The organism is Pseudomonas sp. GM24, from assembly GCF_000282235.1.
In the GTDB taxonomy this organism is placed as follows: Bacteria; Pseudomonadota; Gammaproteobacteria; order Pseudomonadales; family Pseudomonadaceae; genus Aquipseudomonas.
Window position 1 is genome coordinate 7,082 of record NZ_AKJR01000012.1, and the last position, 57,500, is coordinate 64,581.

At 58.6% G+C, this 57,500-nt stretch carries 37 protein-coding genes and 2 rRNA genes (1 of these 39 cut by a window edge); 10 read left to right on the forward strand and 29 right to left on the reverse strand.

What is annotated here, in order from left to right; translation table 11 throughout:
• Positions 1-149: 149 nt before the first annotated feature.
• The 4 genes from PMI23_RS00990 to PMI23_RS01005 all read right to left on the reverse strand — a co-directional run bounded on the left by PMI23_RS00990 (position 150) and on the right by PMI23_RS01005 (position 4,322).
• Entirely contained in the window at positions 150-518 is a 369-nt protein-coding gene (locus tag PMI23_RS00990; RefSeq protein WP_007911550.1) for a glyoxalase superfamily protein, read from the reverse strand.
• 118 nt (positions 519-636) lie between these two features.
• Positions 637-2,094: an N-acyl-D-amino-acid deacylase family protein gene (locus tag PMI23_RS00995; protein WP_007911552.1), complete on the reverse strand. Its 1,458-nt coding sequence runs from the start codon at positions 2,092-2,094 to the stop codon at positions 637-639.
• 1 nt (position 2,095) lies between these two features.
• Positions 2,096-2,956, reverse strand: coding sequence for a MurR/RpiR family transcriptional regulator (locus tag PMI23_RS01000; RefSeq protein ID WP_007911554.1), 861 nt, complete (start codon positions 2,954-2,956; stop codon positions 2,096-2,098).
• A 16-nt stretch (positions 2,957-2,972) separates the two neighbouring features.
• Positions 2,973-4,322, reverse strand: a complete 1,350-nt coding sequence (locus tag PMI23_RS01005) for a GntP family permease (protein ID WP_007911557.1) — start codon at positions 4,320-4,322, stop codon at positions 2,973-2,975.
• Positions 4,323-4,737: 415 nt separating this feature from the next.
• Between PMI23_RS01005 and PMI23_RS01010 the strand changes: the two genes are divergently transcribed.
• Genes PMI23_RS01010 through PMI23_RS01025 form a run of 4 tightly spaced genes read left to right on the forward strand, consistent with a single transcriptional unit; the run spans position 4,738 to position 18,125 of the window.
• Positions 4,738-7,203: a Tc toxin subunit A gene (locus PMI23_RS01010; RefSeq protein WP_007911559.1), complete on the forward strand. Its 2,466-nt coding sequence runs from the start codon at positions 4,738-4,740 to the stop codon at positions 7,201-7,203.
• A 10-nt stretch (positions 7,204-7,213) separates the two neighbouring features.
• Complete coding sequence (locus PMI23_RS01015) at positions 7,214-10,828, forward strand: neuraminidase-like domain-containing protein (RefSeq protein ID WP_007911560.1); 3,615 nt, start codon at positions 7,214-7,216, stop codon at positions 10,826-10,828.
• Complete coding sequence (locus tag PMI23_RS01020; protein ID WP_007911561.1) at positions 10,825-15,273, forward strand: SpvB/TcaC N-terminal domain-containing protein; 4,449 nt, start codon at positions 10,825-10,827, stop codon at positions 15,271-15,273. The genes PMI23_RS01015 and PMI23_RS01020 overlap by 4 nt, the downstream gene beginning before the upstream one ends.
• Positions 15,270-18,125, forward strand: coding sequence for an RHS repeat-associated core domain-containing protein (locus PMI23_RS01025; RefSeq protein ID WP_007911562.1), 2,856 nt, complete (start codon positions 15,270-15,272; stop codon positions 18,123-18,125). The genes PMI23_RS01020 and PMI23_RS01025 overlap by 4 nt, the downstream gene beginning before the upstream one ends.
• Before the next feature lie 101 nt (positions 18,126-18,226).
• Here the strand turns inward: PMI23_RS01025 and PMI23_RS01030 are convergent, their stop codons facing one another.
• The 3 genes from PMI23_RS01030 to PMI23_RS01040 form a co-directional block, all read right to left on the reverse strand.
• The gene (locus tag PMI23_RS01030; protein ID WP_007911564.1) at positions 18,227-19,120 is read right to left on the reverse strand and encodes an NAD-dependent epimerase/dehydratase family protein; all 894 of its coding nucleotides are present in this window, start codon (positions 19,118-19,120) and stop codon (positions 18,227-18,229) included.
• A gap of 103 nt (positions 19,121-19,223) precedes the next feature.
• Positions 19,224-20,135 (reverse strand): LysR family transcriptional regulator, encoded by a 912-nt coding sequence (locus PMI23_RS01035; protein ID WP_007911566.1) that lies wholly within the window; start codon positions 20,133-20,135, stop codon positions 19,224-19,226.
• Between the two features lie 108 nt (positions 20,136-20,243).
• A complete protein-coding gene (locus PMI23_RS01040) occupies positions 20,244-20,834 on the reverse strand; it encodes an NAD(P)H-dependent oxidoreductase (RefSeq protein ID WP_007911569.1) in 591 nt (196 codons plus the stop codon).
• Positions 20,835-21,018: 184 nt separating this feature from the next.
• Between PMI23_RS01040 and PMI23_RS01045 the strand changes: the two genes are divergently transcribed.
• The gene (locus PMI23_RS01045; protein ID WP_007911576.1) at positions 21,019-21,333 is read left to right on the forward strand and encodes a putative quinol monooxygenase; all 315 of its coding nucleotides are present in this window, start codon (positions 21,019-21,021) and stop codon (positions 21,331-21,333) included.
• Here PMI23_RS01045 and PMI23_RS01050 read toward each other — a convergent pair.
• Positions 21,323-22,087 carry a sulfite exporter TauE/SafE family protein gene (locus tag PMI23_RS01050; protein ID WP_007911585.1) on the reverse strand — a complete coding sequence of 255 codons (765 nt, stop codon included), beginning with the start codon at positions 22,085-22,087 and terminating at the stop codon, positions 21,323-21,325. The two genes, PMI23_RS01045 and PMI23_RS01050, sit on opposite strands and share 11 nt — an antisense overlap.
• 231 nt (positions 22,088-22,318) lie before the next feature.
• Here PMI23_RS01050 and PMI23_RS01055 point away from each other — a divergent pair, with 231 nt between their 5' ends.
• The 3 genes from PMI23_RS01055 to PMI23_RS01065 all read left to right on the forward strand — a co-directional run bounded on the left by PMI23_RS01055 (position 22,319) and on the right by PMI23_RS01065 (position 24,442).
• Positions 22,319-23,200 carry a LysR substrate-binding domain-containing protein gene (locus tag PMI23_RS01055; protein ID WP_007911587.1) on the forward strand — a complete coding sequence of 294 codons (882 nt, stop codon included), beginning with the start codon at positions 22,319-22,321 and terminating at the stop codon, positions 23,198-23,200.
• 55 nt (positions 23,201-23,255) lie between these two features.
• The gene (locus tag PMI23_RS01060) at positions 23,256-23,831 is read left to right on the forward strand and encodes an NAD(P)H-dependent oxidoreductase (RefSeq protein ID WP_007911589.1); all 576 of its coding nucleotides are present in this window, start codon (positions 23,256-23,258) and stop codon (positions 23,829-23,831) included.
• A gap of 200 nt (positions 23,832-24,031) precedes the next feature.
• Positions 24,032-24,442, forward strand: coding sequence for a MerR family transcriptional regulator (locus PMI23_RS01065; RefSeq protein WP_007911590.1), 411 nt, complete (start codon positions 24,032-24,034; stop codon positions 24,440-24,442).
• 69 nt (positions 24,443-24,511) lie between these two features.
• On the opposite strand, the gene PMI23_RS01070 is transcribed toward PMI23_RS01065, so the two are convergent.
• Genes PMI23_RS01070 through PMI23_RS01120 form a run of 11 tightly spaced genes read right to left on the reverse strand, consistent with a single transcriptional unit; the run spans position 24,512 to position 39,200 of the window.
• Positions 24,512-27,127, reverse strand: a complete 2,616-nt coding sequence (locus tag PMI23_RS01070; protein ID WP_042704867.1) for an efflux RND transporter permease subunit — start codon at positions 27,125-27,127, stop codon at positions 24,512-24,514.
• 33 nt (positions 27,128-27,160) lie between these two features.
• Positions 27,161-27,997 (reverse strand): outer membrane lipoprotein-sorting protein, encoded by an 837-nt coding sequence (locus tag PMI23_RS01075; RefSeq protein ID WP_007911593.1) that lies wholly within the window; start codon positions 27,995-27,997, stop codon positions 27,161-27,163.
• Positions 27,998-28,056: 59 nt separating this feature from the next.
• Positions 28,057-29,355, reverse strand: coding sequence for a DUF1302 family protein (locus PMI23_RS01080; RefSeq protein WP_007911594.1), 1,299 nt, complete (start codon positions 29,353-29,355; stop codon positions 28,057-28,059).
• 2 nt (positions 29,356-29,357) lie between these two features.
• Positions 29,358-30,122, reverse strand: a complete 765-nt coding sequence (locus tag PMI23_RS01085) for an SDR family NAD(P)-dependent oxidoreductase (RefSeq protein WP_007911595.1) — start codon at positions 30,120-30,122, stop codon at positions 29,358-29,360.
• Positions 30,119-30,856, reverse strand: coding sequence for a 3-oxoacyl-ACP reductase family protein (locus tag PMI23_RS01090; protein ID WP_007911596.1), 738 nt, complete (start codon positions 30,854-30,856; stop codon positions 30,119-30,121). Before PMI23_RS01090 ends, PMI23_RS01085 begins: the two co-directional genes overlap by 4 nt.
• A gap of 9 nt (positions 30,857-30,865) precedes the next feature.
• Positions 30,866-33,736, reverse strand: a complete 2,871-nt coding sequence (locus PMI23_RS01095) for an aminotransferase class III-fold pyridoxal phosphate-dependent enzyme (RefSeq protein ID WP_007911597.1) — start codon at positions 33,734-33,736, stop codon at positions 30,866-30,868.
• Positions 33,737-33,790: 54 nt separating this feature from the next.
• Entirely contained in the window at positions 33,791-34,999 is a 1,209-nt protein-coding gene (locus PMI23_RS01100; protein WP_007911599.1) for a beta-ketoacyl synthase N-terminal-like domain-containing protein, read from the reverse strand.
• The gene (locus PMI23_RS01105; protein ID WP_007911603.1) at positions 34,996-36,291 is read right to left on the reverse strand and encodes a beta-ketoacyl-[acyl-carrier-protein] synthase family protein; all 1,296 of its coding nucleotides are present in this window, start codon (positions 36,289-36,291) and stop codon (positions 34,996-34,998) included. The genes PMI23_RS01100 and PMI23_RS01105 overlap by 4 nt, the downstream gene beginning before the upstream one ends.
• The gene (locus PMI23_RS01110; RefSeq protein WP_007911610.1) at positions 36,288-37,346 is read right to left on the reverse strand and encodes a hypothetical protein; all 1,059 of its coding nucleotides are present in this window, start codon (positions 37,344-37,346) and stop codon (positions 36,288-36,290) included. The genes PMI23_RS01105 and PMI23_RS01110 overlap by 4 nt, the downstream gene beginning before the upstream one ends.
• A 1-nt stretch (position 37,347) precedes the next feature.
• A complete protein-coding gene (locus PMI23_RS01115) occupies positions 37,348-38,622 on the reverse strand; it encodes a beta-ketoacyl-[acyl-carrier-protein] synthase family protein (protein ID WP_007911611.1) in 1,275 nt (424 codons plus the stop codon).
• 8 nt (positions 38,623-38,630) lie between these two features.
• Positions 38,631-39,200, reverse strand: a complete 570-nt coding sequence (locus tag PMI23_RS01120; RefSeq protein WP_007911613.1) for an acyl carrier protein — start codon at positions 39,198-39,200, stop codon at positions 38,631-38,633.
• A gap of 513 nt (positions 39,201-39,713) precedes the next feature.
• On the opposite strand from PMI23_RS01120, the gene PMI23_RS01125 reads away from it, so the two are divergent.
• On the forward strand, positions 39,714-40,058 hold the full coding sequence (locus PMI23_RS01125; RefSeq protein WP_007911615.1) for a cupin domain-containing protein: 345 nt from the start codon (positions 39,714-39,716) through the stop codon (positions 40,056-40,058).
• A gap of 161 nt (positions 40,059-40,219) precedes the next feature.
• Here PMI23_RS01125 and mmsB read toward each other — a convergent pair whose 3' ends face one another.
• A complete protein-coding gene (mmsB, locus tag PMI23_RS01130; RefSeq protein ID WP_007911617.1) occupies positions 40,220-41,122 on the reverse strand; it encodes a 3-hydroxyisobutyrate dehydrogenase in 903 nt (300 codons plus the stop codon).
• 9 nt (positions 41,123-41,131) lie between these two features.
• Positions 41,132-42,658, reverse strand: coding sequence for a CoA-acylating methylmalonate-semialdehyde dehydrogenase (locus PMI23_RS01135; RefSeq protein ID WP_007911618.1), 1,527 nt, complete (start codon positions 42,656-42,658; stop codon positions 41,132-41,134).
• 149 nt (positions 42,659-42,807) lie between these two features.
• On the opposite strand from PMI23_RS01135, the gene PMI23_RS01140 reads away from it, so the two are divergent.
• On the forward strand, positions 42,808-43,755 hold the full coding sequence (locus PMI23_RS01140; RefSeq protein ID WP_007911619.1) for a LysR family transcriptional regulator: 948 nt from the start codon (positions 42,808-42,810) through the stop codon (positions 43,753-43,755).
• On the opposite strand, the gene PMI23_RS01145 is transcribed toward PMI23_RS01140, so the two are convergent.
• From PMI23_RS01145 to PMI23_RS01180, 8 genes are all read right to left on the reverse strand, one after another.
• A complete protein-coding gene (locus PMI23_RS01145) occupies positions 43,752-44,204 on the reverse strand; it encodes an OmpA family protein (protein ID WP_443200705.1) in 453 nt (150 codons plus the stop codon). The two genes, PMI23_RS01140 and PMI23_RS01145, sit on opposite strands and share 4 nt — an antisense overlap.
• Positions 44,205-44,251: 47 nt before the next feature.
• Positions 44,252-45,520: a diguanylate cyclase domain-containing protein gene (locus PMI23_RS01150; protein ID WP_007911621.1), complete on the reverse strand. Its 1,269-nt coding sequence runs from the start codon at positions 45,518-45,520 to the stop codon at positions 44,252-44,254.
• Positions 45,517-46,092 (reverse strand): YfiR family protein, encoded by a 576-nt coding sequence (locus PMI23_RS01155; protein WP_007911622.1) that lies wholly within the window; start codon positions 46,090-46,092, stop codon positions 45,517-45,519. Before PMI23_RS01155 ends, PMI23_RS01150 begins: the two co-directional genes overlap by 4 nt.
• A gap of 119 nt (positions 46,093-46,211) precedes the next feature.
• The gene (gene recD / locus PMI23_RS01160; RefSeq protein ID WP_007911623.1) at positions 46,212-48,320 is read right to left on the reverse strand and encodes an exodeoxyribonuclease V subunit alpha; all 2,109 of its coding nucleotides are present in this window, start codon (positions 48,318-48,320) and stop codon (positions 46,212-46,214) included.
• Complete coding sequence (gene recB / locus PMI23_RS01165) at positions 48,317-52,006, reverse strand: exodeoxyribonuclease V subunit beta (protein ID WP_007911624.1); 3,690 nt, start codon at positions 52,004-52,006, stop codon at positions 48,317-48,319. The genes recD and recB overlap by 4 nt, the downstream gene beginning before the upstream one ends.
• A complete protein-coding gene (gene recC / locus PMI23_RS01170; RefSeq protein ID WP_007911629.1) occupies positions 52,003-55,455 on the reverse strand; it encodes an exodeoxyribonuclease V subunit gamma in 3,453 nt (1,150 codons plus the stop codon). Before recC ends, recB begins: the two co-directional genes overlap by 4 nt.
• Positions 55,456-55,609: 154 nt before the next feature.
• A 5S ribosomal RNA gene (gene rrf / locus PMI23_RS01175) occupies positions 55,610-55,725 on the reverse strand.
• A 151-nt stretch (positions 55,726-55,876) separates the two neighbouring features.
• Positions 55,877-57,500 (reverse strand): 23S ribosomal RNA (locus PMI23_RS01180); it runs 1,265 nt beyond the window's last position.

Sequence of the window (57,500 nt, forward strand, 5' to 3'; positions counted from 1 at the left end):
GACCGAGGTGTCTGGCGCTATACATCGACCTGAATGACCGAGTCGATTATGGATTCGACCGAGCAGGTTCAGGTCGGTGTATCTCTCAAGCATCCCCGGATCGGTCCCCTCTCCCTCCGGGAGAGGGCTAGGGTGAGGGGCTGTTCAGTTCAGAGACAGATCGCGTTGGTAAACACCAGCCGATTACCAAACGGATCAACGATCGTCATGTCCTGACTCCCCCACGGCATCGCCTGAATGCCCGGGTGCGAAAACTTGTAATCCTTGGCCACCAACTGCTGCTGAAACGCCTCCAGCTCATCCGTCTCGATCCGCAGCGCCGAACCCGGGCACGCATCGCCATGATGCTCGGACAAATGCAACACACACTCCCCACGCGACACCTGCAGATACAACGGAAAATTCGCCTCGAAACGATGCTGCCAGTCGATCTTGAAACCCAGAAAATCGACGTAAAACTCGACAGCTTTGGCTTCATCGAAGATCCGCAGGATCGGGGTGGTTTTGCCGAAGCTCATGGGGTGCTCCCTGACTGATTGGCCCCACAGTGTAGACGGGGTGGATATCAGCAATTCGGCCTGTTGATGGCTTTCTTTAGTCGCAATGTGCCACCACTGTGACGCAGTCCGCGAAACCTCAGTGAAAGTTGTCGCGCAGATCACCGTGGCGAGCGAGAAACCGCCCTTCCCTGCGACCATTCGCCTGTCCGTTGCGATAACTCAAAACACCGTTGATCCAAACGCCGTCGATGCCCTGCGCGGCCCGTTGCGGCTCATTGAAATCCGCGACATCACGCACCGTCGCCGGATCGAACAACACCAGATCCGCCCAATACCCTTCACGAATCTCACCGCGTTCCTTCAAACCAAATCGCGCCGCCGACAGACCGGTCATCTTGTGTACGGCGGTGTGCAGCGGAAACAGCCCGATATCACGACTGAAATGTCCGAGAACCCGTGGGAAAGCACCCCACAGGCGCGGATGCGGGAACGGGTCTTCCGGCAGTCCGTCAGACCCGACCATCGACAACGGATGAGCGAGGATTCTTCGTACATCCGCCTCGTCCATCCCGTAATACACCGCACCCGCCGGTTGCAGGCGTTTCGCGGCATCAAGCAACGGCAGATTCCATTCGGCAGCGATGTCGATCAGGTCTCGGCCGCTGACTTCCGGGTGCGGCGTCGACCAGGTGATTGTGATGCGATGCGCATCGGTGACCTGCTTCAAATCCAGTGTCGATGAACTCGCCGCGTACGGATAACAATCGCAGCCGACCGGATGAGTTTTGGCGGCCTCTTCCAATGACGCGAGCAGTTGCGGACTGCGCCCCCAGTTACCAACGCCGGCACATTTGAGGTGGGAAATGATCACTGGCGATTTCGCATGTCGACCGATCCGAAACGCCTCGTCCATCGCCTCAAGAACCGGGGCAAATTCGCTGCGTAAATGCGTGGTGTACACCGCGCCGAATGCCGTCAGCTCTTCGGTCAGTTGCATCACTTCATCGGTGGAAGCGTTGTAGGCGCTGGCGTACGCCAGACCTGTGGATAAACCCAACGCACCGTGCTCAAGGCTTTCGCGTAACTGCTCACGCATCGCAGCGATTTCTTCTGGCGTCGCGGTGCGGAACAAGTCATCGAGATGATTGCTGCGCAGCGCCGTATGGCCGATCAGTGCCGCCACGTTCAGAGTGGTATTGGCCGCTTCGACCGCCGCGCGGTAGTCGCTGAAGCGTGGATAAACGAATGCCGCCGCCGTGCCGAGCAGGTTCATCGGGTCCGGCGGATTGCCCTTCAATGTCACGGGCGAAGCGCTGATCCCGCAGTTGCCGACAATCACCGTGGTCACGCCCTGGCTGAGCTTGGGCAGCATCTCGGGTTGGCGAATGACCACAGTGTCGTCGTGGGTGTGTACATCGATGAAACCCGGCGCCAGCACGCGCCCGGCCGCGTCGATTTCCTCGGTCGCAGTGGCATCGTGCAAGTCGCCGATACGCTCGATGCGGCCATCGCGAATCGCCACGTCCGCGTGGTAGCCGGGCACGTTGCTGCCATCGATGATCAGGGCGTTGCGAATCAAGGTGTCGTACAGCATGTCAGTCTCCCAGCGGCAGGTGATCGTCGCCGCCACGGTATTCGTCGAGGGCGAGTTTGATCCGCCGCAGACGCTCTTGATTGTCTTCAGGATTGGCCAGTGCCAGCTCGGTCGCGAGCACATCGATGGCGAGCAGCATGCCGTAGCGCGCCGCCGTCGGTTTGTAGATGAACGAGGTTTCTGCGCCTTGCAACGGCAGGACAATGTCGGCCAGTTGCGCCAGCGGCGAGTCGGCGCGGGTGATCGCCAGAATGCGCGCGCCGTAGTTGCGCGCCAGCTCGACAGTCTCGAGCAATTCCGGGGTGATGCCGGTCAGCGAACAAACGATGAGCACCTGTTCGGCGTTCAGGCTGGCGGCGGTGACGCGCATCATCACCGCGTCGTGACACACCGCAATCGGGTAGCCGAGGCGCACCAGGCGTACCTGCAATTCGTCGCTGCACAGGGTCGAGCAACCGCCCATGCCGAAGGCGTGAATCATCCGCGCCTGACCGAGTATCTTCACCGCATCGGCGAAGCGTGATTCGTCAAATCCGGCCAGATGCTGGCGCAGCGTGGTTTCGATGTCGCCGACAATCTGCCCATAGAACGCCGACTGTTCAGGCGTCCCCGCCGGGTCGAGAAAACGGCTGCCGACGCCGCTGGCCTGAGCCAGTTGCAGGCGCAGATCGCGCAGATCGCGACAGCCGACGGTGCGGGCAAAACGCGACAACGTAGCGGTGCTGACTTCGGCGCGCTGTGCGAGGTCTTCGAGGCTGGCGCTGGCGGCAAAACCGACGTCGTCGAGCATCAGCCGGGCGATGCGACCTTCGCCGGCGCTGAAGGAATCCTGACGTGCGCGGATCTGGTAGAGGATGTCCATGGACGGCGGGCTCCGGTTACAGCAGGTAAGAAAGGCCGACGGTCAGGCCGAACGCGACTACCGAGATCAGCGTCTCGAGTACGGTCCAGGTCTTGAACGTCTGCGCGACCGTCATGTTGAAGTATTCCTTGATCAACCAGAAGCCGCCGTCATTGACGTGGGAAAAGATAACCGAGCCAGCGCCGGTCGCCAGCACCAACAACTCAGGGTGTGGATATCCCAGACCAATGGCCACCGGCGCGACCACGCCAGACGCAGTGGTCATGGCCACGGTCGCGGAGCCTGTAGCGATGCGCATCAATGCGGCGAACAGCCAGCCCATGATCAGCGGTGACAGGTGGAATTCATGAGCGAGGCCGACGATCTGATCGGTCACGCCAGCATCGACCAGAATGCGGTTCAAGCCACCACCGGCACCGACCAGCAAAGTGATGCTGGCAGTCGGCGCCAGACATTCGTTGGTGAACTTGAGGATCGATTCGCGGTTGAAACCCTGGGCGATACCCAACGTCCAGAAACTCAACAAGGTCGCCAGCAGCAAGGCAATCACCGAGTTGCCGATGAACAACAGGAACTGGTTGAAGCTGCTGCCCGGCGTGGAAATCAGGTTGGCCCAGCCGCCGATCAACATCAACACCACGGGCAACAGTATGGTCGCCATGGTGATGCCAAAACCCGGCAGTTTGTCGCGCGGTTCGCGGTCGAGGAATTGTTTTTCCAGCGGGTTATCCGCCGGCAATTGAATGCGCGGCACGATGAATTTGGCGTACAGCGGCCCGGCAATGATCGCGGTCGGAATGCCGATGGCAATCGCATACAGCAAGGTTTGCCCGACCGACGCCTGATAAGCCTGCACTGCCAACATCGCCGCCGGGTGCGGCGGCACCAGCGCATGCACCACCGACAGGCCGGCGACCATCGGCAAACCGACCATCAGAATCGACACGCCAACGCGCCGCGCCACGGTGAACGCAATCGGCACCAGCAACACAAAACCGACTTCGAAAAACAGCGGCAGCCCGACCAGAAAGGCGATGCAGACCATCGCCCAATGCGCGTTCTTCTCGCCGAACTTGTCAATCAGCGTACGCGCCATCTGCTCGGCGCCGCCGGACTCGGCCATCATCTTGCCGAGCATCGTCCCCAGCGCGACCACTAGCGCAATATGCCCCAGCGTCTTGCCCACCCCGGCCTCATACGCCCCCACCACACCCGACGGCGGCATCCCCGCGACCAGCGCAAGACCAATGGAAATCAGGGTGATGACGATGAACGGGTTGAGCCGGTAACGGGCAATCAACACGATCAGCGCAATGATGGCGACGGCAGCATAGACCAGCAGCCAATAGCCGAAGGAAGGTGTCATGCGGTACTCCTCGAAAGGGTCACGTTCGAATGGGTTTTGAAACTCATAAATCATTTCGAGATCGAGATTTCAAATTCCATGAAAGTAATTTTCGTGGAGAGGTAAGTCGTGTCGCTAATGAGTATGTTTTGTCGTGATTAATGAAAATCACACCCTGATATTTTCGTCAGCGAAACCTTTTATAAAAAATCAAGCAGACGATTCCAATGCATGTCTGGAAACAAACAACCAGCAAAAACCAGGCAAAGAACAATAAAGCCGAAGCAGAATAATCCTTTCAGAAGTTTACCTACCAACTACTTAGTTCAAATTTTTTCGCCTTACCTGCAATAGAGAAAATTCCTACAATTAGAACTCCCCGCAGTAAGTTATGTTCATTGCCCGAAAGAAACAATATTAACCGGAAAGCCAAACAATGAGCGACATAAAACTTAACAAACTCAAAATACTTACTGCCACTGCAGGCACTGCAAAAACTGCAACCCCTCAGACTTTTGAAATACATGACATAGCTATGGAATCCACTCTCAGCGTGGCTCAACTGTCCAGAGACCAATACAAGCAAATACAAGAAACCCCCGGTAGAAAGCTAAATGCCGAAATAGCTCACGACTACGCCAGCAGTCTTGCCCGGCAAATAACACGGGAGCAAATGGAGCGCCAGCTTCACAAGACAGATAAAAAACGCGATAAGCGCGCTCTAAATGGCGTTGCGCCAACTTATGAAAAACTATTTGAAGAAAATTGGAATAGTTTTTGCGCCCAAAACGATTTAAATGCTATCGACTCGCCAGCAGCTTATCTGCGCGCCCTGTACATTTTTTCGGGCCAGCTTGATTCGGAAGAAAAATACGCGCGCAGAATAAGCGCGATTCGTCCAGATATTGCCACTCAACAGATAGATGCTTCCAGTGTTTTTGAACCACTCCCGGCATTGCAACTCGTCAACAGGGTGCTGGGCGATAAAATAAAAAATCACCCAAAGCACGACAACGACAAGACGTCTCAGGAGATAATGTCCATACAGTCTAAACCTCTTTTCTTCCCCTACCATCACCCTCATCGACAATGTGTAGTAGCGCTCGCTGCGAAGAACCTTGGATTGGGCATTCTTGACTATAAATTGCAATTGCCAAATATGTTTTTTCAGGACTCTGACAAGGTAAACGTGGAACTGCTTTGTAAAGCTCAGATAAAGATGTCGAATCTGAGCGAAAGGCAAATCAAAATCCTGACGGCCAAGCTCGCGGAATATAGCAGTCCAACAGACACGGAGACAGGTGCTATACACAGCGTTGTAGATAGATCGATGATAAACGAAGGTCGCTACGACCTTAACCTGTTTGCCTCCCAAACCCATTGCTCGCCGTCGGAAATCAAACAATTCATTGATCTTCAAATTTCCAGATCATACCCATCAAGCGATAAGCACCTTGTAGTGGACAAAGCACCCGACAGCGAAGAAAAAATCATTTCGCTGACTTACGAAAATCCAGACGCACATATGTTTACTGCCCTTGATCGTGTCCAGCGCATGATACGTTTGCACAGGTGGAGCAACATTTCACCGGGGGAACTCGACACTCTGGTCTACAGTGCAATTTACAGCGATGGCAGTGACACATTTATTCCCAGGTCCACGCTGCGCGCCGTGGGTGTTTATCAATATCTCAATCAACATTATGGGATTGAGGCAGAGGAATTCGCAGCCCTTCTGTACCGCTTACCCACCCAGTCGGTCAACGGCCGGGCTTCTTTGTTTGATCGTGTTTTCCACCGCGATCTCCCGGCAGCCAATTTATTTAAACAAGAAGGAGGACTCCCTGAAATATCTGCCATCCGCCTTGCCGACGGTATGGATCTTCAAATTACGCAAGAGTCGCGCGACTTGTGCATAAAATTGGCCACAACCCACTTGAAAAGCCTGCATCAAAACTTACAGACCGCTTCATCTCTTTATCGTCAGGCACGCATAGCGCGGCTGTTTGGTTTATCCCCCCTTGAATGCACGGAGCTAGTCAATTTACTGGGGGGCAAAGCATTCGAGCGATTGCTGGTATCAGGAGAATTGAGCAGCAAATGCGAACCCGACATCCTCCATCTGTTGATGGCATTGGACGGGGTGATGACTTGGTTACGATCAGCCGGCCTTACAGTCGCACAACTGTTGCGCATGCTCAAACGCCACTTGCCTTCTGCTCGTGAAACACTTCCCGTGCATGTCGCTGCGATAAGTGCCATGCGAGATACCACCGCTGAAAAAGAACAGGCCCTTGCTGTGCACCAGTTGCTGCAGGACGTCGCAGGGCTTTCGGTGCAATACGTTCCGTGCGTCATGAAAATGGCCAATACCACCGAGCAAAAAATATGTGCGGAAATCAAGAAAGGAAAATCCCTGCTATTACGCGAGTCACTGGCCGCCGCTGAAATCTGCCAGGCATTAAACATAAGCAGCGAAATATTGCTCAACTTGCTGAGCGATCACAAACTAATCAAATCGGACTGGGGAAGCGAATTTAAACTGCAAGACCTCTATTGTCTCGAACGCTTCGCCAATTACAGCCGGCACGATCCAGGCGCGAGTCACGAGCTTCTCGGCTTACTAAAACTTTCCCGCACCAATGATTCAAAAACAGCCAACGACGCGTTGGTAAATTTTCTTGTTACCGAGCAATCCCTGACCACTCTGACCAAGGAGTTACCCACGGAGAAAGTTGAAAACATGCAGCAACTGGACTGGATCATCCGCCACCTTGAATTATCCAAAAACACGGGGCTTTCGTTGAAAAAACTGCGTGACATCTTGAAGTTGAACAGCGAAAGCTCAATGAATGAATGGCGTACCGTCGCTGCCGAACTTCTCCACAATGCAAATGTTTAAGGGAATAAACATGAACAACATAGAAATTCAAAAGCAGTTGGAAGAGGCGCTGCGCGATGCCCAGGTAGCTTATTATCTCCACCTCGAAGTGTCTGCAAACCCCAAAACGGAAGTCAAGACTGCCGAAGCGCTTTACGATCACTGTTTGCTCGATGCACTCATCAGCAACGATGTTTCGGCGACGCCGGTCAGCTTTGCCATCTCCAGCCTTCAACATCACATCGAACTGATTTTTACTCGCGGTTCGTCCGGTTATTCAAAGAGCGAGGAGCAGCGCTCTTACTGGCACAATGTTTTGAGTCATTACCCGACTTGGGCAGCCCACCAGCAACTGATGTATTTCCCTTCGCTTTATCTTGATCCAGCATTGCGGGTCGATAAAAGCGAAAACTTTTGCCAACTGGAAAACGATTTGACACAGGGACGGATCGACTCAGCGACCGCGCAAAAAGCAATACTGGGTTATCTGACCCGGTTTGAAGAAGTGGCGAACCTGAGTATCCTCAATGGTTATATCGATGGTGATGACGTCGACAACGGTGTTCATTATGTGCTGGCCAAATCGCGCTCAGCTGATCGCTATTATTGGCGCTCGCTCGATATGTCGCAGCGGCCAGTGAGGCTCACCGCTAAGGGAGCCGAGAAACTCAAGCGCCCTGATCCTCTAGCCTGGAGTCAATGGGAAAAAGCAGATGTTCCGATTTCACAAAATTCCATTCAACACACCATTCGGCCCGTTTGGTTCAACAATCGACTATATGTATTCTGGGCAGAGAGTCACCATCAGCATCCTGACCAGCTTACGGATAAAAACACAAGAGGACAAAGCAACCCACAACTTAAACTTATTTATGCGTGGCGTAAAATCGACGGCACCTGGAGCCTGCCAAAAACATGTCTCGAGGGCTTTTTCCAAGGTTACCCGAACACAAAAACCGAGGATTTTAATAAACGTGTCTCGATCTACGCTTATGAACAAGATAATCAGATCGCAATAGGCCTGTCACTGGGTGACGTTAGCCTGACTGGCCATATCGATAAGAATTTTTTTGTTAAAGCAGCGGATAGAAGTACCTTTACCAAAGCACAAACAGAGAAATTGAAGGCCCTTTTAGAGGCCGTTAACCCTCGACGCGTAATGACGAAAAACAATGAAAACACTTACTGGGATATCGTTGATGAAGACTCATCGCAACTATTAAAACGTACCGTTCAACCGGATGAAACGACTCTATCCCATGAGAACATGATCAGTCTCGACACCGGTTTTGCCGCCGAAATGATTCGCCGCGCGGAAAACAGTCTGGACGAACTGTTCAACCTCGACTCACCGACATCCGAACTGTCCGCGCCAGGTTCAGCCCACACGAGGGATAAGGCGCTGGATTTTCATGGCGCTTACGGACAGTACTTCACAGAACTGTTTTTGTACGTCCCATGGCTGCTCGCGAGTCGCTTGAATGCCGAGCACCGTTACGAAGAAGCGATAAAATGGGTCAGTTACCTCTTCGACCCTTGGGGCCAGGATAACAATGGCCAGCAACAACTCTGGAAATCAGAACCCCTGAATCCTGTCGAAGAGCCTTCCTATGCGCATAAAAACCCCTACGACCCGCATCAGATTGCGCTCAGCCATCGCGTGCATTTTCGCAAGGCGGTGTTTTTTCTCTATATCGACATTCTGCTCAATCGCGCTGACGAGGCTTATCGCCGCCTGACAACCGAGAGTCTTAACCAGGCGAAGTCGCTCTATCTGCAAGCGCGTCATCTGCTTGGCAATCGCCCGGTGATCAACGGGCGGAAAGACCTCTGGGAGCCGATCACACTTGAGACACTGGCAAACGATGACCTGACGGAGATGAAACAGCTTGAACAGGAGCTCATCAAGAAGGATGGCAACGTCCCGCTGCATCTGAACAGGCAAAAAAACCCGGTACAACTGCAGCTCCCGGCGATCAAACATCTGCGTATTCCATTCCATCCGGATTTACTCAAGCGTTGGGATCAGGTGGACAGTCGCCTGTATAACTTGAGGCATGGTCTGGACATCGCCGGTAAACGCCAGTCCGTTCGCTTGTTCGAATCGCCTCAAGACCCACGCACGCTGTTGCTGACAGCCAACTCCGGTGGCCAGAGCGGCACGCCTTCGGCCCTTGCCTCGACGCAAATCCCGCATTACCGCTTCAATGTGATGCATGGACAGGCGTTGAGCGCCGTTGACAGTCTGATTCAGTTCGGCTTTACGCTCCTCTCACTGATCGAGCGTCAGGAACAATCGCAATTTCAGGAAGTGCAGCAACAGCAGGCCTGGGCGCAGGCATCGCTGGCGGTTGACTTACAGACACAGGCATTGCGCGGCGAACAGCAGAATCTCAAAGCGTTGCAGGTGGGCAAAGCGATCGTGCAGCAGCGGTTTGAGCATTTTGAAACGTTGCTCAAACAGGACCTCAGTGCCGAGGAGACCAATGCCAGTCAGTTGTACTTGCGCAGCGGTGTAGCCGAACAACTGGCTTTAGCCTCCCAGGCCGGTGCCGGTGCCCTGATGCTGGCGCCGAACACTTTCGGCCTGGCCAATGGCGGCATGCGTTGGGAGGGCGCATTGCATGCCTTGAGCGCCATCGCCCAAGGGGGAGCGGCCGCTGACCGAACGGCCGCCAGCCACCTGGATCGTACGGCACAATTCACCCGGCGCCGTGAAGAATGGACACTTGCGCGTGATCAAGCCGCACTGGAGCTGACCCAGATCGACGCCCAGTTGAAATCGCTGGAGGAACAGCAGAAAGCCACAGAGCTATTGATGCGTCAGGCGCAAACAGCTTTGTCCCAGGCCAAGAGCAACTACGACTTCCTCAGCACGCGCTTCTCCCAGGCACAGTTGTATCAGTGGCTTGGCACTCAACTCGCCCCTATCTACAGTCAGGCTTACGACATGACCCTGGTACTGTGCAAGGCCGCCGAGGCAGCCTGGCAGTACGAGATCGCCGATTTCAGCACAGTCTTCCTGCCGCATGGCACGTGGCAAAATTCCCGGCGTGGGCTTGGAGCCGGGGAGCCGCTAAAGCTGGCCTTGATGAAAATGCATGCAGACTACTTGCAGCGCAATTGCAGGGAACTGGAGATTCGCAAAACGGTATCGTTGCGTCAGCTCAAAGCCGCCAGCAATGAGGACTGGAGCAAAGTCCTGAGTGATTTCAAATCCACAGGCAAGTGCAATTTCGCCTTTACAAAAAAACTGTTCGAGCAGGATTACAAAAAGCACTATCTGCGCCGGATCAAAACCATCAGCGTTTCCTTCCCGGCAGTTCTCGCGCCGTATGAAAACGTTCGGGCGACCCTGATGCAGCTCTCCAGCGAAGTCCAGCTGACATCCGCACCGGACTCGCCAGCCCTGAAAAACCAACGGGTCAACGAAATGATCGCGCTGTCGACCGGCGTTGACGATAACGGCCTGTTCACTCTTAATTTCAACGACGAGCGCTACCTGCCATTCGAATTCACCGGCGCCATTTCCAGTTGGAGTCTGTGCCTTTCCAATCAACAAGAGCGAACGACTTTCATCGACTCGCTGACTGACGTGCTTGTTCACATCAGCTACACGGCCAGGTCGACGGGAGGCCAGCAATGAGTCGCCCTGAGTCCGTTTCCATCAATATTCCGGCGCTGCCCAAGGGTGGTGGTGCCATTCAAAGCGTGGGTAAAGGCTGGGGGCCTGTAGGACCGACCGGCGCTTCCAGTTTCCAGTTGGCGTTGCCGATCTCGACGGGGCGCGGGTTTGACCCGGCCATGACCCTGGGTTATTCGAGCTCGGCAGGCAACGGCGTGTTCGGCATCGGATGGAATCTGCCGACACCGGCAGTGACCCGCGTGACCGGCAAAGGGGCGCCCACTTACACCAGCGAAGACGAAGTTGCCGGCCCGGACGGCGTCGAGTGGTATCCGGCGCAGTCGAGCCGACACGACAAGTACAATAATCTTGATCTGAAAAAAAGCTACACGGTAACGCGCTATCTGGCTCGAGTGGAAAGCGCTTTCGACCGGATTGAACACTGGTCTACCGACGATGACCCCGCCGGTTTCTGGCTGGTTCATGCCGCCGATGGCACCCTTCACCTGTTCGGCCGCCAGGCCATTGCACGACGGGCCGACCCTGCGGATCTACAGCGCGTCGGCGAATGGCTGCTGCAAGAAAGCGTCAACGCTTCAGGCGAGCACATCTACTATGAATATCAGGCCGACGTTGCTGCTGGTAAAGCGACGGCACAGCGTTATCTGAGCCGTGTCTGCTACGGCAACGAAAAATCTCAGCAACACCTGTATCTGTGGCATCCGAAGCGCCTGGAGTCCGTGCGCTGGCATTTTGAACTGGTATTGGACTACGGCGGACGCGATACCGGGTACTCGCAAAAACCCGGATATGTCGCTGGCAATGCAGTCCATCGCGAAGATGAAGTTCTCAATTACGCTTACGGGTTTGAGTTGCGCACGAAGCGCTTGTGCCGGCAGATTCTGATGTTCCATTGGTTCCCCACCGAACTGGGAGACGACCCGCAGCTAGTCAGGCGCCTGCTGCTCGACTATCAGCAAACCGAGGCGGGTTACCATTTGCTGTCAGCCGCTCATCAGCAGGCATTCGACGCGGCGCCCGAGCCCGAAAGCCATCCGCCTGTTGAATTCAGCTACAGCGAATTCAATTTGCAACCATCGGCCTCTGCCTGGACATCCTTCAGCCAGATGCCCACGGTCGAGAGCCACCGCATGGAGTGGGTCGACCTGTATGGCGAAGGCTTGCCAGGGTTGCTCTACCGACACCAAGACCACTGGCGTTACCGTGAGCCGTTACGCGGCAAGCCGAACACCGACCACGTCGTGTACGGCGAAGGGCAGCTTCTGCCCGCCCTGCCAACGCTGAACAATGCATCCCGGCAATCGCTGTCCGACCTGACCGGCGACGGGCGTCTGGACTGGGTCATTGCGCAACCGGCCATGAGCGGTTTTTTCTCCATGTCGCCGAATCGGTCGTGGACCGACTTCAACGCTTTCAATGCGTTTCCTCTGGACTTCTTCAACAACAAGGCCCTTCAGGCCGATCTGATGGGCGAAGGCTTGGCCGATCTGGCAATGATCGGGCCACGCAGCGTCCGGCTGTACGCCAACCAGAGGAGTGACGGGTTCAGCGCTGCACATGAAGTCGCCCGCTCCGATGACGAAGATAACCTTCCGATTTTCAGCGACTCGAAGCAGGAGCTGGTCGCGTTCAGCGATCTGCTTGGCAGCGGCCAGCAGCATCTGGTGCGCATCCGTCACGATGAAATCAAGGTGTGGCCGAACCTTGGTCGCGGGCGTTTTGGCACGGGCCGGGTTTTAACCTGGCCCGGTCTAGCGCGCGAAACTTTCGACGCTTCGCGCATTCGTCTTGCGGATCTGGACGGTTCGGGCGCCGCAGACCTGATTTACCTGACAGCTGAACACGCGATGATTTTCGTCAATCGCGCCGGCCACGGCTTCGATTCAGCAGTGACGTTGACCTGGCCCGAGACTTGGCGCTTCGACGATCTGTGCCGTGTCGATCTGGTCGACACCCGTGGTCTGGGCTGCTCCAGCCTGGTGCTCCATGCGCCCCGAAACTCCCCACATCACTGGCGCTATGACTTCGTCCCGCACAAGCCCTACCTGCTGACCACCTCAAACAACAACATGGGGCAGTCCACGAGCATTGTTTACCGCAGTTCCGCGCAGGAATGGCTGGACGAAAAAACCGAGCGCCTGAAGGGGAAAAAGGTCGACCTGACCTGCCACTTGCCCTTTGCCTTGCATCTGGTCAGGAGTCAGACGCAACGGGATGAAATCACTGAAAATCAGCTGACTCAACGCTTCAACTATCGCCAGGGCTACTACGACAGCAAGGAGCGGCAACTGCGCGGATTTGGGCTGCTGATCGAAAGCAGCAGCGAACGCTTGTCCAGTGCCGACCTCATGCCGCCGAGCAGAACCCGCCAGTGGTTTCATACCGGCCAGCCAAGCGAGCCATCTCGCCGCGGCTACGACATATCCGACAAACACGCGCGCCCCTTGGGCAATGTCTATGTGAGTCGGTATCAGGACGCAAAAGACCTCGCCGTCGAAGCGACCGATGAAGCCACCCGCCGGGCGATTGCCAGGGCCCTGTGCGGGCGCCTGTTGCGGCGCGAGGTCTTTGATCTCGGCGCAGGGTCGAAATTGCGCAAGCTGCTGCAGGTTGAAGAACACCGTTATCACGTGCGCCTGCTGACACCACAACAGGTTGCGCGAGACCACGTCCGTGTACTGCCTCTGGAACTCGAATCGATTAATTACAACTACGACGGCTTCGTTGCAGATCCGCAATGCCTGCACACGATCAATGCCCGCCGGGACCGGTTCGGTGCCGTAGAGCAGAGTTTCCAGATCCATTACGCGCGACGCCTGACCGCCAGTGACACCGCCCCCTTCGATCAAGTCCATGAAAGCGACTGGTGGAAAGACGCCCATGACCCGGCGCAACAGCGCTTCTACATCAGTGAGCACTGTGCCGAATACATTCATCTCAGCGATGATCAGGGCTGGCGTCTCGGCCTGCCATGGCGCCAGCGCAGCCAGGCATACGAAGCAGGTAAGTCAACGGCAGTCGATGGGTTGAACCCAAGTGACATCAATTACGAAAAGTTCGCGAAATGGCTTGTCGACTCTGGCGTTGCGAAGACGGGAGTGTTGACCGGATTGTCCGTACAACGCTATCAAAACGCCCGGAGCGGCCTGGTATTGCCCGACGGCGTGGCTGAATTCGCCGGCATTGGCGCCTACGTCGAAACAGCTGAATTTGATCAATCAGCCCTGCGTGCCTTCGATACCCTGGCGCCCGATCTTCGGCCAGACGACGCGTTGCTGAGCCGTTTTGGCTATGAGCGCATGAGCGACTGGCTCGCGCCCGCCGGGGCGCAAAACACGTTCTGGTCGGTCAAGAACGGCTTCGTGACCGTGGCCTCAGGAAAAGGCTTCCATAAACCTGAGTCCCTGCAAGCCACCGCACTCCAGGGTCGGGTGACCGTAGAGCATGATGCGTATCACTGCTGTGTGCTCGCCATTCGTCAGGAGGATGGCTGCACCACCCAGGCCAGATACGATTACCGTGTCATGGCACCAACGCAAATCACCGACGCCAATGGCAACATCAATGAAGTGCTGATGAACCCTTTCGGTCAGGTACTGGCCAGCAGTGTGCATGGAACCGAGCAGGGCCGACCGGTCGGATTCGCCAGGCTGAGCAGCTACCGACGACCGGACTCGCTCACACCGTCGAGCGCAATTGCCGATCCGCAGGGCGCACTGCAGAAAGCTGCAAGTGTCGCCGCCTACGATGTGTTCAGCTGGATGGGCCGCATTAAAGAAAACGCACGGCGCGATATCGAATGGCTGAAGCGCTGCGTAGCACAAGGTCTTCTGTTACCCGACGGCCACATCTGCACACGCGCCCGCGAACTTGCCGCCAGTGGCGCTCGGCTGAGCGGTGATGCGCAACAACTTGCAGCACTGATTCAGCAGGCACATCGCGAGCCCGTGCACACAGCCTTGTTGAGTGCGGACCGTTATCCCGACGATCAGCAGCAGATCCATATTTCCCTGAGCTGCCTTGATGGCTTCGGGCGGGAGTTGCAAAGCAAACAAAAGGTCGATCCGGGACTGGCATACCTCGTCGGCGACGACAACAGACTCGTCCTCGTTAACGACGTCGCGCACGAAAGCGCCACCACCACACGCTGGTGCGTCACCGGCAGGCAGGAATACAACAACAAGGGCCTGCCAATCCGCATCTATCGACCGTACTTCGCCGATCGTCACTACTACGTCAAGGACACGTCGATGCGCACACTGGACCATTACGACCTCCAGCATTACGACGCACTGGGCAGACCGACCGAAACATTTCTGGCAAAACAGGGCGCGATTTCATACCTGCGTCGCCACCGTTATCACCCTTGGTATTCAGTCATGGAAGACGAGAACGACACCCTTGAAGAAGTCATGTCCGCCACCTCGAAAGGAGTGCAAGCATGAGCGCCCGCCTGCACAACAAGACACCTGACGTCAGCGTCATCGACAGCCGTGGACTGATGGTGCGCCACATCGCTTATTACCGCAGCAGTGAATCGGAGGTACCCGCAACCCCCAGGGTCACGCGGCATACCTACGACACTGCCGGACACCTGATCGAGCAGTGGGATGCCAGACAGGACGCACGAAAACTCGTGCCTAATCGCACGATGTCCTACTCGCTGGCCGGCACGCCATTGGGCGTGGTTTGTGTCGATTCCGGATGGAGCCTGTCACTGGCTCAGGCCACCGGCCAGCCTGGCAGGCGTTGGGATCAACGCGGCAACCTCTGGAACATGGAATATGATCGCCAGTTACGCCCGGTGAGGGTCGATGAACAATCGCCCGGTCAAGCCATGCGCGTTGCCGAACGCTTTACCTATGGCGACAGCTCTGTCGACTCGGCACAGCGCAATTGCTGCGCCCGACTGGTGCGTCACGATGACAGTGCGGGCACGTTGTCGAGCAATGCCTATGCGCTGTGTGGAGAACCGTCCGACCAGACACGGCAACTGTTAATCGCTGCACAATTGCCCGACTGGCCAGACACCGTCGAAAAACGTGACGCCCTGCTTGAGGATCGACGCCATACCACACATTGGCAGTACGACAGCAGCGGTACGATGCTCGAACAAACCGATGCGAAAGGCCACACCCAACGCTACAGCTTCAATGTCGCCGGGCAGCTCAAAACGCTGCACCTGAAGATCGCCGACCAGCCCGCCGAACGCGTGATCATCAGCGACATCGAGTACAACGCGTTTGGGCAGATCCAGTCCCAACGGGCCGCAAACGGCGTGATCAACCGCGCGAAGTACGATATGGCCAGCGGTCGTCTCTGTAAGCTGAGTGCCTCGAAGGCTGGCCGGGTCCTGCAGGATTTGCAGTATGTCTTCGACGCAGTGGGCAACGTCTTGTCCATTGCCGACAAGGCCCAGCCCGCCAGCTTCGCGAACAATCAACAGGTACAGGCCGTCAGCCGCTTCACGTATGACAGCCTTTACCAATTGACCAGCGCTACCGGCCGCGAGGCACAGGCAGCAATCACCCAGCCGAAACTGGTGCCCGCTGCCAGCATGACCATTGCGGTCGGAGAGTTGTTCAACTACACCCAGCAATTTTCTTACGACACGGGCGGCAATCTGACGACCTTGCGCCATGTTCGCGATGGCAATCAATACACGAGAAACCTGCACATTGCCGAAGACAGCAATCGTCTTGTTGCCTGGAACCAGAGCGATCCGGCCGCCGACACGGCCATGGGCTGGGATGTCCATGGAAATCTGCTGACCTTGCAGCCCGGTCAGCCGCTGCAATGGAATGCCTTGAACCAATTGGCTGGCGTGACACTGGTCAGCCGTGCCAACGGCGCCAATGACGAGGAACGCTACACCTATGATGGCAGCGGTCAGCGGGTGCGCAAATCCCGCACGTTTCACGGCGGGACGCTCACCCATCGCGATGAGGTGGTTTATCTGCCGGGACTGGAATTGCGTTCGCAGAACAAGCAGCGTCTGGAAGTCATTACTCTGCAGGCCGGTCGATGCAACATCCGTTATCTGCACTGGACTGAGGGCAAACCTGCAGCCATGGGCTCCCGCCAGCAACTGCGCTATAGCCTGGACGAACCCTGTGGATCTTGCATGCTGGAACTTGATGACGACGCAAATCTGATCAGCCAGGAAGCGTACTACCCTTTTGGAGGCACGGCCTGGAGCGCCGCGCGGTCAGCAATCGAGGCGCAATACACAACGGTGCGCCACTCGGGCAAGGAACGCGACAGCAGCGGCCTGTATTACTACGGACACCGCTACTACGCCCCTTGGTTGCAACGCTGGATCAGCGCGGACCCAGCCGGAACCGTCGATGGCTTGAACCTGTTTTGCATGGTGGGCAACAACCCGATCAGATATAGCGATCAGGGCGGCTTGCAGAAGTACGAATCGTTGAACCATCTGGACATTCCAGCCAGCGCGATTGCAAGAGCCCCTTTCGCTCATTTGATAGATCAACCGAACACTTCCTACGGCAGGTTCTCGACAAAAACCCGGTGGCTGACCGGCACGCCAGCCGAAAATGCCATGCCCGAGCCCAAGGCTAAAGGCAAACCCAGGAGAAAAGCGCAAAAGCGGTCCGAGTCTGACCCTGGCCCGCCCAGCGGAAAAACTCTGAAACAGTACATCGCACATGCCAGTTACGTCATGCGCAGCGGTTCTTCAGAGATGACCACCTTCCATAACTTTCAAGGCAGCCCAGCGGGAAAAGATGTCTTTCTAGGCATTAACTCGTACCCGACAGAAAGATACCGGGAATTTCAAGTTCCAACTATGGAAGGCGCCAAGAAGAAGAAGGAAGACAGGATAGACAGTGACTTTCTGCCCCCGGGTGATTTGGGTACGTATACCGTGGCGTCGAGAAGACGATTCAAGAAGGGCCTGCGTGAAGAATACAGACGCAACGGGGTATTTCTGCATCCCGAAACAATGAAACTGATCATGAATCATGTTCGGGCACATTCCGAATTTCCGATCCGCGCAGGCGTTGCCGGCTTGCATGCTGACGTGCAGACCATCAACGACATTGCCAATAAATTGCCTCTCGATGATAAAGGTAAGTTCGATTCGATAGGCTTCAGGAATGCGTTGTCGGACACCGTCGTTTTTGTACACAAACTGACTAAACCTGGACTCAATCAGGCCTTCCCTGCCTGTGGCAACTGCACTGGCATCATCCCTGACACGGTCACTGTTGCTACCGGCATCCTGCCGTTAGGGCGCCATGCCGAGGGCTCTCGCCGAAGGCTTATATCTGGTTAATGCCTGAGCGTCCTGTACCGGTTCATACCATGGCGCAGGCGTCTGAGCAGCATCGGGCAGATTACTCTGCCCGATACGACTTACAGCGTCAGAGGAGCCGCTCATACCATCTCTTTACGAATCCATTCCACCACCGACGTACGCTTCGGCACCCAGCCCAGCAGTTCGCGGGCGTGTTTGCCGCGTACGCGGCTGTTGGAGCCGAGGCCATAGTTGGCCATTTCGTAGCCCCATTCGGCTTCAGCGTCTTTCAACGGCCAGTCTTTTGGTTGACCGAGGTTCAGCGCTTCGGCCATGGCGGTGGTCATGTCGATGAACGATGCTTCACCGCTTTCAACGAAGTAGAAAGTACCCGGAACGTTCTTGGTCAGCGCCAGCAGATACAGGGCGACGACGTCTTCGATGTGCACGTTGGACCAGATGTTCTGGCCTGTGCCGACATGGCGCACCACGTCACTTTTGCGTGCTTGCTTGAGTAGTCGCGGCAACTGCACGCTGTCGCGGTTGACGCCCAGGCTATGGCCGTAGATCAGCGTGTTGCAGATGACGGCGGAGTTCACGCCGTCTTTCGCTGCTGCAAGGATCAGGTTGTCGATGGCCACACGTGCGGCCTTGTCGACGGTCGGTTCTGGCAGGTTGTCCTCAAAGTAGATGACATCGCTGGACTTGCCGCCCGAGGCATCGCCGACGATGCTCGAACCGCTGGTGTGCAGGAATACTTTGTTGGAACCGCGCAAGGCATCGAGCAGCGCTTCGACCGCACCGCGATGGTCGCTGCTGGCGGCGTTGATCACCGCATCCGCAGCGCGGGCCTGTTCGACGAGCAGTGCTTTGTCATCAAGAGTGCCGATGACCGGGGTGATGCCAAGCGCTTTCAACTCAGCAGCCTGCTCGGCGCTGCGCACCAGTCCGGTGACTTGATGCCCGGCCTGAACCAGACCGGTAGCGATCGAACCGCCGATAAATCCGGCAGCGCCGGTGACGAATACGTTCATGAATTAACTCCCTGCGTGAGTAAGTGATGGGACGAGTATCTGCCCGTGGGTCCGAGGGAAAAACCCGCCCTAGCCCAATTCACTCTTGCGCAGAGGTCACGAATCAACCCTTGAAATCGGCGCTGGCGTAGGCGGCGAGTTTGCTCTGGATAAAGTCGAGGAAGCATTGAATGCGCAACGCCAGTTGCGAGTTACGGTAGTACACGGCGTTGATCGGCTGGCGATAGCCGCTGTTGAATTCGCCGAGCAGGACTTTCAGGCGCCCGGCACGGATGTCGTCGATGGTCATGAAGTGCGACAGACAGGCGATGCCTTGCCCCTCCAGCGCCAGGTGGCGCACGGTCTCGCCGCTGGAAGCGCTGATCGCCGGGGTGATCGGCCAGCGATCGCCGTGCACATAGCGCAGCGGCCATTGATTAAGGCCTTCGTTCTGGGTAAAGCCGAGCAAGGTGTGTTCGCTCAAGTCCGCCACTTGCAGCGGCGCGCCGTGCTTCTCCAGATAGGCCGGGCTGGCGACAATCAGCAGCGGACTGCAACCGAGCGCGCGCGCGTGCAGCGTCGAGTCAGCGAGAGTGCCGATGCGGATGGCGACGTCGGTGCTTTGTTCCAGCAGGTCAATGATCAGGTCGTTGCTGTTGAGTTCGAGCTGGATGTCCGGATAGAGGCGGCGGAATTCGTCGATGTACGGGACCACCGCGTGGAGCATGAACGGTGATGCGGCATTGATCCGCAAGCGTCCGGACGGGGTTTGCTGACGTGATGACAAACGTTCTTCGAGTTGCTCCATCTGATCGAGAATCAACTTGGCCTGTTCGAAGAAATACTTGCCCTCCTCGGTCAGGTCCATGCGCCGCGTGGTGCGGTTGATCAGCGTGGTATCGAGCTTGGCTTCCAGCTTCGACAACGTGCGACTGACCGCCGACGGCGTCTGCCCGACCTGCTCGGCGGCGGCGGAAATCGAACCGCATTCGATCACGCAGACGAAAATCTGCAACTCATCGGATCTGGCTTTCACGGGTGTCCTCTTTGAAATCGCCAAGATCGCAGATGACTGCAACGCGCTGTAGGAGCTGCCGCAGGCTGCGATCTTTTGCTGTTACCACCGATAGTAGCCCGAAACCATTCAGGCCTTGAGAGCAAACACCTCGGTCAAATGCTGCTCATAACGCGCCACATCAGCCTCAATGTTCGGCCGCTTCATCACGTCCACACACAAAAAGGTCGGCAACCCGGTCATGCCCAAAAATTCATTGGCCTTGTGAAACGGGAAGTACACCGCATCCACGCCTTTGGCTTCAAAGAAGTCAGTCGGGTCATCGAACGCTTGCTGCGGTGCATTCCAGGTCAGCGACAGCATGTATTGCTTGCCCTGAATCAGACCACCGCTGCCGTACTTCTGCGAGGCGTCGGAACGGGTGCGGCCATCGCTGGCGTAGAGGCTGCCGTGGCCTTCGGTGAAGACTTCGTCGAGGTACTTTTTCACCGTCCAGGGTGCGCCCATCCACCAGCCTGGCATCTGATAAATGATCACGTCGGCCCAGAGAAATTTCGCCACCTCTTCGGCAGCGTCGTAGCCCTCGTCGATGAAGGTGGTTTTGACGTCGACACCGCCGCGATCGAGCACGCTCAGTGCAGCCTCGTGCAGGGTGGTGTTGTAGCGACCGTCGGAGTGAGCAAATTTTTTACCGCCATTGAGCAACAGCACTTTTTTCATGAGAAAGCCTCGGCGCAGCCATTGGGCTGGATGGAGAAGGGAAACTGGAATGGCGGCAGATTAACGATCCGCCTCGCGCGGAATAAGGCCTGATTGCGCAAAATTCATTTGATCAAAAAGCACGAATCAATCGCCGATTGTTGCAATAACATCCGCGGCATTCTGAATGTGAGGAGTCGTTGTGATGAGTGAACGCTTGGGTTTTATCCTGCACGCCAAGGCCCGCCCGGAAAAAGCCGAGGCCTTCGAGGCGCTGTTTCGCGCCTACGTTGAGCCAAGTCGCGCCGAGCCGGGCTGCATCGAGTACCACATGCTGCGCGACAAGGAAGACCCGACGCTGTTCATCTTCTACGAGATCTGGGCGTCGCAGGCGCACCTGGATGTGCATTCGAATCTGCCGCACATGAAGGCGTTTTTTGAACGGCGCATGGATTATCTGGAGCGTGATTTTGATATCCGCCAGATCGAGATGCTCAGCGAAGCCTCGGCTAACCGCTGATCAACAAATGGGCGCCGAGCGCGCCCAGACCGATAAAGAACACCCGCTTGAACAGCACGGCGCTGATGCGTTCGCGCAGCCATTGACCAAGCAACATGCCGAGAATGGCCGGGATCAGCGCCAGCAGCGAAGCGCTTAGTTCGCCGCCACCGAGCGCGCCACGCCAGAGCAATCCAGCGGCCAATGCCAACGTCGAAACGGTGAATGACAGGCCCAGCGCCTGCACCAGTTGATCGCGATTCAAGCCAAGCGCTTGCAGGTATGGCACCGCCGGAATCACGAAGACGCCGGTGGCCGAGGTGATGACGCCGGTGATCAAACCGCACGCCGGGCCGAGCCAGGTTTCATGACGCGGCTGGATGCGCAGTGTTGGCAGAAACAAGCCACTCAACGCATAGAGCAACAGCGCCGCGCCCAACCCGCGCACCACCCAATGCCCGCCCGCCATGCCGATCGATAACGTGCCGATTGCGGTGCCGAAGAAGATCATCAGCAGCATCGGCCAGAGGCGCTTGAGCAGTGCTTGCAGATGCCCGCCGAATGCCAGTTGCCAGACATTGGTCAGGGTGGCCGGGATGATCAGCAAAGCGGCTGCCTGCGACGGCGCCATAGCCAGACCGAGCAAGCCCATGGCAACGGTGGGCAAGCCGAGGCCGATCACGCCTTTGATCAGGCCGGCGAGGATGAAGGTCATGATGACCAGCATGGACAGGGCCAGGCCGAGGTGCTGGTAGAAATCTGTGAGTGTGTTCATGGCGCTACTGTGCGTCAGTCGGGTTTGGCTGAAAATCTGCCATATACTGAGGCTGCCTCTTCCAATACAAGAGGCTGATATTTTTTGAAGTTGTTGGCCCCATCGCTGGCAAGCCAGCTCCCACAGTATTTTTGTTGTTCGCACATTTTGAGATCAACACTGAAACCTGTGGGAGCTGGCCTGCCAGCGATGGGCCAGCCCAGACACCACAAAAACCAGAGGCTGCCAATCATGCACTTCGACCTCACCGACCTGCGCCTCTACCTGCACATCCTCGACACCGGCAACATCACCGCTGGCGCCGCCCGCAGCCATTTATCCCTGGCCGCCGCCAGCGCCAGGATCCGTGCCATGGAAGCCTCACTCGGCACCGATTTTCTCGAGCGCGGCCGCCGTGGCGTCACGCCGACACCGGCCGGCAAAGCCCTCGCCCAGCATGCGCGCATCCTTCTGCAACAAGCCGAACGCCTGCAGCAGGATCTGGCCGACTATGCCCAAGGCGTCAAAGGTCAGGTGCGCTTGCTGTGCAACACGACCGCGATCACCGAATACCTGCCGGAAGTACTCGCGGACTTCCTGCGCGATCATCCCAATCTCGACATCGATTTGCAGGAACTGCCCAGCGCGCGTATCACTCACGCCCTGCGCCAAGGCGCGGCGGACCTCGGGATCGTCTCCGATGCGGTCGACACCCATGGCCTGCAAACCCGGCCCTTTCGCGACGATCCATTGGTACTGATCCTGCCCCCTGACCATGCTCTGGCGAGTCGGCCGTCACTGACGTTTGGTGAAACCCTGGCGCACGACTATGTCGCGCTTGGCAGCCACAGCGCGCTGGCGATTCACCTGGAGGAACAAGCGCTGCACATCGGCCAGCGCATGTCGATCCGGATCCGCGCCGATGGCTTCGAGGGGGTCATGCGCATGGTGGCGCGAGGTGCGGGGCTGGCCATCGTGCCCAAGGTGGCCATCGAGCGCTGGGCGGCGGTGCACTCGGTAACGTGCCGGCCGCTGGACGAAGTCTGGGCGCATCGCACCTTGCAACTGTGCGCACGCGACTTCGACCACCTGCCCGGTTACGCCCGGGCCTTGTTTGATGCGCTGGTGCCTTGACTCTACCGCTAGGGGCAGACTCTATCCTGTGCGCTTCATTTCAGGAGTACACACAATGAGCAAACGAATGCTCGTGATACTGGGTCACCCCTCCACCGACAGCTTTTGCGGGGCATTGAGTGAAACCTATGTTCAGGCCGCCAAAGACGCCGGGCATGACGTGCGGTTGCTGCGTCTGGATGCGCTGGAGTTCGACCCGGTCCTGCACGAAGGCTACAACAAGGTGCAGCCACTGGAGCCGGACCTGCTGCAAGCGCAGGCCGATATCACCTGGGCCGAGCACCTGACATTCGTCTATCCGATCTGGTGGGGCGGGATTCCGGCACTGTTGAAAGGCTTCGTCGACCGGATTTTCCTGCCGGGTTTCGCCTTCAAATACCGCGAAGGCAAAGCCTTCCCCGACAAGCTGCTCAAGGGCCGCACCGCGCATTTGCTGGTGACCATGGACACGCCGTACTGGTACTACAAATGGATCTATGGCATGCCCGGGCTGCATCAGATGCGCAAGACCACGCTGGAATTCTGCGGCATCAAGCCACTGAAGACGCTGACCTTCGGGCCGATCCTCGGCTCCAAGCCAAACCAGCGCGATGCCTGGCTGGAACAGGCGCGCGTGACCGCCGCCGTCTAAGGCTTTCCAGCCGCCTCAGCTGACGGCGCACAAGCCGCCGTCAGTGCCTCTTCGGGCTCCCCTTCACGCGCCCGTCCGTCGCCTGTGCACGTCATTTACGCGCAGTTGCAATTTTCAGATGGTATTGGACATATAATCGCCGCCGATCCGGCATGACGCCTGATCGCGCTAGCTATGTTTGACCATCGAGACGGACCTTTATGTATATCGGCAAAGCCGCCCAGCTGTCGGGCACCACAGTCAAAAGCATTCGCCATTACGAAGAAATCGGCCTGTTGCCCGAGCCCAAGCGTGAAGGCAAATACCGCATCTACAGCCAGCAAAGTGTCGAAGTGTTGACGTTCATCAAGTGCGCCCAGCAACTGGGCTTCAAGCTCAAAGAGCTGCAGGTGATCCTCAACAACTACCGCGGCGACGAATTCCCGTGGGACATGGCACAAAGAGCCATCGCCGAAAAAAAAGCCGAACTGGTAACCCAGATCGGCGATTTGCAGCTATTGCATGATGGCCTCGAGGCGTTTGAACACAACCTCAACGACGCCCGCCAGGAATGTCAGTTCGAACGCATCGCCCGTTATGGCGAAAAAAACCCGGTCAATACACTGAACTGAAAACCCTGCTGCGCCGCATGACCAGACTCGCCTGCCGTCTCAGGGCAGGCGCGCCCGCGCGTTGGCGAATCAACCCGGCACCGGCTCCCCCTCTGTGCGCACTGCTGGGGCCGGCGCATGCACCGGCGCAATCGCTGCAAAGAACCACGGCGATACCAGCGTCACCAGGACAATGGTCATGACCCCGCTGGAAAACAGCGCCATCGCCACCAGTGCGCCGAGATCGACAATCGGCTTGAAGTCGGAAAACAGCAGCGCCATGAAACCCACGGAGAAGATCACCACGTTGATCACCGTCGAACGACCAACGCTGTGCATCGCCTGCAAAATGGCCGCGTCGATCTCAATGCCCTGCTGCACCAGCAACTTGATGCGTGACAGCAGGTGCACCGCGTAATCCACCACCCCGACCACCAGGAACGTCACCAGCGTCGTGCCGATGTTCAGCTCGATACCGAACAGGAACATGAAGCCGTAGACCGTCACCGACGTGGTCAGCAAGGTCAACATGCCGAGCACACCGAGGCGCACCGACTTGAGCCAGTACATCATCATCAGCGTAACGACCAGCAAGGCCAGGGAAAAACTCAGCACCTGGCCCTGAGTGATTTCCTGCAGGACGCCCGTCCAGATCAACGGCGTGCCCGCGTGGGTCACCTCCAGGTTCGCCGGTTTGTTCACCAGCAACCAGGCATCGAGGCGATCGAGCATGCCCTGATAGTCGCTGGCGACCGACGAGGTCATGGTGTACAGGGTCAAGGCCTTGGAGAAATCGGCGTTGAGCACGTTGTTCAGGTCCGAACCGCCACCGTTTTCGAACAACATCACATGCTGCTCGATCAGCGAATTGCCCGGCACCTCAAAACGCTCGATCTGCCCGTCGTCATTGACTGATGTCACTTTCTCCACGGCATTCGGCACCCGCAGATACTCCGGGTTCATGTCGTTGAGCACCAGGTTCATGCGCTTGACGTAGGTGGCCAGCGAGTAGCCGTAACTGACGTTCGGTTGCTGCTTGATGAAGTGGTCGAGCTTGTCGATGAACTGCACCACTTCGGTGGTCAGCACGCCGCGTGGTTCTTTGCTGTCGATCGCGATCCAGCCCGGCGCCGTGCCCGCCACTTTGGCGTGGTTGATGAACTGATCGGACACACGAATGTGGCTCTCAGGCTTGAAGTAAGCAATGCCGGAGTCTTCGATATCGACGCGGAAGGTGAACACGGTGGCCAGCGCCAGCAGCGGCAGCATGACCAGCAGGATCGGTTTGCGAAAGCGGATCATCCAGGCACAGAACGCGACCAGATACCGCGAGATGATCGATTCCTTGTGCACCTCAGCCTTGGCCTGCTGCGGCTGATCCTTGCCCCAGATGGAGATCCACGCCGGAATCAGCAACAGCGAAATAATCAGCGCCGCCGTCAGGCCGATCGACATGAACACGCCGAAATTGCGGATGCTGACAATGTTGTTGGTGGTGGAAATCATGAACGTGGCGATGGTCGTCACGGTCGTCAACACCACCGGCACCACCATCAAGCGCTGGGTTTCGCGGTTGGCCTCACGATTGCTCTTGCCGGCATTTTTCTGCTCGTAATATTCGGCCATCACGTGGATCGCATCGGAGCAGCAAATAGTGAACAGGAACACCGGCAGCACACTGGTCAGCAGGTCGAACGGCACCCGCAACAGCGCCATCAGGCCCAAGGTCCAGATGGTGCAGAACAGAATGTTGAACAGCGGCAGCAGTACGCCCAGCGGTTTGCGGAAGAAGAAAATCAGCAGCAAGGTAATCAGCAGAAACACGATCGGGAACAACACGGCCAAGTCGTGATCGATGATTTCCTGCTGCGCGGCGATGAAGATCGGCATGCCGGCAATGAAGATTTCGTCCTTGTACTCCGGGTGCTCGGCCTGATATTGCGCGACGATGCCGCGCACGATCTGATAAGCCCGCAGTTGCGCCTGAGCGTCGTCCTGCTTGGTGCCGAGTTCGGCCACCAGCATCGCGACTTTCTTGTCTTTGGACACCACCCCGTCGACCATCAACTCGTTACCCATGATCTGCGACTCGACCAGCGCCGGGTCCATGTCATAGGCATTCAGGGTTTTGTGGATCAACAGTTCGCCGTCGTCGGTCAGGACGATGTTTTCCAGATCGCCCATCGAGGCCATTTCGCGAATCGGATTGATCCGTTCGGCGAGAAAGGTCAGGAACAGCTGATCGTGGGAATCCCAGTTCTGGCTCTGAGCATGATCACGCAATGCCTTGGCGTTGGCGTAATCGTTCTGCGAAAAACCACCCTCGAGAATGTCCCGGGTCAACAACTGCGCACGGCTGTCGTCTGGATGCCGGGCGACGATCTGCGCCAACTGCTCCTTGTCGGCATCGTTGGCCAGGATCATCTTGCGCACCGACTGCGACATCGAAAACAACGCGTTGAGTGTTGATTTGTTGAACACCGTTTGCGGGTTGTTCAGCGCCACCATCACCGAGTCGAACGTGCCGGTGAACTCACCCTGCAAATCGATGATGGTCTTGCGCGCCGGGTGGCTTTCCTTGAGCAGATAAGGGTTGGTGTCGGACACCAGCGCGCCCAGCGTATAAGTGAAATACGCCGTAATCGCCACCAGCAGGAAAACAATCGCCCGCGCATAGCGCTCGACGAAATTCAGATATCTTTCCATGATCATGCGGTTCCAGGTCGTCGGGGTCGGCGCTTAGCGGGCAGACACGGCAAAGTCCGGCAGATCACCGGTTTTCAGCCCGCGTTTGATGGCGGTCTGGGTGAAGAGGCGGTCTTCCAGAGAAACGTTGTATTGCAACTGGTTGAAGCGCATTTCCGAACGCGTGCCGTCGATGAAGTGCTCGGTTTCACTGAGCACAATGCTGTCGATCGAATCGATGGTCGCGACTTTCTGCGTGCGCATCTGCTTGATCAGCACACCTTTGACGTCGAAGAAGTCCTGACGCATGACCAGGAAATTCTGCTTGTCGATCCACACCTTCAGCTTGTTGTAACCGGTCTTGGCCAGCACTTCGGGGGAGGCGGGTTCGCGCTCGATCACGTAGCAGTCGCGGCCCTTGATCTGTTCTTCGCCGACGAGTTTCTGCGAGTAGTCCTTGACGCGAATCTTGTCCAGATCGGCGTACGAATACTCACTGCCCATGAACGAGCCACGCTTGTCGGTGGTGGAGATGCGGCGGGTCTGGCGGCTGACCGGCAGGTACATCCACTGGCTGTCTTCCAGGCCGAGGGTTTCGTGCGGGTTTTCGATGTGGAAGGCAACGTCACGCACGTCAGTCGGTGCGGAAAAGTACATGCTGAACTTGTCGCTGTCCGGGTAATCCTTTTGCAGGTAGGTGAACTCGCGAACGCGGGTATTGCCTTTTTTGTCATGCAGGATCAGCGAAACCTGGGACATGAAGCTGTTCCCGTCATTGCGATCGCGTACCTGACGGATGATCTCATCGGCATTGCCGGCCTCGGCGGCATTGACGCAGGCGCTACCGAGGATCAATGCGGCGGCGGTCAAACTTTTCAAAAACGGCAACATGACAACTTCCTTTTCGTTGGATGAATGCACCTGCGCGCAAGAGCGGCAGGCGTGATGGGTCAGAACAGATAACCGGCCGACAGCCGCACTTGGTCGCGCTTGCTGTACTCGCCGAAAGTCTTCTCGGGCTTGCCGAAGAACACGTCCACCTCCAGCCCGAGCTTGATGTAGTCGACCGGCTTGTAGGTGAAGATGCCTTGCAACAAGGCGTCGTCCTGAAACGGCGGTGAGCCAGCGACCACCAGACGACTCTTGAGGCGGTCCTGCCAATGAGTGCCTTCGGCTGACAGGGTGAACAGCGGTTCGTGTTTGTCCTGCAACATGCCGTCCTGCCAGTCGAGCAACACCTGCTCCTGCCACTGCGCGGAGATCAGCCAGTCGCGCAACAGGTAGTCGACACCCAGCAGCGACTTGACCATCGGCGTGCTGTCGGCACCGTAGGCGCGGGTCGGATTGGTCACTCGCCAGTTGTCGAAATACGCCACCTCGCTGCGCACCACGATGCTGTGCCCGGCGTCGATCGCCAGCCCGGCACCGCCCATGGTGTATCGGGGAAACTGCCGTTCCAGCCGCGTTCGGCCGTCGTCGGCGAGGCCTTCGACCGCGTACACCGGGTCCTGCTGACGCGCGCTCAAGGCAACAAAACTGGTGTCCACCGCGCCGATCCGGCCATTGGCGCTCAAGCCATAGGAATAGCCCTTGTCGCCGTCATAGCCGGGTTTGGAATCGAGCAGGAAATACTGCGGGTCCGGCGCAGCAAACAGTGGCGCGGCAAATTCACTGCCCTCTACCGGCGCCCGGTTTTTCACGAAGTCAGTGATCCACAGCGCCTCCAGTTCCCACTCGCCCACCGGTTGCGCAAAACGCACCATGGGCACGGCGATGCGGCTGTCTTCGAGCAGCGGCGTCAGGCCATCGCGATAGTCCAGCGGGTTGATCTGATCGAGCACGCGCAATTCATCCGCGCGGCCCCAGACCACTTGCTGCCAGCCCACCGTCACCTCTCCGTCACCCAGCGAATGGCCGACGTAGAGGTGCCGCCAATCGGCGTCGAAACGGTACTTGTCCCGCGCCCGCTCGCTGTACGGATTGTTGCCGTCATAGCGCGCGTCATAACGCACGCGGCCCTTGGCCTTGTAGTAACCACCCTCCCAGTTGTCTTCCAGATTGGCCTTGAAATACACGGCTTTCTGCGTGACCTGATCGTCACCGTGCAGACGCACGGCCGTGGCCACGCCGACTTCACCGTCGGCGTAATCGGGCTTCAGATCAGCGACGGTCATTTCGGCCATCCCGGTGGGCGCAGCCATGCACGCCCATACCGCACACACGATGTGACTGTTGTGAAATCGAGGCATCGCTACATTCCCAACCCGACACCGCCATCGATCACCAGACTCTGCGCGGTGACCCCGCCAGCCTCGGGGCTGGCCAGGTAACGCACCATCGCCGCCACTTCTTCGCTCTGGATGAAACGGCGCATCGGCAGTTTCTTCTTCGCGTTGCGCACGATCTGCTCCTGGGTCAACCCGGCAATCGCCGCTTGCGTCGCCAACTCACCCTGCAACATCGGCGTATCGATCCACGCCGGCAGAATCGCGTTGACGGTGATCTGCCGCGAAGCGAGATCCAGCGCCAGCGCCTTGGTCATGCCGACGATGCCGTGCTTGGAGGCGCAATACGCGGTGTTGCGCACCTTGCCGGCACGGCCGAGGATCGACGACATGTTGATGATTCGCCCACGGTCCGGCATCAGCGCCAGACACAGCGAGATCACGTAGAACGTGCCGTTGAGGTTGACCGAAATCACCTTGTGCCAGTTGTGCAGGTCTTCCGGCTCGTTCTCGTTGCAGATGCCGGCGCTGTTGACCAGCACATCGACGTATTCGACTTGCGATCCGAGGGTTTTAAAGAACGCTTGCATGGCCGGCAGGTCGGCAATGTTCGCCGCATGGGTTTCGACCCGCGCCTTGATCTGCTCCTGTCGCTCGTCGATCCAGCGCTGCAGTTCGGCCAGATCGAGATCCAGCAGGATCAAGCGATTGTCGGCGTCGGCGGCAAAGTTCTCGGCAACCGCGCGGCCGATGCCTTTGGCCGCACCGGTGATCAGAATGGTCCGGCTCATGGCATTTTCAACCCGCCGTTGACCGACAGGACCTCCCCGGTCAGGTACAAACCGCGATCGGCGAGGTACAGCACCGCTTCGGCAATTTCCTCCGGTTCGGCGTAGCGTTTGATCAGTAGACGCGACTGGATTTCTTCTTCCTGACTGCCGATCAGCGCCGTACTCATCTCGGTCTTGACGATGCCCGGGGCAACCGCGTTGACACGAATGTTGCGTGGCGCCAGCTCCACCGCCAAGGCACGGGTCAAGGATTCGACCCCGCCCTTGGCAGCGGCATAGTTGCTTTGGCCTTTGCCGGGCTTCTGTGCCGCCACCGAACTGATGTTGACGATGCAACCGCTACGCTGGCGCAACATGCCCGGCACCACCTGCTGACAGCACAGCATCGTGCCGATCAGGTTGGTCTGGATCACCTCGACCAGGTCGCGCGCTGACATCGTCGCCAGCAAACCATCGCGGGTGATGCCGGCGTTATTGACCAACAGATCGATACGTTGAAAATGCTGATCGACCCGCTCGAAAAACGCCTTGATGCTGTCGCCGCTGCTGACATCGCACTGCAACGCCAGGCAATCGATCCCCGACGCCTGAACCTCATCGCGCAAGGCCATCGCCGCGACTTCATCGCGTACGTAACTGAACGCGATCTGATAACCCGCCCCGGCCAGGGTCTGGACAATCGCCCGACCGATGCCACGACTGCCACCGGTCACCACTGCTACTTTATTCGGCATGACCGTTCCTTAAAGCGAGTTATCGGTTTTGAATTGCGCGAGGCTGAAGCCGTGGGTCGCGGCCAGTGCTCGAATCTGCTGCACTTGCTCGCGGCTGATGTCGCCGTAGGAGTAGTGCTGTTTCATACCGGACAGGCCCATCAGCACCGACTCGGCCATGCACGCGTACAACTGACCTTGCTTGAGATAGGCCCGAACGTTTTTCACCAGGCCATCGCCCAGCGGCGTCTGCACGATGCCGCCGTGCATGTAGAGCACGTCGGAGCGTTGGCTGGCGAGGTTCTGGTCAACGTTCAGCGGTACGGCGATGTCGCAGATCACGCTGTTTTCGGCGAAGTGCTCGGCGAAAAGAAACGGCTGCGGTGCGTTAGCCGCGCAGAGCACGATGCGCGCCTGTTTCAGCACATCAAGATCGTTGCTGACGGTGATAAAGGCGTTCGCGCCCAGGCGTTCCTCGACCAGTTTTGCCACGCGCTGCCCCAGATCGGCACTGCTGCCGTGGGACTGCAAGATCCCATCGATTCCATCAATTTGCTGCAGGCGACGGGCGAGGCGATCGTGTTCGGCGACACCCTTGAGGATCGCGCGGGCGGCTTCGGCGTAAATCTGGTGAGCGGTTTTTTCCAGACGACGCAGGGAACCGTCGCGGCCGCTGCCGATGAGGATCAGGTGCTCGACGCTGGTCGACAGCAGTGAGGCGTAGGTCGAGGCAATATTGCCCGCCGCACCGACCACCGCAGCGGTCTGCTCGCTCAGTTCCAGGCCTTGCTGCTTGCAGCCCTGCTCGATGGCTTCCAGGCCCATGCCGATGGTCAGTGCGTTACCGGAGGTCAGCGCCATGTCAGGAATCTGCAGCGCCTGGCAGTTGTTGGTGACGATCGAGGTGTACATGCCCAGGCCGGCGACGGTGTAGCCATCGGCGCGGGCATCCTTGATGCGATTGCCGACTTCTTCGCGGATGGTCTGCAGATCGCCGCTGGCGATGTACGCCGCCATGGCATCGGAATCCATGCACAGCGGGTACAGGGTGAACTCCACGGCAGTGCCGAGTTTCGAGCGAATCTGCACCGGGCCGATCGGCGCGGCTCGGCGCTCGGGCGCCATGCGCTTGATGAACTCGCGTTTCTGTTCAGCGCTCAGGGTCGACAGTGAAGGATCGACGTCGCTGAGCATGTCCGAATCAATCAAATGGTTGATGAACGCCACGCGAGCCACCACACGCACGTTCTCGTCAGACTTTGGGCGGGTTTCGCTCTCCTTGAAGCTGACCTCGCGCGCGGGCACGTCAGCGATGCTGTCGGCGCACACACCGGCGGCCAGCGGGAAGGCGTCGCGGCGGCGCAGCATGTCGCAGACTTTCTGCAAGGAAGCGATCAGTCCATCGATCTCTTCGAAGGTGATGCACACCGGCGGTTCCAGTCGGATCACATTGGCGTTGCTGCCCGACGGCGCCACGCGCAGGGATTCGAATTGCAGCAAGTAGCCGGCGATGATGTAGCCCAGCGCATCGTTGTACTGCGCCGAGGCCTGAACCAACGAACTGGTGCCGGTCAGGTCGTGCAGTTCGAAACCGAGCAGCAAGCCACGGCCACGCACGTCGGCGATGACGTCCGGATAGGCCGCCTTGAGTTCCAGCAGCGAAGCCTTGAGGTATTCGCCTTTCTTGTTCACGTCCCTGAGCATCGCGCTGTCGTTCTCGAACAGACGGCGCAGGGCCGACAGGGCGATATGGCAGGACGCATCATCTTCGGCAAAGGTCGAACTGTGGATGTAGCTGAAATCGTTTTCGTAGTGGCTGGCGCGAATCACCGTCGCGGCAATCTTCATCAGGCCACCGCCCAGCGCTTTCGACAGGCAGTAGTAGTCACCCTGCAAGTTGAAATGGCTGGCACCCAGCAAAGTGCCGGTGCGGCCGAAACCCGATTGCACTTCGTCGATGATCAGCGGGCATTGCTGCTCGTTGCACAGGCGCCGCAGGCCCAGATAGAACTCATTGGCGAACTCGTTGATGCCGCCCTCGCCCTGAATCGGCTCCAGCAATACCGCGGTGATCGCGCTGAATGCTTCGCGGCGCACTTGCAGGGTTTCGCCGTTCCATTCCAGGCTCAGCCAGTGACGTACGTGACGGGCCGGCAGTTCTTGCAATTGCTGGGGCTGCTGCGGGTCGATGAACTCGACGTTGAGGCCGAAACGGGCGAACGGCTTGCGGTACTGCTTGCCGTACGTCAGTTGCACGGTGTTGACCAGTTTGCCGTGGAAGCTGCCGCGCACCGCGAGGAACACCGGCTCGACATGCAACTGCGCCAGGTTGTGCTGACGCACCGCTTCGGCCACTTGGCGCACGGTGACGCAGGACAGATTCTGCGGCAACAGACCGGCGGGCAAATCGAGATCGTCAATGTCCAGTTCGACGTAAGCCTTGTCGCTGGCGACCAGATTGGCGAGAGCGAAATCGCGCTCGTCGAATTGCTTCTGCAGGTTTTTCTGACGGCGGTATTCGGCGTGCTTGACGGCGATTTCCACCGACTCGGCGCCACTGTTGGAGAAGGTCGAAATGTAGCGTTCGCTGTTTTTCAGCTCACGGTTGAACGCTTCACTGAGTTCACGCCCCAACTGCCCCGCCGCACCGCGCACCGACATCTGCGCGTTGAACGGTACATCGGCACGCAACAGGTCGACGAGTTGATCGACAAATTGCGGATCGTTGTGACCATACAGCGCGGCGCCGTAACCGCCGAGGAAGTCAGTGACAGTCACCTCTTCGCCCTGCCGGTCGCGGTAAAACAGTTTGCTGCCCAGCGCTCTGTGGAACTGGCATTCGAGGCCCAGGGCCTGCATCAATTCAACGAATTTCGGCCGTACGTAATCGCGGTAATCCATGACAGTTCTATCCCTTGAGTAAAAAATCAGCTGCGTTTCGTTGCGTGCCGACGGTCAGTCGGCCGCGTGAAATTCGAGGTGGTAACCGGCACTGAAGCCGTTGTCGTCACGGTTGATCACCAGGCAATCGTGCAGCACGGCATCGCGCGGCTCAGCCATGACAAATGGCAGATGCGCATCCAGCGGTTGTTCCAGGCCACTGACCGGCGGGATGCTTTGCGCCTGCAAGGCCTGCCGGGCGAAGATCAGATCAACCAGACTCGGTGCACCACTCAGAATGCCGGTCAGCGATGTGCTGCTGGTGATGTGCGCGGCACCGGTTCGTGACAGCGTGCGGGCCAGATCGGCATCTTTTTGCGGCTCGCCAGTGGCGCTGCTGATCAGCAGATCGACCTGTTTGTCCGGCAGGTTCAGCGAATCCAGACGCGGGTGTGCGAAGAGTGCGGTCAGGCAGGTTTGCGGGCCTGCCGGCAGGTCATCGGCGCGACGCAACACCAGCGCCGCCGCACCTTCGCCGGCAATGCCGCCACGGCCCTGGCGATCAAAGGCACGCAGGCTTGGCGATCCTTCGGTGCTGATGACCCCCGCCTCGGCCAGTGCGGCGAGCGCCAGCGGATCCAGTTCACTGCCCGCGCCCACCACAATGGCCGCGTCGATCCGACCGTTCTGCAACGCCGCGCAGGCTTCGCGCAGCGCCGCCAGATTGCCGGCCACGCCCTGCATGTAGGCGTTGCATTCGCACTCAAGCTTCAAGGCCAGACTGACGACGCCGAGCAGACCGTTGCTCAGGCTCTTGAGCACCAGGAATGGATCGAGTGCGCGCTCCTGCAACACGCGTTTGGCCAGACGCTGCATGTCGGCACCGGTCTCGGTCTGACATTCGTGCAGCAGTTCGCCGTAAGACGCGAGCGAGGGATGGGTGTAACCGCCCTGGCAGCAATACAGACCAAAACGCACGTTGTCGCGACCCGGTTCAAGCCCGGCTTCTGCCAACGCCTGGCGCACCGCACTGACGCCCCAGATCACCGCCGGCGGGCAGTAACGCTGGAGGTTTTGTGCAACGTCCTGACGGCTACGTTGATGATCCCGATCAGCGACGTGTCCGAACGCAATGACCCTCTCGCTGTGGAACAGCGACGAGCTCAGAGGCGAGATCGCGCTACGTCCTTCGCGGGCCGCCGACCAGAAACCCTCCACGCCCCAACCGGTGGGCAATACACAACCGCTGCCGGCGATCGCGACACGTACAGTGGCGTCAGTCATTGTCCATGCTCCCGATATTTGCCAAGGGCCAGCGAGGTATTGAGGCCACCGAAACCAAAGGAATTGCTCAGCGCGTAATCCACTCGGCGGCTGACCGCCTGACCGGCGCAGTAATCCAGATCGCACTGTTCGTCGGCGTCATGCAGGTTCACCGTTGGCGTCACCAGATCGTTGAGGCAGGCCAACGCGGTGACGATGCATTCCGGTGCGCCAGCGGCCGCGATCAGGTGACCGAACTGTGATTTGTTGGCGCTGACGGCCAGGGTTCGATAATGCTTGTGCTCGGCGAACACACTTTTGATCGCGAGGGTTTCGGCAACGTCGTTGAGCGGCGTCGAGGTGCCGTGGGCATTGATCAGATCGATCTGCTGCGGGCGCAGCCCGGCGTCGTCGAGCGCGGCCTGCATCGCCAGTGCCGCGCCACGTCCTTCGGGTTGCGGTGCGGTGACCTTGTAGGCGTCCAGACTGCTGCCGAAACCCAATACCTCGGCATACGGCGTGGCGCCACGAGCCAAGGCATGTTCGAGGCTTTCCAGCACGACGAAACCACCGCCCTCGCCGGCAATCAGACCGCTGCGGTCACGATCGAACGGACGGCACAGATCAGCGCCCCAGCGTTGCTCGCCCGACGCGGCACCCAACAGATACAACGCGGCCATGGTGTCGAGGTTGAGCACCGAGTCGGCGCCACCCGCCAGCGCAACGCTGACTTCTCCGCGACGAATCATCTGAAAGGCGTTGCCAATGGCTTGTGAAGCGCCGGCACAGGCACTGCTGATGTTGATCACCGGCCCTTCACAGCCCAGGTCGTCGGCGATTACCCGCGCCAGACGGTCGTTGCTCTGACGCAGCGAGCCATCGGCATTCACTTGCCCAGCCCGTGACATCAGGTATGACCAGCTCGGGGTGCCGCCATTCGGGGCTTCGGTCAGCAGCATGTCAGCGAGCATGTGCTGCGGTGCTCCCGAGGCACACAGCACCGCCGCGCCCCGCAACTGTTCTGGCTGCAAGCCGCTGTCACCGACTGCCTGCGTGGCAGCCACCCAGCCAAACCGACTGCGCTTTTCCAGCGGCATCGTCCAGGCCGGATGGCTTTGCAGTTTTTCCGGCAACAGGCGCATGTCGACCGGTGCCGCGTAGCGCACCGCGAACGACGCCTCTTGCACGTCGTCCGGCTGCCATGGCCGCACGCAATGTTCGGCGCCGAGCATTTTTTCCCAGAGGGTCTGCCATTCGAAACCGAAACCGGTGACGGCGCCCATGCCGGTGATCACAATCCGTGTCGCACTCATGCGTGCTTCTCCATGGTTTCACTGGCCAACAGCAATGCGCCCCAGTGACCGGCGCGAGTGTGGCTGACAAGCAACGTGTAGCCCGGCGTCGCCGCTACTTCACAGCTCAGGTGCAGTGTCAGTGCGACTTCTGTCAGCAAACCGCTGGCGCCCAGTTCACCGGTCATGGCGCGGGTGCTGCGAATCTCGCGCGGGAAAGCTTCGAGCAACTTCATCACTTGCCCGTCAGCGCAATTGCCGACGATATGCTCGACGTCGCCGACCCGCAGTTTCTCGACACTCAGGACCTGGTCGATCACGCGCCGCCCCACCGCCACAGAGCGTTGCGGATCGGTGCTGTAACCACGGGCAAACCCGGCAATGCGCACGGCGTGTGCCGCACCCGGCGCAGGTGTCGACGCCAGCAACAGCGCCGCGGCGCCCTCACCGAAAATCGGTTCGCTCGCCTGATCGGGCTCGCGCAGGTACAGGGCCGGCGTCAGGTTCGGACTGCTGCTGACCACCAACGCGGCGTCGGCATGCCGCTCGCCAATCTGCTGGCAGGCTTCGATCAGCGCATCCAGTCCGGCGTTGTCCTGAGAACAAAATCCGCCCATTGGCCCGTGGCAACTCAATGCTTCGGCGACATAAGCCATGACGCTGCTGTTGAGCAGGGTCAACGCATGCAGGGGCGGTGTGTTGGCCAACAATTGGCTGAGTTGTTTGTGTGGCTGTTCGATGATCGCCTGCACCGCATCCCAGCAAGGGCTCGGCGCATCGACTTCAGGAATGGCCGCTGTCAGGGCAATGCGTGAGGCAGGCAATTGCAGCGCCGCCAGTGCTGGCGCCAGCCGTGCGGCGCAATGCAACAGGCGCAAGCCCTGCGGTTCGACGCTGCGCTGGATCTTGCGATCAAACAGGTCACTGGCCAGTCGCGGCGTCGGCAAGGCAAACGCCTGACGCTGTGCATCAAATGCCAGCGGTTGCGCCGCGCAGGGCGTGCCGAGCAAGTCAGCACATTCACCGCCCGCCACGTTCAGCACCGCAGCGGCATTGAGATAGATGGCTCGGTTCATGTCATGCCCTCCCCAGAATCAGCGAGCTATTGATGCCGCCGAAGCCGAACGAGTTGGACATCACCACGCTGATCGGCTGTCGTACCGGCTCGCTCAAGAACTTCAGCGAAGGGTATTCGGCACGCTCGGGGGCGTAATTCAGAGTGGGCAACAGCACGCCGTCACGCAGGCTCATCAGCGACAGCACTGCTTCGATCGCACCACTGCCTGCCAGTGAATGGCCGATGGCGGACTTGTTGGCGGTGAAAGTCATGAAGTCCTGGCATCCGCCGAACAGACGCTGTAGCGCCAACGCTTCACAACTGTCATTGGCCTGCGTGGAGGTGCCGTGGGTGTTGACGTGTTGCACGGCGCTGCGCAGCAGCCCGGCGTCCTCGATTGCTGCTTCCATGCATTCCTCGTATTTACTGCCATCGCGGCTGCTGGAGGTCATTTTCTGCGCCTCGCAGACATTCGCATAACCCAACACCCGGCCCAGTGGCGCAGCCTTGCGCCGCTGCGCGTGTTCAGCGGATTCGAGAATGAGCATCGCCGAGCCTTCGCTGAGGACAAAACCGCTACGGTCAGGCATGAACGGGCGGCTCTGTTCGCTCGCCGGCAAGTCGGCCTGACAGAGCGCGCCGAGGCTGTTGAACATGTAATAAGGCAATTCATTGGCCATCAGTTCGACGGCGCCGCAGATAGCCAGATCGATCTCGCCGCGCTCAATGGCCCGGTAAGCACTGCCGATGGCCATGGTGCCGGCGGCACAGGCATCGGAATGGGTCGAGATGTGATCGCGGATGCCGAGCCGATCGGCCAGGTGTTGCGTCTGTTGATCGACGCGCCGGATGAAGGGCACGCTGGACGTTGCCGGACTGTCCAGCAGACGGTCGAGGTCGACGCGGCCGGCCTCGTCCATGCAACGGCTGAGCCGCTGCAGGTCGTGGCTGTCGGCACAGTATTTGTTGGCGCCCAGGAACAGACCGCTGCGACTGTGGGCAAAGTCTGCCGGCGTCAGGCCGGCATGCTCCAGCGCCTGCCGGGCAACGTATTCGGCCAGCACACTTTGCCGTGGGTGCAGCGCCGCGTTGCCGCCGAAACCGGCGCCGATCCGCTGCCACTGCGTATCGTCGATAAACCCGGCTGCGCTGTTGTTGAATCCCAGCGCCTTGAACCGGGGATGTTCGCGGACACAGGATTGCTTCCGGCAAATCCGCTCGAACAACGTGGCAGCGTCCAGCGCCATGGGCGCCACCAGACCGAACCCGCTCACATAGACTTCTCGTGCCCGCATGAGAACTCCTACACCGCTTCTTTGGTGTGAGTGGTAACAAACTGCTCAACCAATTGACGCGACACTTCATCGCCATCCGCCGGCACCAGACGCGCACTGCACGCGCCGCAGACCACTTGTTGGCGCTCGTTCAGAATCGCTTGGTGGGCGTTGCAATCCGGGCAGGTCGCCGGCAGGTAGTTGAAAAGATTGCGGCACTGGTTGGCCCAGTTACGCACGGTGGTCGCGGCGAACACCTGAGCCGGCTGCATGCCCGCCTTCAGTTGATCCGGGGTGTAGGCGCTGAGGCTTTGCTCAAGCAGGTGCTTGCCGCTTTCGGTAATGCGACCGTTGGCGAGAAACTCGCTGGCATCACCGCAAACCGCCACTGCATGGTCGAGCACGCTGGTTTTCGGCAGTGTGCAGCCATATTGGCGGCCCAGTTGGAAGCTCAGGTCGACGATGTCCAGCGAGTCGGCACCGAGGTCTTCGACAATGCTGCTGTTTTCTTCGATGTCATTCGCATCCATCACCAACAGCTGTGCGAGGATTTCGCGAGTGCTGGCAACGACATGTTCCAAGTCCAATGGATTGTTCATTTCTATCTCCCTATATGTCGTGACTACTTCATGAATTCGACTTATGAAAAGTAACTTTTCCCACAGCAACTTCTCACGCGGCGGGAATCTAAACTCTGCCCTTAAGGGGAGAGTCAACGAACTATTCAAGGTTTTTTTACAACTCGAAAAAAGTCTGCAAAACCCCACAGACACCGCACCTCCTTGGTGCGGCGAACGACTTATTTACTTAACAAAGACGGGGTATGGTGGGGCGCCCGCGCTATCGGGAAGGCTGACTATCGAAAGCAACTAAGGACACAACGGAACCGACGTACTAAAAGCAAAAACCAGACAAGTAAAATAGTTATAACTTCATAACCTTTGTTTTAGATCAGTACTGCCGTTAATTGATTTTGCTGGAAGGTTTACGCTTCCATCCGTAAAACGCTGGCAGCGTTTATGGATATCTGAATGTCGAGCACAGACATCTGGGCAGAGGCACGGCGCTATAGGGTGCAGCTTCCGTTTGATCGCCTTGTCTGGAGCCGACACATGACTGCCCCTATCACCGTTCTGCGCGACACCCACCCGCTGCCGATACTCGACGCCTGCAAATGGGAAAAACTCGAAGGCGACCCGCACACCGTCAACCTCAATGCCTACACCAGCGAAGACGGCAGCAAGATCATGGGCACGTGGATCTGCACACCAGGCAAGTGGCGCGTTGATTATGTGAAGTGGGAGTACTGCCATTTCCAGGAAGGCTACTGCGTGATCACCCCGGACGGCATGGCGCCGATTCACCTGCGTGCTGGCGATATCTTTGTGGTTGAACCGGGCATGAAAGGCACGTGGGAAGTGGTCGAGACCGTGCGCAAATATTTCGTGTTTGCCTGATGCAAAAAAGCCGGGAGATCACCCGACGTGATTTCCCGGCAAATGTCCCAGATTCACTCAAATCCCTGTGGGAGCTAGCCTGCTAGCGATTGCGATCAATCTGGCAAAAATGAGTTGCCTGACACTCAGCCATCGCTAGCAGGCTAGCTCCCACAGTTTGTTCAGCGCTGTCCTTCTATTGCAGGCTTGCGATAGCTGTTGATTATCGCCGAGAAATCCTTCCCGCCGTCCCCGCGCTGACTCATCGCCTGATACAACTGCTGCGCCACCGCGCCGAGCACCACCGGTTGGTGCGCCTGACGCGCCGCTTCGGTCGCCAACCCCAGATCCTTGAGCATCAGTTCCGCACCGAACCCACCGGTATAACCACGCGAGGCCGGTGCCGTTTCGACGATGCCCGGCCACGGGTTGTACATCTCCGAACTCCAGCAGCGCCCGGTTGAACTGTTGATAATCCCGGCCAGCACAGTCGTGTCGATGCCCAGTGCATCGCCCAGCGCCATCGCCTCGCTGACGCCAACCATCGAGATGGCCAGCAGCAGGTTGTTGCAGATCTTGGCGATCTGCCCGGTGCCGACTTCACCGCAATGCACAATGTTGCGGCCCATTTGCGCCAGCACCGGTTGCAGGGTGGCGAACAGTTCCGGAGTGGCGCCGACCATGAAGGTCAGCGTCCCCGCCGTTGCACCGCCAGTGCCACCGGACACCGGCGCATCGGCCATGGCCACGCCTTGTTTCGCCGCAGCCGCTGCCACATCGCGGGCCGTCTGCGGATCAATGGTGCTGCAATCCACTGCCGGCACACCTTGGCGAATACCAGCCAACACACCGTCCTCACCGAGCCAGACGCTGCGCACATGCACAGCGGCCGGCAGCATGGTGATCACCAGTTCGGCATCCTCGGCAGCCTCACGCGCCGAAGCACGAATGCTGCCGCCCAGTTGCTCCAGCTCCGCCAGCACGGTTTTGTTCAGGTCGACCAGACTCAGCGAATGGCCGGCCTTGATCAGGTTGCGCGCCATCGGCGCGCCCATGTTACCCAGACCGATAAATGCGATTTTCATGGCAGTTCCTCAGCGCAGGTTGATAGTGGTGTTCACGCCGTCGTTGACGCTGTCGTCATCGAACCAGCGCGCCGTGACCGTTTTGGTCTGCGTGTAGAACTGCACCACTTGCTTGCCGTACGGGCCGAGGTCGCCGAGTTTCGAACCGCGCGAACCGGTGAAGCTGAAGAACGGCACCGGCACTGGAATCGGGATGTTGATACCGACCTGACCGACGTCGATTTCCGTCTGGAATTTACGCGCCGCCGCACCGCTCTGGGTGAACAGACCCGTGCCATTGCCGAACGGGTTGGCGTTGACCAGCGCAATCGCCTGATCGAGGGTGTCGACTTCCAGCACCACCAGCACCGGGCCGAAGATTTCCTGCGTGTAGATCTGCATGTCGGTGGTCACGCCCGAGAACAGGGTCGGGCCGACAAAGTTGCCTTGCTCGTAGCCCGGCACTTTGATGTCGCGACCGTCCAGTTCGAGCTTGGCGCCTTCTTTGATGCCGCTTTCGATCAGATCGAGAATGCGTGCTTTGGCTTTTTTCGAGATCACCGGGCCGACATCGGTGCCCGGCTCGTTACCGGCGTTGACGGTGAGTTTCTGCGCCAGCGCTTTCAGATCCGGCAGCCATTGCTTCGCCGCGCCGACCAGCACCACCACCGAGGTGGCCATGCAACGTTGCCCGGCCGCACCGAAACCGGCCCCGACCAGCGCATTCAGCGCTTGCTCGCGATTGGCGTCGGCCAGCACCACGGCGTGGTTCTTCGCGCCCATCATCGATTGCACGCGTTTGCCGTGCTTGCCGGCCAAGTCGTAAACGTGGGTACCGACAGCGGTCGAACCGACGAAGGACACGGCTTTGATGTCCTTGTGCGTGCACAGGCCATCGACCACATCTTTACCGCCATGAACCACGTTCAACACGCCCGCCGGAACGCCGGCCTCGATCGCCAGCTCGACCAACAACATGGTCGACAGCGGATCCTGTTCCGATGGCTTCAAGACGAAGGTGTTGCCGCAAGCGATGGCCATCGGGAACATCCACAGCGGAATCATCGCCGGGAAGTTGAACGGCGTGATGCCGGCGCACACACCGATTGGCTGGCGCAGGGTGTAGGTATCGACGCCGCCGGCAACGTTTTCGGCGAACTCGCCCATTTGCAGGCTGCCGATCGAGCAAGCGTGCTCGACCACTTCCAGGCCACGGAAAATATCGCCCTCGGCGTCGGCAATGGTTTTGCCCTGCTCGGCGCTGAGCACCACGGCAATGCGTTTGGAGTGTTCGCGAATCAGCGCTTGCAGCTTGAGCATGATGCGCATGCGCGCGCCAATCGGGGTCAACTTCCAGGTCTGGAAGGCGCGCTGTGCAGCGCTGACGGCGGCATCCACTTCTGCGGCAGTGGCAAACGGCACTTTGGCCAGCACTTGCTGGGTCGCCGGGTTGACGATGTCGTGCCACTCGGTGGTCTGCGACTCGACCCATTCGCCATTGATCAGCAGCTTGACCTTCTGGACCGTGGTTTCGTTGGGCGTAAGCGATGCGTTCATGCTGGTCTCCGAAACTTGTTTTTATCGTAGGAGCCAAGGCGAAAGGTTCGCCTTGAGATGAGGCGTGTGTCACGAATTGGTTGTCGGACTGTTTTTGGAGTATAGATGTGCAAACTTCTAATAAGAACGCACATATAAGCCCGTCCATCATGCAAAAAAACATCACCTCGCTAGGCTCGCTGAACTGGGACGACCTCAAGTTTTTCCTCGAAGTCGCCCGCACCCGCAAGGCCAGTACCGCCGCCAAACGGCTGGCTGTCGACTACACCACCGTGTCGCGGCGGATCAGTTCGCTGGAAGCGGCATTGGGCACTTTGCTGTTCGAGAAGTCGCGAACCAGCGGCTTCGTCCTGACCACCGAAGGCCAGCGTTTGCTCGGTTATGCCGAGTCGATCGAAAGCACATTGCACATGGCCTGCGAGCAGGTGTCAGGCTCCGGTGTAGCGTTGTCTGGGCATGTGCGCATGGGTTGCACCGAAGGCTTCGGCAGTTTTTTCATCACCCCGCAGCTGAGCCATTTCGTCGACGCCTACCCGGCGATCTCGGTGGACATCCTGCCGCTGCCGCACTTCATCAGCCTGTCCAAGCGCGAGGCCGATATCGTCATTGCTCTGGAACGCCCGGAGCATGGACCGTACGTCTGCTGCAAATTATGCGACTACCGTTTGCAGCTCTACGCGACCCAGGACTATCTGGACCAACACCCACCGATCCGCCGCCCGGCAGACTTGGGCAAGCATCAATTCATCAGTTATGTGGATGACCTGGCGTTCAGCTCGGAGCTGCTCTACCTGGCGAATGTGCTGCCCGGTGCCAGCGCCAACTTGCGCAGCACCAGCGTGATCGCACAGTTTGTCGCCGCGCAGCAAGGGCGTTCTCTAGCGATTCTGCCGTGCTTCCTCGCCACTCAGGATCCGCGCCTGCTGCCGGTACTGCCGGAGGAAATCGACATCACCCGGCAGTTCTGGATGTACTGCCGGGAGGATCTGCGCAAGCTGAAACGGATCACCCTGTTGTGGGACTACATCCGTGAGGTGACTGAGCGAAATCAGGATCTGTTGATGGGCAAGACGCGCGAAATGCAGTTCGCCGACTAGTCGGCGCTGACCACAATCGAGACCCGGCGGTTTTCCGTGCGACCGGCCGCCGTATCATTGGACGCTACCGGCTCTTTGCTGCCCAGGCCCTGCAGCTGGATGTTTTCTTGCTTCATGCCGACCGTGCCCAGCACTTTGGCGACACTCTTGGCACGGCGCAGCGACAGTTGCTGGTTGTAGGTTTCCTTGCCTGATGCGTCGGTATGACCATCGACGCGCACGCGCTCGATGCCGACACCCAGCAATGCCTTGCCGATGCGTTCGACGATCTCGGTGCTTTGCGTATTCAGGCTTTCGACGTCGCTGCCAAACAGCACTTTGCCGGACAGGCCAAACTCCCAGCCCTCGTCGGTCAGCTCAAAGCCCTGTTGCTTGAGGACCGCGACTTGCGCCGGGCTCAGGCCTTTTTGTGGCGCAGTCTGGCAACCAGTCAGGGCCAGAACGGCCATCAACAACACGGCGTAAAAAGATCGAATGGACAGTGTGAACACGAGAGTCAGCTCCTGGTTTGAACGGAATCGACCGGGTGCTCCGCCTCGGCCGTGAATTGGGCGCCGCGCGACAGGCGCTTGGCTTGATACATCGCCGCATCGGCAGCATCGAGCAAGGCCCCGGGCGTAGCGCCATGATCGGGAAAAACCGCAATGCCGATACTGAGCGAGGTCACCACACTGGTGTCGCCCGGCAGCGCGATGGGCATGTCCATGCTGGCGAGGATCTTGTCGGCAATACGCTCGGCATCTTCGACCTTGTGCAGCGGCGTGAGCAGCACGGCGAACTCGTCGCCACCCAGCCGCGCCACCAGATCTTCTTCGCGCAACTGCGCACGAACGCGATTGGCCACCGCCACCAGCACCGCATCACCGGCCGCGTGGCCGAAGTTGTCATTGATGCCTTTGAAGCGGTCGCTGTCGAGAAACAACACGGCAACGCGCTCATCGTGTTTGCTGGCATTGCGCAACGCGCGGATCAAGCGTCCTTCGAAAAACGCTCGGTTTGGCAGACCGGTCAGGCTGTCGTGACTGGCCTGGTGAGCGAGGGTTTCGTTTTCGTTTTGCAGATGGGTTTGCCACGACTCCAGTTCGTCGAGCAAGGCGTTGAAGTCATTGCCGAGGTTGTCCAGCTCAGCGATCTGCGCCGGTGGTACACGGCGGTCCAGCGCTCGTTCGCTGCGTGCGGCGTGGGCCACGGCGGCCAAGCTGCGCAAGGGGCCGGTGATTCCGCGTAACTGGCGCCGCGCCAGGTAGAGCGCGACCCAGGCGCTGATCGCGGTACAGAGGATGATTCCTGCCAGACCGCTGAGCAGAAAACGCATCAGGCTGCCGCCATGACCGGTGAGCAGTACACGACCGATTTCACGGTCCTGATGCTCGATCGGCAGGCTGATGGGTTTTTCCAGGACGGCGCGGGTGATCTGCATTTCCAGTTCAGAGAACAAACCGTTTTCCGGGCGTTGCCAATGCGCGAGCAGTTGTCCCTGGCTGTCCAGTACCTGGGCATCAGCGACCTCTTCGGCAGAAGCAATCAGCGCCAGCGATTCGTTGGCGGCCGTCTTGTCGTTGAACACTACTGCGGCTTCCACGGTGTAGCTGATCGAACGGGCGATCAAATGCAGGTTGTGATCGGCATAAACCCGTAACGCCAGTACGCCGAGCAACGTCAGCGAAACACTGGCCATCGCCACGCCCACCAGTGCGACCGTCAAATGCCCTCGGCCAATGACCGAACCCAGCGTTGGGCGGCTATTCGATCTGAACAGGTTCATGGTGCCGCCGGTTTGCGACGCGACAGCTGCAGCACGCTGGGGTGAATGCGCACGCCGCTGCGGGCAACGGAGTCGAGATTGACCTCGAAGGACACTTGCTCATCGCCAACGCGCAGACAGAACAGGCTACCGACCGTGCATTGATCGCCACCTTCGCTGATACTCAGTACTGGATGACCAATCAGCGAAGCGAACAAGCGAGTGCGTTCATCCGCCGTAAGTTTGCCGATGTACACCGCATCGCATTCGCTGACGATGGCCGGGTTGTCGGCCAGCAGGCGACGTACGGTGACCGGCCGGCCAGTGGCTTGCGTGGTGCCTTTGACCAAGTCGTCGGTGTATTCGGTCGGGCCAACGATGCACAGGCGCAATTGCGCCGGCTCCACCGGCCAGCGCGCGTAGCTGAGAATGCCAAGAACGACCTGAGTGACAGATTTGGCCCGTTGTTCGGCCATGCCCGTCGGCGCTTGCGACTGTGCGACAGCCGCCCCCGTCAACAACCAGAGCAGACCGACAAGCAACGCGTGCTTGCAGACAACTACGCGCCCTGTCGCCCAGACAGACACCTTCATGCAGGGATTCTCTTGGATCGTAGCGAAATGATGCCGCAACGATAGCACAGCAGTGAAACACCAGCGAGACAGTGACCACTGACCGGTTGGTCAGTAATCGCCACCCATCGTCGGGATTCTCACCTCGCGGGCACGCCCCCTTCCTCCAGTTCCAGCATCAGCCCGCTCAGGCGTTTGACCTTTCGCTGCACCGCTTCCTCAAATACCCCCGGCCGGGATTCAATCAGGGTGAACCAATGCTTGGCCCGGGTGATGCCGGTGTAGATCAATTCTTTGGTCAATACCGGGTTCAAGGCGTCGGGCAGGATCAGCGCGGTGTGGGCAAACTCCGAGCCCTGGGACTTGTGCACCGTCATGGCGTAGACGGTTTCGACGTCATTGAGCCGGCTGGGCAATACGAAACGCACGCCGCCCTGGCCATCGTTGCGCGGGAACGCCACGCGTAACACCGGTTTGCCCGCGTCGGGTCCTTCGCGCTCGGGCAGCTTGAGGGCGATCCCGATGTCGCCGTTCATCAAGCCCAGACCGTAATCGTTGCGAGTCATCAGGACTGGCCGACCTTCGTACCATTGCTGATCGCTTTCGATCAGACGGGCCCTCAGCAGCGCGGCGGTGATCCGTTGATTCAGACCTTCAACGCCCCATGGCCCTTTGCGCACTGCACACAACAGCTGAAATGTATCGAACGCCTGCAAGACTTCGCGGGCCCAAATAATCCAGTCCGGATGTTCGAGGGGTCTGCCCGACGGTGGACGCTGATCACGCAGAACACTCAGATAATGGCGGTAACCCTGCGGGCCGTCGCCGTGCCCCTCCAGCAACAGGCGCTCCAGTTTATGATCCTGTTCGTCCTTGAGCGGCAACGAATACACATCGTCATAGTGCCCGGCCGCGAGCAACTGACGCGCTTCATCCGGCAGCTGCTGATTGACCCGACGCGCGAGCTGACCGATCCCGCTGCCCTCGCCGAAACGCCGGGAGTGACGCAGCATGACCACTTGCTGGGCCAGCGGGTGAGCACCCTCGACGTCTTCATGCAAGCCACTGTCCTGCAGCGACTCACCGCTGACCGATTCCAGCCACTGTCGGGTCTGCGGGTTGTACCAGCCACCCTCGGCATCCCGGCACAAATCGCCTAGCACTGCGCCGGCCTCAACAGAAGCCAATTGATCCTTGTCACCGAGCAACACCAGTCGTGCATGGGCTGGCAAGGCATCGAGCAGATTGGCCATCATTTCCAGGTCGATCATCGAAGCTTCGTCGACCACCAGCACATCCAATGGCAGGCGATTGCCTGCATGATGCCGAAAGTGCCGGGTGCCGGGACGACTGCCCAGCAGACGGTGCACGGTGGTGACGTCGCAAGGGATCTTCGCCCGCACCTCTTCGCTGACTTTCAGCGACTGCACTTGTTGGCTGATGGACTCGGTCAGCCGCGCCGCAGCCTTTCCCGTCGGTGCCGCCAGACGAATCCGCAGCGGATGACCGGTGGCGACTGCCGGCGCTTGCAGCAGAGCCAGCAACCGCACCACTGTGGTGGTCTTGCCAGTGCCCGGGCCGCCGGTGACGATGCTGAAGGCGCCACGGGTCGCGATGGCACAGGCGAGTTTCTGCCAGTCGATCACCTCACCGGTTCTCGCTGATCCGAACAACTCATTCAACCGCTGCGGCAGATCCTCCGGAGTCGGCTCGACTTGTTGCAGACGCTCGCGCAACGCCGTGTCGATGCGCCGTTCGTAGGTCCAGTAGCGTCGCAGATACAGGCGTTTGCCCGACAGCACCAGCGGGCGTTGCTCTGCGCTATCACGGGTGTCCGCCGCCAGTGCGACCAGGGAGCTGCTCGCCAGAACCTTGCACCAGTGAGCGCCATCGAGCGCCTCGAGCAATTGCGAAGGCAGCAGCAACACACCACCTTGCACGTCTCCTTCGGGGGGCAGCGACAGCGCGAAGTCAGGAGCTTTCAGGGTTTCATACAGATCGAGACAGACATGACCGTGGCCAAGTTGATGACTGGTCAGGGCGGCAGCGAGCAGCACCAGCGGATCCGTATCGCGCTCGAGTTCGTGAAGGAACGCGACGAATGCTTTGTCCAGCGCACGCAGCCAGCCACGCTCGACCCAACGAGTGAGCAAGATCAACAGATCATCGGCGCTGGTCAGCGGCGAAAGCCTCGACAGGCTGTCGGCTGCCAGCGGCGTGGGGAGCAGATCGGCAAAGGTGCGGCTCATAGCAGGACTCCCTGTTCCCAGGCGGGCTCGGTCTTGGGTTCGGGTTTGCCTTGGAACATTCGGTCGAGACGTTCGATCAGCTCACGTGGCGGCCGGGCGAAATACACCCCGCGACTGTCAGCACGTGTGCCACGCAGGAACAGATACAACGCGCCGCCGACATGCCGGTCGTAATCGTAATCAGGCAGTCGTGCCTTGAGCTGGCGATGCAACGCCAACAGGTACAGCACGTATTGCAGGTCATAACGGTTGTCGAGGATCGACTGCTCCATGGCCTGCTCGGTGTAGGCCAGGTCGTCCACGCCAAGCCAGTTGGATTTGTAGTCGGCCACGTAGTAACGGCCATTGTGTTCGAAGGTCAGGTCGATAAAACCTTTGAACATGCCGTTGAGTTGCACCGGTTCTGCCGCCACACGGGCCACGCCCCTGTGAGTGTGCTGCCGCACCAGTTCGTCGAGTTTGACTACATCGACCTTATGGCTGGCGAACCAGAATTCCATCTCGACCCGATACTGCTTCAGTTGCTCCAGAACAACTGGCGGCTGCCCACCTGCAATCGGCAATGACGACTGCAGTAAATGTTGCAGCCAGTCACTCAGAGTATTGATCCAGCCCTCCCAGCCGCGCAAATTGCAGCGCCGGGCAATCGCATCTTCCAGCGCTTCGCGGGAAACGGCGAAGCCGTCGTCACCGGCCCATTCCAGCAAACCGTGAAGAAACGTTCCCGGATTGGGACCGCGCGGGAAGCGGTGGATATCGGCACCGCCGGCAATGATGTCGCGCGGCGCGTCGGGATCAAGGCGTTCGTCATCAAACAGCTTTTGCGCTTGCGGGCTGTCCGGTGCTTCATCGCTGCCGATACTCAACACATCGCTGATGCGCAGAGCGCTGTAGGAGGCGATCCACCAGTTTTCGCTGGCTTTGCGCTTGGGCAGCAGTGTCGCACTCAGCACGGCATCGTTGCGCGGGGGCTGGTAATGCTCGTCGGTGGGTTGGGGCATTTCATCGATATGGATAGCCGGGCAATCCTGTTGCAGGTCTTGCAGCCAGCGTTTCAGTTCGCTGGACTCGCCAAGCGATGCGCCACCACCAAGCAGATAACCCAGCGCCGATAGGTGCAGCACCGAGCTGTTGTTATTGCCCCGTTTGAGATCCGTCACGCCTAACCAGCAGGCATGTTGTGCGCGAGTCAACGCAACGTATAGCAAGCGCAAGTCTTCGGCCAGACGCTCATCGTCCGCTTGCGCTACCAACTCGGCAGTTGGTTTCAGGCTCACCTGAGCCCTGCCCTCGGCGTCGTGATAATGCAGTGGCAAGCGACTGCCATCCACGGGTTTTGCCGAGCAAATGAACGGCAAGAACACCAATGGATACTCCAGGCCTTTGGACTTGTGGATGGTCACGACCTTGACCAGTTGCTCATCACTTTCCAGACGCAGAATCTGCTCTTCGCCGGCCTGGCCGGACACTGCCAACAATTCGGCCAGATGGCGAATCAGCGCTTGTTCACCGTCCAGTTCCGCAGCCGCTTGCTGCATCAACTCCGACAAGTGCAAAAGGTTGGTCAGTACACGCTCGCCATCGGTGCGTTTCATCAAGGTTTGCGGCAGGTGGAAGTCGTGCAGCAGGCGGCGCAACATCGGCAGCACACCTTGCTTGCGCCATAGCTCGCGATAGCCACGGAACTGCATGACCCGGGTTTCCCAGACCAGTTCGTCCTGGTTCAGACGTTCCAGCTCGGCCAATGGCAGGTTCAGGGTGATACAGGCCAATGCGGCTTTCAGGGAGCGCTCGACATCCGGCTCGGCACAGGCCTTGAGCCAGGACAGCAGATCGTGAGCTTCTTGAGCCGCGAATACCGAATCCTTGTCCGACAGATAAACGCTGCGCACACCTCGGGCGGCGAGTTCAGCGCGTACGGCCTGGGCTTCTTTGCCGTCGCGCACGAGAATCGCAATGTCGGACGGCCTCAGACCTCTGAAGTCTTTGCCGTCCTGAACAAACCCCGCGTCAGCGCTTTGTCCGCCATTGAGCAGCGCGGTGATTTCGCTGGCGCACGCCGCTGCCAATTGCTGGCGATAGACCACGCCGGACAGTGGCTGGTCGCTGGACAAGTGCCAGACATTCAACGCTGCGACTTCCTGCCCGGCAACCTGCAGGCGTTCCTTGCGGCCCTGAGATTCCACGGGCAGGAACGGCACCGGGTTGTCGCCGTTTTTCTCGCGGAACAAAAACGCGCCGCGTCCCTGCTCTCGGGACTCGGCGCGCTCGAATACATGATTGACCGCGTTGACCATGCCATGGCTGGAGCGGAAGTTGGTGCCCAGTGTATGCAGTCGGCCAGTGGTGGCCTGACGCGCGCGCAGGTAGGTGTAGATGTCTGCACCGCGGAAAGCGTAGATCGCCTGCTTCGGGTCACCGATCAGGAACAGGCCGGTCTCGGGACTGTTCTCTTCGATGCGATAGATGCTTTCGAAGATTCGATACTGCACCGGATCGGTATCCTGGAATTCGTCGATCAGTGCGACCGGGAACTGCTCGCGAATCAACGTCGCAAGACGTTCGCCTCCATCGGATTGCAGAGCGGCATCAAGGCGTAACAACATGTCGTCGAAGCCCATCTCGGCGCGACGCCGCTTCTCTTCTTCAAAGCGTGCGCCGACCCATTTGGCAGCATGTTGCAACACAGCGGCATCGGGGGTCGGCAATGCATCGAGGCTCGACTTGAGCTTTGACATGGCATCCAGACCCGGGTGACCTGGAGCCTGGCCTTTCCACGCTTCCGCCATCCCGTCGGGGGTCAGTCGAGTGAAACCAGTACCGATATCCAGTTGCTCCAAGGTCTCGTCTTCGGCCCATGCCTTGAGCTTTTCGAACCACGGCTCAAAGTAACGCGCCTGCATCTTGCGCCCGTCGACGGTTTTGCTCGCGACGCCTTGCTGGCAAATGGCGAGCAATTCGTCTGCCCACAGGCGCCAGGGCATTTTCAGTTCGATCAACGCCACGCGGCGTTCTTGCAGACACTCATCTATAAGCTCCGCAGGCGCCTTGCCCTCGTCGCTGTCACGCTCACTGGCGAACAGCCCGCGCACGCGAGGCAATAACGCCGCCGGCCCCCCCCAATTGCTGCGAACCCAATTCAAGGCATCGCCCTGCATCGGGTAACAGAACAGTCGCCAGTAATCGCGCAGCACTTCGCCGAGCAAGTCGCTGTGATCGGTTTCCAGGGATTGGGTGAACAAGCTGCCGCTGTCGAACGCATGCTCACGCAACATGCGCTGACACCAACTGTGGATGGTTGAGACGGCGGCCTCGTCCATCCACTGCGCGGCGACATCGAGGCGGTTGGCACAACCGGGCCATTGTTGGGTGTCGAATTGGTCACGCAATTCGGCGATCAATGCATCGGGCGCAGCCGTTTCGTCACGAAAGAATCGAGCTGCCTCAGCCAGACGCGTACGTATGCGCTCACGCAGCTCCTTGGTCGCGGCATCGGTGAAGGTCACCACGAGAATCTGTGGTGGCAGCAATTCGCGGCCGAATCCACTCGCCTCGTCACCATGTCCGAGGATAAGCCGCAGATACAAAGCCGAGATGGTAAAGGTTTTACCGGTACCGGCACTGGCCTCGATCAACTGGCTGCCCTGTAGGGGAAAGGCCAGTGCGAGGGGAGTCTTTGTACTCATGCGCGAGTCCCTTCGGTGGACAGCGAACGCCAAGGCGCTTCAAACAGAGGGCGATACAACGCGTCGCACCAACCGGAGAATGTTTCGTCCTCCAGCAATGCATCGAAGTCGGCGTATTGCCGGGACAACGCCGGGCTCTCGCGGCGCTCACCTTCGCTGGTCTGCCCGTCACCTTCATACGCTTTACGTGCCACGGCTTCGGCCTTCAGAGGGTCGGTCTGGGAAAGCCACGCAAAAGCGGTTTTTACCGCGATTGGCAGTGGCTGTCGCATGCCTGCCTGCCAGGCGAGGAGCAAGTCGCCAAGAAAACGTATCGCCCGTGCTGGCTCCATGGGTTCAAGCAGCAAGGTATCGTCGCTGGCGACCAATGCTGTCGTCAGCGAAAGTCCACTGGCGCAGGCCACCAGATGATTGATCCAAGGCTTGGTCAGGCGATGCCATTTGCGGCTTTTGATCGAGCCAATGCTGTTGGGAATGGTCGTGACCGACAACAGGCCACCGTCGGTGCGCTGGTGCAAACCGGCAAGCCAGCCTTCAAGACGCAAACCCTGCAACTCTAGATTGATCGGCATCGCACTGTTCAGAGGGGTCGGCCAGAGTGTCAGCAATTGTTGATAACGCTGCAGCAAATCCGGCAAAGGTTCGATCAGCTCTCGTTGCAGGCACTCGCCGAACCCGGCCATTGGCAGCAGACCGCTGTTCTGCAGACGGCGGGCCTGGGCAGTCAAAGCCTGATCGACATTGTCCGGCTGCCTGAGAGCGGCTTCGAGCAGGCTGTCGCTGAGCGTATAGCGCTGCAATGCGTCCAATACGAAGGGTTCTTCGTCAGCCAGCGGTGCTTCGGCAGCCTCGAAATACACCTTGAGGCGCTGGGTGAAAAAATGCCGAACCGGATTGCGTAAAAAATCCTGCAACAAAGCCAGGCTCAACGGCTCCTCCTGCACATAAGGGGTAAGTAGCTGAGTTTCGTTTTGAGGCTCATGCTGTTGATGCAGAACCTGCCATTCGCTGGCATAGCTGAAGAGTTGATCGCCGTCATGAAAATAGCGCGCACTGAACGGTTGCAGCGGATGCTCTTGCGTCATGGCACTTAACAGATCACCGCTTTCGTCGAGCAATCGCCAACCGCTGGCGAGGTGATCGCGCAACTGGCCGATCAACACGGAAGCCGGTCGTTCACTGTTGTCGCGAATGCTGCGGCCGACCCAACTGATGTACAGCTGATTGCGCGCTGACAAAAGTGCTTCGAGCAAAAGATAGCGGTCATCTTCACGCCGCGAACGATCTCCCGGACGGTAGTCGCTGCCCATGAGATCGAAGTCCAGCGGCGGCTGCGCCCGTGGATAGTCGCCGTCGTTCATTCCCAGCAGGCAGACCAGTTTGAACGGAATGGCACGCATGGGCATCAGCGTACAGAAGTTCACGGCGCCAGCCAGAAACCGCTGAGACAATCGCCCTTGGTCCAGCCCCGCGAGCCAGGCTTCACGAACCACGGTCAGTGGTAGCTCATCCGTCAGACCGACGGCCTCACACGTTTCCAGCCAGGTTTCGCGCAGTTCCTCGAGTTGGGTCAACAAATAATCGTCATGCTCGTTACTAGCCTTGAAGAACAGTTGCATCAGCGCCTGCAAACGGTATCCCCACTCCTTGGGTTGAGCGGGTTGGGTGAGCTGTTGGTGGGCAAGTTCCAGGACATCGAGCAGAGCCACCAACGGCCCGATGAGTGCGGCGTCGAGTCCGCCGATCTCATCGTAGGGTTCAATTCCTTCACACGCATTGGCACTGCCGACGGCGTAACCGAGAAGCATGCGGCGCAGACCAAAATGCCAGCTGTTTTGCTCTAGTTCGTCGGGTAACCCCAGGCCCGCGCGTTGCTCGGCGTTCATGCCCCAGCGCACGCCCGCACCTTCGATCCAGCGGTGCAGTGTTGGCAGGTCGCGCTCTTCCACACCAAAACGCGCGCGAAGTGCGGGAACGTCGAGCAGGTCGAGGATTTCACTGACCGGGAAACGACTGTCGGGAAGCTTGAGCAGGTGTTCGACTGCGATCAGCAGTGGATCGCGGCCGCGCTGCCCCTGATCGGCCAATGTGAAGGGTATGAATCGCGGATCATGGCGATCAAGCTGACCAAATACTGCGCGGATATGCGGTGCGTAGCTATCGACGTCAGGCACCATCACGATCACATCGCGCGGACGCAGATGCGGGTTGGCACTAAAGCGCGCGAGAAGCTGGTCGTGCAGTATTTCAACTTCACGTTGAGCGCTGTGGGCAATGTGAAAACGGATCGACTCGTCCTTTGCCAGATCGACAGCAGGCCAATGTTCACGTGTTTCGTTGAGTGGGCGCAACTCCAGGATATCGTCCTGTAGTTGATTGAGCAGATTGTGTGGTTGAGTTTCGCTGAACAGGTCTATGCGGCCATCGCGAAAAGCCGCCCGATAGCTATTGGGATCGTCATAGCTGTCGAGCAGGTTTATGTAGTCCCGGCCTTGTTTGCCCCACGCAGCCAACAGTGGATGGGCGTGTTGATGCAGCGTTTCAGGGTCCAGCACTGCGGGCATTCCAGTCTTGCGCGATTGCCGTTTGTATTGATGCCGCAGCAGATCTTTGTCGGCGACAATATCGGCCCAGTGGTGCCGGCAGGGGTTGTGTACACACAGCAGGACCTGACTGAAACGCGCAAGCCCGGCCAGCGCCTCAAGCACTTGGGCTGGCAGTGAAGAAATCCCGAAAACGATCACTCGCGATGGCAATCCCGCAGGCGCTTCGGTGAGGTTGTTGATGCGTTCGATAAACCGTTGATGAACGCCGGCACGACTCTGCGCCATACCTTGCTCGCCCACGTCATCCAGCAGCGCACGCCACAGTTCTGCCTGCCAACAACTGGTCGGGGGCAGTGGCTTTACTTCTCCCCTGACGTTGCGCAGTTGATGCCGACCTTCGGCCCAGTCTTCAAGCCAGTCGGCCCGGTACACCTGATATTGGTCGAACAGATCCGCCAGGCGTTCGGACAATTGATAGCGTTTGCGCAGGTCGGCGTCGTGGGTAAGGAAGCGTTGCAATGGCTCGAAATGCGGGCGATCAATGACCTGTGGGAGGAGGCGCATGAGACGCCAGGTCAGCGGGGCCTTATCGAGCAGGGATTTGGGAGGAATTTCATCTCGGCCTAATACCATGCGATAAAGCTGCCACATGAAACTGCCCGGCAGTTGCACATCAATCGCCGCCGCAATGCCGCAACCTCCGAGGTCGTCGTCCTCTGGATCTTCAGCCAAAGCCAATTTGAGCCACTGGGCAATACCGTTGCTCTGCACCAGAGCGATTTCGTTTTCCAGCGGGGCCAGTGGATAGCGCCGCATTATGCTGATCACAAGGCTGCGCAGCTCGTCCAGGCTATTGCTCTGGACCACCATGAATGCAGCGTTGAGGGACTGGGCGTCCGGCATAAGGGTTTCCTTGGAGAAGTACAAAAGCCAGGGCAGAACCTTAGCATTGTCGGCAGGGTATGACAGCCGGACGGCGTCCGTGAATGCTGTAAGAACTTTCCTGCGGGCAAAACAAAACCCCAACTGCTTTCGCAATTGGGGTTTCGGAATTTAATCTTGACGATGACCTACTCTCACATGGGGAAACCCCACACTACCATCGGCGATGCATCGTTTCACTGCTGAGTTCGGGATGGGATCAGGTGGTTCCAACGCTCTATGGTCGTCAAGAAATTCGGGTACTGAGTCGTGGCCTTGTGGCCTCGCTTCAGCAAATTGGGTATGTGACAGCTGGTGTTTTGTGAGTCTTTCGAACTTTCGGTTCGTTTCGTCTTCACACACCGCAATCTGGTCTCTTCGACGCAAATTGCTTGGGTGTTATATGGTCAAGCCTCACGGGCAATTAGTATTGGTTAGCTCAACGCCTCACAGCGCTTACACACCCAACCTATCAACGTCGTAGTCTTCGACGGCCCTTCAGGGAACTCAAGGTTCCAGTGAGATCTCATCTTGAGGCAAGTTTCCCGCTTAGATGCTTTCAGCGGTTATCTTTCCCGAACATAGCTACCCGGCAATGCCACTGGCGTGACAACCGGAACACCAGAGGTTCGTCCACTCCGGTCCTCTCGTACTAGGAGCAGCCCCTCTCAAATCTCAAACGTCCACGGCAGATAGGGACCGAACTGTCTCACGACGTTCTAAACCCAGCTCGCGTACCACTTTAAATGGCGAACAGCCATACCCTTGGGACCGGCTTCAGCCCCAGGATGTGATGAGCCGACATCGAGGTGCCAAACACCGCCGTCGATATGAACTCTTGGGCGGTATCAGCCTGTTATCCCCGGAGTACCTTTTATCCGTTGAGCGATGGCCCTTCCATACAGAACCACCGGATCACTAAGACCTACTTTCGTACCTGCTCGACGTGTCTGTCTCGCAGTCAAGCGCGCTTTTGCCTTTATACTCTACGACCGATTTCCGACCGGTCTGAGCGCACCTTCGTACTCCTCCGTTACTCTTTAGGAGGAGACCGCCCCAGTCAAACTACCCACCATACACTGTCCTCGATCCGGATAACGGACCTGAGTTAGAACCTCAAAGTTGCCAGGGTGGTATTTCAAGGATGGCTCCACGCGAACTGGCGTCCACGCTTCAAAGCCTCCCACCTATCCTACACAAGCAAATTCAAAGTCCAGTGCAAAGCTATAGTAAAGGTTCACGGGGTCTTTCCGTCTAGCCGCGGATACACTGCATCTTCACAGCGATTTCAATTTCACTGAGTCTCGGGTGGAGACAGCGCCGCCATCGTTACGCCATTCGTGCAGGTCGGAACTTACCCGACAAGGAATTTCGCTACCTTAGGACCGTTATAGTTACGGCCGCCGTTTACCGGGGCTTCGATCAAGAGCTTCGCGTTAGCTAACCCCATCAATTAACCTTCCGGCACCGGGCAGGCGTCACACCCTATACGTCCACTTTCGTGTTTGCAGAGTGCTGTGTTTTTAATAAACAGTCGCAGCGGCCTGGTATCTTCGACCGGCATGAGCTTACGGAGCAAGTCCTTCACCCTCACCGGCGCACCTTCTCCCGAAGTTACGGTGCCATTTTGCCTAGTTCCTTCACCCGAGTTCTCTCAAGCGCCTTGGTATTCTCTACCCAACCACCTGTGTCGGTTTGGGGTACGGTTCCTGGTTACCTGAAGCTTAGAAGCTTTTCTTGGAAGCATGGCATCAACCACTTCGTGTTCTAAAAGAACACTCGTCATCAGCTCTCGGCCTTAAGATCCCGGATTTACCTAAGATCTCAGCCTACCACCTTAAACTTGGACAACCAACGCCAAGCTGGCCTAGCCTTCTCCGTCCCTCCATCGCAATAACCAGAAGTACAGGAATATTAACCTGTTTTCCATCGACTACGCTTTTCAGCCTCGCCTTAGGGACCGACTAACCCTGCGTCGATTAACGTTGCGCAGGAAACCTTGGTCTTTCGGCGTGGGTGTTTTTCAC

Bases quoted from the DNA above. Each gene is read 5' to 3' on its own strand.
- recB (WP_007911624.1), bottom strand. From the start codon at position 52,006: ATGAGTACAAAGACTCCCCTCGCACTGGCCTTTCCCCTACAGGGCAGC.
- PMI23_RS01020 (WP_007911561.1), top strand. From the start codon at position 10,825: ATGAGTCGCCCTGAGTCCGTTTCCATCAATATTCCGGCGCTGCCCAAG.
- PMI23_RS01090 (WP_007911596.1), bottom strand. From the start codon at position 30,856: ATGCCGAATAAAGTAGCAGTGGTGACCGGTGGCAGTCGTGGCATCGGT.
- PMI23_RS01070 (WP_042704867.1), bottom strand. From the start codon at position 27,127: ATGGAAAGATATCTGAATTTCGTCGAGCGCTATGCGCGGGCGATTGTT.
- PMI23_RS01075 (WP_007911593.1), bottom strand. From the start codon at position 27,997: ATGTTGCCGTTTTTGAAAAGTTTGACCGCCGCCGCATTGATCCTCGGT.
- recC (WP_007911629.1), bottom strand. From the start codon at position 55,455: ATGCCGGACGCCCAGTCCCTCAACGCTGCATTCATGGTGGTCCAGAGC.
- PMI23_RS01150 (WP_007911621.1), bottom strand. From the start codon at position 45,520: ATGAACCTGTTCAGATCGAATAGCCGCCCAACGCTGGGTTCGGTCATT.
- PMI23_RS01045 (WP_007911576.1), top strand. From the start codon at position 21,019: ATGAGTGAACGCTTGGGTTTTATCCTGCACGCCAAGGCCCGCCCGGAA.
- PMI23_RS01085 (WP_007911595.1), bottom strand. From the start codon at position 30,122: ATGAGCCGGACCATTCTGATCACCGGTGCGGCCAAAGGCATCGGCCGC.
- PMI23_RS01030 (WP_007911564.1), bottom strand. From the start codon at position 19,120: ATGAACGTATTCGTCACCGGCGCTGCCGGATTTATCGGCGGTTCGATC.
- PMI23_RS01055 (WP_007911587.1), top strand. From the start codon at position 22,319: ATGCACTTCGACCTCACCGACCTGCGCCTCTACCTGCACATCCTCGAC.
- PMI23_RS01005 (WP_007911557.1), bottom strand. From the start codon at position 4,322: ATGACACCTTCCTTCGGCTATTGGCTGCTGGTCTATGCTGCCGTCGCC.
- recD (WP_007911623.1), bottom strand. From the start codon at position 48,320: ATGAGCCGCACCTTTGCCGATCTGCTCCCCACGCCGCTGGCAGCCGAC.
- mmsB (WP_007911617.1), bottom strand. From the start codon at position 41,122: ATGAAAATCGCATTTATCGGTCTGGGTAACATGGGCGCGCCGATGGCG.
- PMI23_RS01145 (WP_443200705.1), bottom strand. From the start codon at position 44,204: ATGGCCGTTCTGGCCCTGACTGGTTGCCAGACTGCGCCACAAAAAGGC.
- PMI23_RS01080 (WP_007911594.1), bottom strand. From the start codon at position 29,355: ATGCCTCGATTTCACAACAGTCACATCGTGTGTGCGGTATGGGCGTGC.
- PMI23_RS00990 (WP_007911550.1), bottom strand. From the start codon at position 518: ATGAGCTTCGGCAAAACCACCCCGATCCTGCGGATCTTCGATGAAGCC.
- PMI23_RS01125 (WP_007911615.1), top strand. From the start codon at position 39,714: ATGACTGCCCCTATCACCGTTCTGCGCGACACCCACCCGCTGCCGATA.
- PMI23_RS01010 (WP_007911559.1), top strand. From the start codon at position 4,738: ATGAGCGACATAAAACTTAACAAACTCAAAATACTTACTGCCACTGCA.
- PMI23_RS01110 (WP_007911610.1), bottom strand. From the start codon at position 37,346: ATGAACCGAGCCATCTATCTCAATGCCGCTGCGGTGCTGAACGTGGCG.
- PMI23_RS01000 (WP_007911554.1), bottom strand. From the start codon at position 2,956: ATGGACATCCTCTACCAGATCCGCGCACGTCAGGATTCCTTCAGCGCC.
- PMI23_RS01140 (WP_007911619.1), top strand. From the start codon at position 42,808: ATGCAAAAAAACATCACCTCGCTAGGCTCGCTGAACTGGGACGACCTC.
- PMI23_RS01065 (WP_007911590.1), top strand. From the start codon at position 24,032: ATGTATATCGGCAAAGCCGCCCAGCTGTCGGGCACCACAGTCAAAAGC.
- PMI23_RS01060 (WP_007911589.1), top strand. From the start codon at position 23,256: ATGAGCAAACGAATGCTCGTGATACTGGGTCACCCCTCCACCGACAGC.
- PMI23_RS01095 (WP_007911597.1), bottom strand. From the start codon at position 33,736: ATGGATTACCGCGATTACGTACGGCCGAAATTCGTTGAATTGATGCAG.
- PMI23_RS01155 (WP_007911622.1), bottom strand. From the start codon at position 46,092: ATGAAGGTGTCTGTCTGGGCGACAGGGCGCGTAGTTGTCTGCAAGCAC.
- PMI23_RS01115 (WP_007911611.1), bottom strand. From the start codon at position 38,622: ATGCGGGCACGAGAAGTCTATGTGAGCGGGTTCGGTCTGGTGGCGCCC.
- PMI23_RS01015 (WP_007911560.1), top strand. From the start codon at position 7,214: ATGAACAACATAGAAATTCAAAAGCAGTTGGAAGAGGCGCTGCGCGAT.
- PMI23_RS00995 (WP_007911552.1), bottom strand. From the start codon at position 2,094: ATGCTGTACGACACCTTGATTCGCAACGCCCTGATCATCGATGGCAGC.
- PMI23_RS01135 (WP_007911618.1), bottom strand. From the start codon at position 42,658: ATGAACGCATCGCTTACGCCCAACGAAACCACGGTCCAGAAGGTCAAG.
- PMI23_RS01025 (WP_007911562.1), top strand. From the start codon at position 15,270: ATGAGCGCCCGCCTGCACAACAAGACACCTGACGTCAGCGTCATCGAC.
- PMI23_RS01040 (WP_007911569.1), bottom strand. From the start codon at position 20,834: ATGAAAAAAGTGCTGTTGCTCAATGGCGGTAAAAAATTTGCTCACTCC.
- PMI23_RS01100 (WP_007911599.1), bottom strand. From the start codon at position 34,999: ATGACTGACGCCACTGTACGTGTCGCGATCGCCGGCAGCGGTTGTGTA.
- PMI23_RS01050 (WP_007911585.1), bottom strand. From the start codon at position 22,087: ATGAACACACTCACAGATTTCTACCAGCACCTCGGCCTGGCCCTGTCC.
- PMI23_RS01105 (WP_007911603.1), bottom strand. From the start codon at position 36,291: ATGAGTGCGACACGGATTGTGATCACCGGCATGGGCGCCGTCACCGGT.
- PMI23_RS01120 (WP_007911613.1), bottom strand. From the start codon at position 39,200: ATGAACAATCCATTGGACTTGGAACATGTCGTTGCCAGCACTCGCGAA.